This window comes from Frigoribacterium sp. CG_9.8, from assembly GCF_015751965.1.
In the GTDB taxonomy this organism is placed as follows: Bacteria; Actinomycetota; Actinomycetes; order Actinomycetales; family Microbacteriaceae; genus Lacisediminihabitans.
In genome coordinates, this window is the sequence record NZ_JADOVH010000007.1 from 56,393 (window position 1) to 112,863 (window position 56,471).

Below are 56,471 nucleotides of genomic sequence, written 5' to 3' on the forward strand. Positions count from 1 at the left end.
CATGCGTTACACCACCATGCGGGACTCCACTGGAACGAAACCCAAGGGCGATTCAATATGCACGTCAGTGTCGGCCAGTCATCGAGGCCGCGGAAGCCCCAGCTATGGCGTTGGCTATCCACTTATGTACGGGCCCCGGCGTGCAGGGCGATCGAGTCACCGGCGCCCACGGTAGCGGTGAAGGTTCCGTCAGCGGCGACGAAGTAGCTTGGGCCCGAACAGGATCCGCCCGCGCCGGGGTCGCCGTGTTGGACGTCACAGTAGCTTCCTGCGGGCAGGGAGGTCTTGAACGTCTGGCTGATTGCGCCACCCTCGTGGTTGATCACGACGAAGCCCCCACTCCCTCGACCGAAGGCGATCGCATTGTTGCCGTTAGACCACCAGTTCGTCACCGAGGTGCCCGTCACGGCATTGCGGAAGGCGACCATGTTCGCGATCTGCCGCCAGGCGTGCTGGCACTTCCAGCCGTCGCTGTAGCAGGCGTTGACCGTGCCGCCCGTCGGCGGGCCGGCATCCGTGTTGCTGAATTCATAGCCCGAGTACACGTTCGGCGAGCCGTAAGGCCAGGCGAGCATGAAGATGTTCGCGAGCGTGTACGTGCTGCCGTCCTTGTAGCTGAGGGTCGAGCCGTTGCGCTCGGTGTCCCAGTTGTCCACGAAGACTCGCGCCTTGTTGCTCGCGAGGTAGCCCCACGACTCGCCCCATGTGTTCAGGTAGGCGATCTTGTCGCTGGTGAACATGCGTTTGAGGTCGAAGGCCCCACGGAATTCGTCGACATCGCCGGTCGAGGTGTATTCGCCCGGCTGGACCGCCTCATTTGCGCCGGCGATGACCTCCTGCGCCCAGTAGACGCTTGAGTTGGTCAGCTTTGCCTTGATGGCGGAGAGGTCGGTCGCGGCTATGTGCTTGGCGCCGTCGATCCGGAAACCGTCGGCACCGAGGGCGCTGAGGTGGTTGAGGTACGCCGCGATGGTTGACTGCACGTAGGTGCTTGCCGTGTTGAGATCGGCGAGGCCGACGAGCTCGCAGTTCTGCACGTTGAAGCGGTCGCTGTAGTTGGTGATCGGGGTCCGGCAGGAGTGGAAGTCCTGGTCCTGGTAGTAGCCCGGGTAGCTGTACTTGCTGTAGACGGTGCCCCCCGTGCCCGTGCCGGAACCCGCACTCATATGGTTGATCACCGCGTCAGCCACGACCTTGACACCGGCGGTGTGGCAGGTGCTGACCATGCTCGAAAAGGCGGCCTCGTTGCCGAGTCGCTCGGCGATCTTGTAGCTGACCGGCTGGTAGGAGGCCCACCACTGCGAGCCCTGGATGTGCTCCTGGGCTGGCGAGACCTCGACAAATCCATACCCCTTGGGACCGAGGGTATTCGTGCAGGCCCGTGCGACCGATGCGAAAGACCACTCGAAGAGCGTCGCCGTGACGTCCTTGGCACCCGGCGGACTTGCATCCGCCCGGGGCGCTGTCGCTCCCACCTCGAGGCTCAGGGTCAGGACGAGGGCCAGGCCGGCCACCGCTGCAATGAACGGACGGATTGATCTGCGCACGATGAAACTCCTTGATCGCGCGCCGGCGGACCACGCCGACGCACTCCATTGGGAACGGGCGATTACGAGCGAGCCGCGGAAACGGAACTCGGCAAATGAGGTGACAAACCCTCGCGTCACACTACTGGAAGCGTTTGCAATAGTGCAAGTGGCTCCGGGAGCGCTTCCTTCCGCAAGGGCCAGGACACACTCATGATGAGGGTTTCCGCGAACAATAATGACACTTGACCTAGCGCAAGTGGGCAATTGCAGCCGGCAGTCTCATGCTCAGCCGAAGCCCGGATTAGTGAGTGACGGCATCCTTGCTTCAGGCGGTGTATCGGTCTGCTGCACGGTTAAGTGTCAGTTTGACGTATGGGTCCCCGACAACGCGTTTGTTTGGTGCCGGGCCGCCGCCGCCGCCTGATGCCATCATCTGCTCAGGAAGGAGGATGGCGGGCATGACCTTCCGTCGGCCAATTCGAGCCGAAGAGGGCCGAAAGTTCCAGCTCGACGCTCTCACCCAGTCGGCTGAGCGGAATGCGCACGGCGCTGCCCGTCGAGCTCACAGTGCGCTGGTCCGCTCAAGGCATCTCGTCGAAGGTCCGCACCGGCGTGCAGCCCCCATAGATGAACACCATTGACCCTCTGTTCCGAGGTCGATAGGTCAACTTCGCCCGATGCACCAAAACCCAGAGAAATACTGGGCTAGGACTCAGCGCAGAGTCCTCACTTCGACCGAAATTCGAGCCAAACGTTTTTCGACTGTGGGCAGGATGTGAGCAAAAACCAAACCAGGCCCGGCCGCATTATAGAAGAAATGCTGCTCAAACCCGTTATTCGATGTGCGCCCGGAGGGATTTGAACCCCCGACCTATTGATCCGTAGTCAATTGCTCTATCCGCTGAGCTACGGGCGCATGTGTCGGGCAAAACCCAACCCCCCGACTATACCAGCCACTCTGGTCGGCACGACTCCCGCCGAGAGGCCGAGGGTGGCGGCAAGTTCGCGGCTGATTTTGTCGAGGCGCCACCCGGTGCGGCTCACAACATCCGTAACAGCGGATGCCGCACGCCAACTTTCATTCCTTAGGATGACCGCCGCCCGATTGATACTGTTGCGCGATGACCGACGAACGCGACCCGGAAGCGATCTCCGCCAACACCCGCGAGCTGGAGACCGACATCGTCACCGACTTCTCGCAGCAACTGAGCTACGGCGAGTATCTCGCGCTTGACGATGTTCTCAATGCCCAGCATCTGCGATCTACGCCCGCTCATCACGATGAAATGCTGTTCATCATCCAGCACCAGACCAGCGAGCTCTGGCTGAAGCTGATGATCCATGAGCTGCGATCGGCACGAGCTGCGCTGCAGCGGGATGACCTCGGCACAGCGCTCAAGCGCATCGCACGGGTGAAGCACATCCAGGTCTCGATGACCGAACAGTGGTCGGTTCTCGCGACGCTCACTCCCTCCGAGTACGTGGAGTTTCGCCGCTTTCTGGCAACGTCATCCGGATTCCAGTCTTATCAATATCGCGCTGTCGAGTTTCTGCTCGGCAACAAAAATGCCAAGATGCTCGACGTGTTCGCGAGCGAGCCGACAGCGCACGCCGTTCTCGAGCAACTTCTGGTGGAGCCGACTCTGTACGACGAGTTTCTGCACTTTCTGGCTCGCGCGGGCTACCCGATTCCGACCGCCGTGCTCGAGCGCGACGTGACCCTCGCCCACGTCTTCACGCCAGAGCTCGTTCCGGTGTTCGTGTCGATCTACCGGTCGTCGAGTGATAACTGGCGGGTCTATGAGGCGTGCGAAGAGTTCGTCGACCTCGAAGACAACTTCCAACTCTGGCGCTTTCGCCATCTGCGCACGGTGTCGCGCACGATCGGCATCAAGAGCGGTACCGGCGGATCGAGCGGCGTGCAGTTTCTCGAACGAGCGCTCAGCCTCACCTTCTTTCCCGAGCTGTTCGCCGTGCGCAACGAGATCGGCGCGTAATGGCGTCGATGCGCGCCGGTCGAGCGCTCATCGATGACTGCTGGATCGACGGGATGATCCTTTCCGGCTTCTGCGACAGCCATGTGCACCTCGGACTCGTCGATGCCGCAGAGCTCATGCCCCACGGCATCGCGCGGGTGCTCGACCTCGGCTGGGATCCGGAGATCTCGCGCCACTGGCCCGCAGGTGCGCATCTCGGAGGGCCGACCGTCGACATCGCGGGACCGATACTTACGGCCCGTGGCGGATATCCGGGAACATCCGACTGGGCTCCGGCAGCGGCTGCCCGGGAGATTCATACTCCGGCGGATGCGGAATCCGCCGTCGCCCACATCCTCAGCATCGGTGGGCGCGTGGCGAAGATTGCACTGAACAGCGACGGAGGACCCGTGTGGCCGGATGATCTGCTCGCGGCGGTCGTATCGATCGCTCACCGGGCCGGGTTGCCCGTCATAGCGCACCCGGAGGGAGCCGGCCAGGCCGAGCGCGCGCTCACCGCCGGGGTCGACACGCTTGCCCATACGCCGTGGACCGAGCACATCGACGACGAACTATTGCGATAGATGGCGGGCCGCATGTCGTGGATCTCGACCATCGACATCCACGGTTGGGGTGATTACGGGGCCGACTTCGATCGGGCCGTCAGCAATCTCGAGAGGTTTGCTGCGGTCGGTGGACGGGTGCACTACGGCACCGATCTCGGCAACGGCCCGGTGCCTGTCGGGTTGAATCGTCGGGAACTCGACGCGCTCTGCGCATGCCTGCCAGACGGGGATTCCGTGATCGGATCGCTCGGCGGCATCCTCCCACCGCTCGACCAGCCACTCGCCGTATCGTTTATACCCGGCCCGGCATACGACAGTTCAACCGGCCTCGTCGACTGGCTCTGCACGAGCATCGTCGTTGCCGTCACTCACCTAGAGGAGATCCCGACATGACCATTGGCACCACTCTTCCCAGTGCACGCGAGCTTGACGCGACGGATCCGCTGGCTGGGTTCACTGCCCGGTTCATCGGAAGCAACGAGGTGGTGGCCTATCTCGATGGCAACTCGCTCGGGCGTCCGCTCGCCGTGACGGTCGACCGGGTCTCCGAGTTCATCACCGGCGCCTGGGGCTCGCGGCTCATCCGCTCATGGGACGAACAGTGGATGCAACTGCCCTTCACCCTGGGGGATCGAATCGGTCGAGTCACACTCGGCGCCGCCGCCGGGCAGACCGTCGTCGGTGACTCGACAACTGTGCTGCTCTACAAGCTCATCCGCGCGGCAGTGGATGCCCGGCCCGGACGCACCGAGATCGTGATCGACACCGACAACTTCCCGACCGATCGCTACCTGCTCGAGGGGATTGCTGCCGAGCGTGGACTCACGCTGCGGTGGATTGAAGCCGATCCGCAGGGCGGAGTCACCGCGCAGCTCGTTCGCGATGCGGTCAACGAGCACACGGCGCTCGTGGTTCTGAGTCATATCGCCTACCGCTCCGGCTACATCGCCGATGTGCCAGCGATTACCGACGTGATCCACCGGTGCGGTGCTCTGGTCCTGTGGGATCTGTGCCACTCCGCCGGATCGGTGCCGACCTTCCTTGACGAGTGGGATGTCGACCTCGCGGTCGGCTGCAGCTACAAATACCTCAACGGCGGGCCGGGTGCGCCCGCATACGCCTATGTGCGATCGAGCCTCCAGGATTCCCTGCACCAGCCAATCTGGGGGTGGATGGGCGCTGACAATGTTTTTGCGATGGCCGACGGTTTCGTACCCGCCTCCGGGATGCGTCGCTTCCTGAGCGGCACACCGCCGGTGCTCGGGATGGTACCGATGCACGACATGCTCGAGTTGATCGAGGAGGTTGGTATCGCGGCGATTCGCGAGAAGTCGCTCCGCCTCACCGACTTCGTCATCCGCTGGGCCGAGGCCAACCTCTCCGAGTTCGGCGTGACCGTCGGTGGTCCGCGCGCCGACGCCGAGCGGGGAAGCCATGTGACGCTGCAGCATCCGCAATTCGAGAAGGTCACACCGCTGCTCTGGGAGCGCGACATCATCCCGGACTTCCGCTTTCCCAACGGCTTGCGCATCGGCCTCTCACCCCTGAGCACGAGCTTTGCCGAGGTCGAAATCGGGCTGGAAAATGTGCGCGACATCATGCGGACCCTACCGATGTAGTTCCTGTCTCCTTTCAGCCGCGTGTGTTCCTGTTCGACAGGTCTCTGTCGGCTCGAACACGCTCGAACAGGCTCAGCCGTGCCGCAGAGGAACAACTACCGCGTTGCGCAGGCGTCAGTGCGATCGCGAGCACGCGCTCGCGGATGTGTATTTTTGCAGATGCCCGATGCACAAAAGGACATTGACGCGCCTGCCCCCGGAGATCACGCTCGTAAGTGCAACTTATGCAGGACACCGAGGATCTGTCGCCGGTTGCACCCAAGCGAAGTGTGTCAGCGAAGACACCGAAGGAGTGCTGGATGAGTACACCCAATGCCGCAACGAGACACTCCCAGACTGCACCGTCAGGCCTGAAAAAAGTCGCGATTGCCTCGATGGCGGGCACAACGGTCGAATGGTACGAATTCTTTCTCTATGCGGCGGGCTCCACTCTGGTTTTCGGGCCACTGTTCTTCCCTGCGACAGGCAGCCAGCTCGACGGCATCATTGCCGCCTTCATCACCTATGCCGTCGGCTTCCTTGCGAGGCCCATCGGCGGCATTGTCTTCGGACATTTCGGAGATAAGTACGGTCGAAAGCGACTGCTGCAACTGAGCCTGATCATGGTGGGCGGGTCGACCTTCCTGATGGGGTGCCTACCCGTCTTCGACCAGATCGGCTACTGGGCGCCGGCGCTGCTGGTGGTCCTGCGCTTCGTTCAGGGCTTCGCGGTAGGCGGCGAATGGGGCGGCGCAGTGCTGCTGGTTGCGGAACACAGCCCGAACGAGTCCCGCGGATTCTGGTCGAGTTGGCCGCAAGCCGCCGTACCGATGGGCAATCTGCTCGCCACCGGCGTGCTCTTCCTGCTCTCCGCAACCCTCTCCACCGAGGCCTTCCTCGGCTGGGGCTGGCGCGTCGCCTTCTGGCTCTCCGTCATCATCGTCGCCATCGGCTACTACATCCGTACCAAGGTGAGTGACGCGCCGATCTTCGTCGAGGCGCGGGAAGTTCGGGAGGCAAGCGAGGCCGCACAGGCCTCTACCGCCGAGAAGAGCTACGGCATGATCGAGGTCTTCCGCCACTATCCTCGCGCCGTCTTCACCGCGATGGGGCTTCGTTTTGCGGAAAATATTCTGTATTACATCGTGATCACGTTCTCGCTCACCTATCTCAAGGTGGTGGTGGAGTTCGACACCACTCGGATCCTGCTTCTGCTGCTGGTCGCCAGCGCAATCGAGTTCACTGCGATGCCTCTGGTGGGCCGGCTGTCTGATCGGCTCGGCCGCCGCCCGGTCTACCTGACCGGTGCGATTCTCGGTGGCACCTGGGGGTTCTTCGCGTTCCCGATGATGGACACGGGAAACGAGGCCTTCATCCTGGCAGCGGTCACCATCGGCCTCCTCTTCCACGCGATGATGTATGCCGGGCAGCCGTCGATTATGGCGGAGATGTTCCCCACCCGGATGCGGTACTCCGGGGTCTCGCTCGGCTACCAGGTGACCTCCATCGTGGCTGGATCTCTTTCCCCGATCATCGCCACCAGCCTGCTGAGTGCGTTCGGGTCTTCAGTACCGGTCGCGCTGTACCTCATGGCCGCCTGCATCATCACCGCCGTCACGGTGCTCACGCTCAAGGAGACCCGTGGAATCTCGCTGCATGATGTCGATGCCGAGGATGTGCGGCGCACGCAGGAGCGGTTGGCCACGGCGGCGAAGTAGGCTGATGGCCCGCGCGACAGGTGATGGACGGGCCACGGCCCGATAAAAGCAAGGGGGCTCACGCCAATGGCTACAGTCGGGTGGATCGGATTAGGAAACATGGGCGGCCCGATGGCAGCCAACATGGTCAAGGCTGGGCACGTTGTACGCGGGTTCGATCTCAACTCTGAGGCGGTCAGCGCGGCCGCAGAGGCTGGCATCCGACCCGTCACCAGCATTGCCGAAGCCGTGGATGGCGCTGATGTTCTCTTCACCATGCTGCCAAAGGGTGAACATGCTCGAGCGGTCTACTTCGGTGACCATGGCGTTCTGGCGCACGCCAGCACGAGCACACTGCTGGTGGACTCCTCAACGATTGACATGGAGTCTGCGAGGGCTCTGCACGATGCCGCTGCCGTCGCCGGCTTCCGCTTCGTGGATGCCCCGGTGTCAGGTGGGATGAGCGGCGCCCAGGCCGGCACCCTCACGTTTATGATCGGCGGGGAAGCATCCACCGTGACAGATGCCAGCGCCTATATCGAGCCGATGTCGGGCAACATCATCGCCACCGGAGCCGCGACGACCGGCCAGGCGGCAAAGATCTGCAACAATCTCATGCTTTTTATTAATCTGGCTGGAGCGGCGGAGGGGGCCGTACTTGCCGACCGCCTCGGTCTCGACAAGCAGGTGTTCTGGGATATCGCCTCCGTTTCCTCCGGTGACAGCTGGGCGTTGCGCACGTGGTACCCGGTGGCTGGAGTGGTTCCCACCGCGGCGTCAAACAACGACTTCGCTCCCACCTTCACCACCGAGTTGGCCAACAAAGACATAAACCTCGCCATCGCCGCCGCCGTCGCCGTCGATATCCCCCTGGAGATCGGCGAGCATGTGCAGCAGCTATTCCAGCGCCTGATCGACTCAGGCAACGCAGCAAAAGACTGTTCGATGATCGTCAAGCTCGTCGATGGCAGTCTCGAAACGACAGCCTGAAACCTCGGATGCCCGGCCCCAGTTGTCACCCACACTCGGAGCCTCGCTGTGCTCCGCTACCGCTGGGCTCCACTAGCGCTGTGCAAACGCCTTCCGCGACACGAGCACGCTCGCGAGCGACAGTGCCGCGATGGACACCAGATAGAACCCCGGCACGAGCAGTGACCCGGTGGACGCGATCAGGGCGACGAGTATGACCGGCGCGAAACCACCGAATACCGTCACCCCGATGTTGTAGCCGAGGGACATGCCCGTGGTGCGCACCTGCACCGGGAAGATGGTTGAGATAAGGGCGGGCAGCGGCGCAAAATAGCCCGTGGCCAGCACCCCGAGCACGAGCTCGATGACAACGATGGTCCACAGCGTTGGACTCGCGTTGATCAATACGAACAGCGGAATCCCGAGCACAATCGTGCCGATCGCGGCCCAGGTCATCACGCGGGCCGGGCCCACCGCATCCGAGAGCCGGCCAATGAACGGCGACCCGAAGGTCATCACGACACCGAACACGAGTGTCGAGACAAATGCGATCTGTGGCGACATCCCGAGGTTGACTGTTGCGTAGGTGGGCATGTAGAGGGCGGTGTAGATGCTCACCGAGCCGAGTGCCACGACGCCAACCATCGTCCAGAGCCGACCGCCGTTGGCCACAAAGGTGTCCTTGAGAGGGGACTTCGACGGCTCCATGGCCAGAAATTCGGGAGTGTCCTGCATCTTTGAGCGGATGTACCACCCGACCGGTCCGATCAGCAGGGCGAAGATAAATGGCACCCGCCAGCCCCAGCTACTGAGGCTCTGCGCGCTCAAATAGGTGTTGAGGAAGAACCCAAACACTCCGGCGAGCAGAATCGCCGCCCCCTGGGTTGCGACCTGCCAGCTGGCATAGAACGCCTTGCGGTTCGGTGCGTGCTCAACCAGAAAGGCAGTAGCCGTGCCGAATTCCCCGCCCGCCGCGAAGCCCTGCAGCAAGCGGGCAAGCAGAATGATCACCGCAGCAGCCACGCCGATCATGGCGGCGGTTGGCGCAAGTACGATCATGAGCGTGCCGAGGAACATCAGTGAGATCGACACCAGCATGCCAGCCTTGCGGCCCGACTTATCGGCGTAGCGACCAATGAATATCCCGCCGAGCGGACGCATGATGAACGAAATCCCAAACGAGCCGAAGGCGAGCAGCGGCGACACCGTCGCATCGTTGGTGGGAAAGAACAGCCGCGAAATTGTCACGGCGAAGGTGCCGTACACGATGACATCGAACCATTCGAGGCCGTTCCCGATCGAGGCCGCGATCACGGCCTTTCGCGCCTGCTTCTTGCGCTCGATCAGCTCGAGCGTGTCAGGCGCCGTTGTCGCGACGGAGGAGAGGTCAGGTGTGCGGTCAGTCATGCGGTCTCTTTTCGTGAACGTCGCGGGAAACTGCGGGCGTAGGTGCACTCGACAAGAATCAGTCGGCGGAGAGGTGCTCGGCCAACGCCAGCATGAACTCTTCGCAGGCCTGGATCTGCGCGAGCTCCACATACTCATTTGCCGTGTGCCCTTGCCGGATACTTCCGGGGCCACACACCGCAGTATCGATTCCGGCCAGCTGGAACAGGCCGGCTTCTGTGGCGTAGCCAACGGCATCCTCTGCCGAACTCCCGGTGAGAGCTTGCGCAAGGTGTAACGCGGCACCCGTGCCATCGGCACTCAATGACGGCACGGCACCAATGGCATCGATGCGGATGTCTGCGGCCGCGTTCTCCTCACGCATCGCCGCGCGCAGGTCGCCGAGAACAAAGTCCGTAATTGCCCCGATCACCCCGGTTGGATCCACACCAGGGATCGTGCGGAACTCGAACTCGAACTCGCACCGGTCAGCCACCGTGTTCACCGCCACACCGCCGTCGATCATGCCAACGTTCGCGGTCGTGTACGGAACCTCGAAACTCGTATCGAACGGACCCTCCAGCCGGTGCTGGTCGGCAATCTGCCGAATGAGCGCAATAGCGCGCGCGGCGTACTCGATGGCATTCACACCGTTGGGAGTGTTCGAAGAGTGCGACGCGAGCCCCGTCACGCTCACCCGGTAGAGGTAGCTGCTCTTGTGGGCCGACACCGGACGCATGCTGGTGGGCTCGCCGACGAAACAGATATCTGGGCTGATCCCCCGCGACGCGAGCTCCTTCAGCAGAGTGACGGCGCCGTGACATCCCACCTCTTCGTCATAAGTGAAGGCCAGATGCAGCGGCGCGCTGAGGCGACGCCCCAGAAATTCGGGGAGCATGCTGAGGATCACGCCGCTGAACGCCTTCATGTCAGCCGTGCCGCGGCCGTAGAGCCGGTCACCGCGGATCTCGGCGACGAACGGGTCGCTATCCCACTTTTGGCCGTCCACGGGAACCGTATCGGTGTGCCCGGCGAGCATGACCCCGCCGGTCATGGAGCCGTCGTGGGCGGGGATGGTGACGAACAGATTGGCTTTGGTACCGTCGGCGTTCGGCACGAGCACCGGATCGAGGTCGAGCGCGACCAGCGCCTGCCTCATCACGTCGATCAACTCCAGATTGGAAAAGCGGCTCGTGGTGTCGTAGGAGACGAGAGTGGTCACCCAATCAAGAGAAGTGCTGGTCTTCGTCATAACAATGTGTCCTTAGATCGGGAACGGGAGGGGCAAATTGCCTTCCCCTAGCCGCGCAGGTTGCCCGCATTGGGCGAACACGACCGCAATTCCAGACAACGGCCATCACGGCGCACGGCGCTGGCTGCGGGAGGGATGGGCGTCTTCTCACATGGTGTTGAGGATGAGGCCGATGTGGGTGAAGTAGTTGAGCGCACCGAAAACGAGTAGTGCGAATCCGCTCAATCCCCAGAGAATTGCGATGAACAGCTGCAACCGCGTTCCGGTCGGTGGCTGTGTCTTCCTCGGCAGAGCGAATGGGAAGAGCACGGCGCCCACACCGGTGATGCCGAAAGGTCCAGACATGAAGATCGCCTCGACCCACGGGTATTTTGCGAACGCCCCGCTGATCGGCTCTTCCGGCGGCGCTGCAAAAAGTTGGAAGACCAGGCCCGCGATCGCGATAGCCCCGAGCGCAAGACCATCCCGAAGATAAAGATGGATAGCGGCCGCACGGTTTTCGACAGGTGCATCAGCGGATCACCCGACGCCTCGATCACCGTGCCGCGTCTCCACAGGTAGAGGGCACCGGCGAGCAGCAGCACACCGAAGGCGAGACTCGGCTCACCAAAAATGATGTTGTCGAAAGGGAAATACTTCGCAAACGGCCACGTGAGTGTCATGTGCAAGCCAGTCAGGGTGAGGATTGCACCCGGCACGGCGAGAGCGAGCGACCAACCTTCCAGGTGGGTGACCTCTTTTTTCAGCAGCGAACGCCCAAACCAGACCAGCGTCAGCAGAGCAGCCCCCGCCGCCACCGCCATAATCGTGTTGTAGGTCGGCATCTGGGTCCAGTCGATCTTCAGGCCGCTGGATACCATCACGACAGTGCCTCCTCAGTGCACCCGGCAGCGACGCCAAACCCCCCAGGTGTGGGGTAGTGCTCGATCTTAACACTAGACGCAGCCCGAGCCGCCGGTCACGCTGCACCTGGGTTTGGTCACCTGTGGTCGCAGTCAGGCACGTTTCATTCGCAGCCCACACCGTCACCGTCGCGATCGAATTTCGGTGCATATCCAGGATCGCCCGCGCGGATCGGCGCGGCTCCGGCTGCGTGCACCGCTGTGCAGTTCGCATAGAAAGTGGACCCTGGAGCAGGGACGGCTGGAGCAGGCACCGGCACGACCCCGACCGGTGCGGGGGCAAATGAGGAGGTCAAGGCACGCGCGTTCGGGCAGTCTCTGAGGATTCGCACCATGGCTTCCTTCTCAGCCTGAGTGACCCACAGTCCATATGTTGCCTTCACCGATACTTGCCGGCTGACATAGTCGCAGCGAAACGCCTTGTTCGACGGCAACCAGGTGGCAGTGTCGCCGTCGCCCTTCTGGCTGTTCGAACGACCGTCGACGGCGAGCAGGTTGAGCGGATCGTTGGCGAAAGTAAACCGCTGCGATTGGGACAGTTGCTGTGCACCGGTTTGCCAGGCGTTTGACAAAGAGACCACGTGGTCGATCTGCACGAGAGTGGAGGTGGTGTTGCCGCGAAAAAAATTCATGCTCCGACCCGTGTACGGCTCGATGAACGACCCGCTGAGAACCTTGCACGATCCAGCCTTCACGGTGGTGATGAGATCGCGGGCGAGGATATCGTTGCGGGTGTCACAGCCGTTGCGGTCGACATCCAACCAGGCTTGACCAAAGTTTGCGGTGCGGTCGTACCCGGTCTTCGGTGCCTTGCCCTTGACTGCGAGCGTTGCCAGGAGCGCGATCGCAGTGGTGTTCGTCGCTGTGCCGTCGGAAATTGCCACCGCGGTTGGATCTGTGGATCCGGTCACCGTCGACGGATCTCCCGGGTCACTCTCGGTGAAACCCACCGCCGGTGCCGGCGATGCCGATGGTTGTGCGCTGGTGGAGCTGCGTGGTTTTGCCGTTGGGATGTAGTCGACCGCAGGCGCCGCGCCAGCGCAGCCGACCATGGACAGGACAAGGCCGGATCCGGCTACGACGGCAATCGAGCGGTAGACGATCGGGATGAATGTCCATCCGACGCGGAACACCGGTTTCGGGTCTGTCATGGTGGCTCCAGGTTATGCACCAGCGATCGACCAACTGCGACACGGTCATCTGATGATTTGTCAGAGCATAGCCGCGAAGTCGGGGGACTTTATTCTCTTTCCGACCGCAGGATCCATCTGAACCCCTGATCAGAGGGCAGAAAGTGAAGGGACACCGCGTAGACGGAGGTTTGCAACGCGCACCGGCGCATCGCCTGGATTCGCCGCGCCGGACGTGCTCTCACGAGAGGTGTTCATACTGGTCGGGTGAACTTCACGACGCCGCACCCTCTCGACAGCCCGAAAGCAGCGATCTCATGACCGCTGGACTTTCAATCACCCTCGCCGTATGTGCCGCCCTCATTGTGCTGGCACGGATCGTTGTGCCGCAGCTGCCGGTCATGGGTCGAGCGGTGAGACTCTCGATCCTGGACGCAGTGCTGGTCGGGGTGGGAGTTCTTGGGCTCCTCTTTCACTGCACCGCTATGTTCTCCCGGGGGCTCTACAACGGGGCTTCCGCGCTCCAGCCCTTCGTTGGCCTGGTGAATGCGATGGGGGGTGCCAGCATCGTGCTGTTTGTGGTGCCGGCACTGCTCATCCTGATCGGACTGCGGAGACAGCAGCGAGGCGCACTGGCCGTGCTGAGCCTGACGTTTGTGGCCGTAGGAGTGACGATGTACGCCGGTGGACCTCTCCAACTCCACCTCGCTGCCATCTTCGCCGCGACGATCGCTTTGGCAGCTCTCGTTTCACTTTTCGTGTTGGCGCCGCGGCGGACCCGGGTAGCGAAATAGGCGCGCCCCTTGGTCTGTCTCACTCACCTCAACTTGGTGCCACCTGATGCCAGAGGTGCTCGTGTACTGAGCAGGTTGTGCTGAGCAGATCGTACTGAGCAGTGCGACTAAACCTTGAGCGGCTCGGGCTCATCATCGAGCACCACAAGCTCAATCGACGTGCTGGGTGGCTCATAGCTATCGTCAAAGGGCATCTGGTCGGTGTTCAGGTTGGGGTTGTCGTCCTGGGTGGCGACGAGTTGCCGGGCTTCGTGCACAGAGTCCACGCTCGGCATCGACCCGAGCAATGGCAGCCCGGCGGTTTCCCGCATGAAGAAGATGGCAATACCACCGACCACGGAGGTGCCCATCAGGTAGTAGGCGGGCATCATGTCATCACCGGTGGCTGCGATCAGCGCAGCGATGATGAATGGTGTGGTGCCACCGAAAATTGCGACAGAGAAGTTGTACGCGATTCCCATCGCCCCGTATCGGCTCTTGGTTGGGAACAGCGCCGGGAGGCCCGAGGCGAGGTTCGCCACATAGAACGTCACGGGAAGTGCAATCAGCGCGAGGCCGAGCAGGGTGGACCAAATTTCACCGACGCCGATCAGCAAAAACGCCGGGATTGAGAACACGATGGCGGTGATCGAACCCATCCAGAGCACCGGACGGCGACCGATCTTGTCGGAAAGCTTGCCGGTCAGCGGGATACAGAGCGACATGATCACCAGGATCGGGATAGTCAGCAGAGTGCCCTGCAGTTCGTCATATCCTTTGGTGCTGGTCAGGTAGGTCGGCATGTACGAGGTGAGCGCATACCCGAGCGTGTTGGCGGCTGCGACAAGGATCATCGCAACGACGATCCCGCGCCAGTGCGCCTTGAAGATTGCCAGGGGGCCGTTGGCTGCAGGAACTTCGGCCGCGGTCGAGTTGCCAGCGTGGACATCCTTCGCCTCCAGAGTTGCCAGGAAGGTGGGGGATTCCTCGATCTTCATTCGGAACCAGATAGCGATGAGGCCAAGGGGCCCGGCGATAAGGAACGGAAGTCTCCAGCCCCAGTCCTCCATTACCGACTGTCCCAGCGTTATCTGAAGCACCGAAACGAGCGCGGCACCGATGGCGAAACCCAGATAGCTACCCATGTCGAGCAGGCTTGCGAAGAATCCGCGGCGCTTATCGGGAGAATGCTCACTGACAAAAGTTGTGGCGCCGGCGTACTCTCCACCGGTCGAGAATCCCTGCAGGAGCTTTGTGAAAACCAGAAGCACCGCGGCGAGCATTCCCACCATGGCGTAGCTCGGGAGCAGACCAACCGCAAAAGTCGAGGCGGCCATCAGGATCAGCGTCATTGAAAGGACCTTTTGGCGACCGATCTTGTCGCCAAGCCAGCCGAAGAAGACACCACCGAACGGGCGGGCGATGAATGTGGCCGCAAAAGTGCCGAGCAGGAATAGCGTCTGCACGGTCTTGTCAGCCTCCGGCAAGAACACGGGGCCCATCGTCGTGATCAGGTAACCGAACACCCCCACGTCGTACCATTCCATCGTGTTGCCGACGATGGTCCCACCGAGTGCTTTCTTTAGGCGAGACTGGTCGACCACGTTGACGTCGGACACCTTCAATCGGCGCGGCAGAAGCGGAGTTTTCGTTCCTTCAGACGCCGTATCAGCGCCCTTTTTGCTGTCGGTCCGGCTAAGTTTTCTCGACATTTCGGCTTCTCTCATAGAGGTCAACTCGGCTAACGGAGCGTTGCCCAGGTTCGGGCATAGCTAAAGATTTTAGCCCACAAGCCTGTTAACCCAGATTCTCAACCGGAACATCACCCCTGGACAGGGGTTTGCGCGGGCATGACGCAGGTCACTCGAGAACCCCGCACCGTCTCAACGGGCAGGTCTCAACGGGCAGTGGCAGGTCGAATTAGTCCGGCCTGCAGAAAATTCACGAGGCTGAGTGCACCGCAGGACCAGTGATGTCGAAGTCCTCCGGTGGAGGCACACGGCCGGGAGCGGACCGCTGATCGACAAACCGCGTGACCGCCAACTCGACCGCAGCTGTGGTCGCCATGAAGTTGCTTTAGCCGCATCGTCTCGGACCAGGTGTTGCTCGACGATCATCATTCGAGGGGAACCATGCTTCTCAGAAGCGGTTTTACAGTGCGGAGCCGGTGGGATTTGAACCCACGGAGGAGTTGCCCCCTCTCCACCTTAGCAGGGTGGTGCACTAGGCCGAACTATGCGACAGCTCCCAGTAGACGTCTCTAATCATAGCGGCACTCTGAACGAAGGCCCATTCGTCGCCGTGGCGGTGGGACCTCTTGCTCCCGGATTCGGGTGACCGCTTATCTGTTCACCTTGGAGCAGGTGTAGTCCGCAGCGGTCTGTCCAAGGACCCCGGTCACTGCATCCGCTGTCGGCGTCGGAGCCGGGGCACTCGCGGAGGATGATGGTGCCGGGGTCGCGGATGCCGAAGGCTCCGGCGAGGTGTTTGGATCTGCGACAGAGCCACGTCCCGTGCCGGAGTCGAGGCTGAACGACTCATCCGCCTTGATCTTCGCGAACAGTGCGGTCGCGACGCTGGTGAGTGGTGCCACCTTGCCCTCATAGACCCCACTGACGCCGGTCGTGCCCGGGTACTGCACGAACGTGATTCGGTCGAGCGGGATGCCCTTCAGCACCAGCGCGAGTGACGCCATGGTGTTCACGTTCTTCAGGCTGTTCGACAGCGTCATGTTCTGGCTGGCCGCCGTGGCGATGCCATACAGCTTGGTGAAGTTCGTGAGGGTGTCATTGCTCTTCACTGTGCGCACGAGAGAAGACAAAAATACCTGCTGCGAACTGATGCGGCCGAGGTCGCTGCCATCTCCAACGCCGTGGCGACTGCGCAAAAAGGCGAGGGCATCCGCTCCAGCGAGCGTGTAGCTGCCGGCCTTGGGCAGATTGATGCCGCTGTAGTTGTCGATGAGCGGACCATTGACGCAGACCGGCACACCACCGACGGCAGTCGACATCTGGATGACACCCTGGAAGGTGATGAGCGCCGCAAACGGGATCTTGAGCCCGGTGAGCTTCTCAACTGTGAGTGCGGTGCAGGCGAGCCCACCGTAGGCGAGCGTGTTGTTGATCGGCTGGGCAGACATGGAGTTGTAATTGCCCTTACCGTCTTCGCGGGGGCAGGCGGGAATTGGCACCACCATGTCGCGCGGGATACTCACGGCCACCGCGTTGGACTGATCCTCGGACACATGCACGAGCATGGTGACGTCATTGAGCACTCCGTCGTCCTTGCCGAACTGCCCGCCCTGGCCGGCCCGGGTGTCGCTGCCCACGATCAACACGTTGAAGCCACCCTCGAACGATCCGAGGTCCGGCGGGGGGCCCTGCTTCTCTCCGGGCAGAGCCACAGAATTGATTTTGCTAGCGATTCCGGCCACGGCAATGCCGGCCACGGATGCCGCACTCACGGCGACGACGGCAATCGCAGCCCCGACGAACTTGAGCACGGTGACAATCGGACGGGACGACCGCAAACGGCCATGACGGGCGATGCCGCCGATCGAGCGCGAACGAGGGCGAAGGTCACTCATGGCGGATCCTTTCGGCGAGGCCAGGCGGGGCGCATAACGTGAGGGAAAAAGCAGCGCGGGGCTGCGCAAGTCTCGGAAAGCTTACACGGGCGGCTTTTACGCCGAATGAGAGTGGCGCAGTCGGCGTCGGAGGCAGTCGCTAGCGTGCCGTTATGACGCAATGTGTTGTTATCCAATGTGCTGCAGAGAAAAGTGGCCCGTGCCACGCGGATGCTGATCCCGATTCCGCACTCGGCCTGTGCGGCAGGCACCTGCTGGCGGCACACGACTGGGTCGCGCGCCGCGTTGGAGTGACGGACCGCCTCCCCTCCCCTTGTCTCGCCTGCGGCTCCCGGCTCGGCGTCTGTTACCCCTCGGGCTGGCTCTGTGCCATCTGCGAATGGAAGGTCGGCGACATCCCCGACCACGACGCATCGGCACTGCGAGTGGATGTCGTCTACTACATCCGCTTCCGGGGCCGCATCAAGATCGGCACCTCCGGCAACCCGCGTCGTCGCCTCGCGAGCCTGCCCCACGAGGAGATTCTGGCTTTCGAGCGCGGCGACCGGCTCGTCGAGCAGCGACGTCACGCGCAATTCGCAGGCCATCGCATCCCCCGCACCGAATGGTTCGAGCAGCACGAGGCCCTGTTTCAACACACCAGCGAGCTGAGGGCGGGAGTGGATGACCCGTGGGCGCAGTATGCCCTCTGGGTCAGTCGTCGCGCCGCGCTGCTCTGACCCGCACCCACCTGCCAATTGCCAACGGTCGGGGCGGCGCGACAGCGGTTCTCGTTATTCTGGGCACATGGCTTTCGTCTCTGAACTGTTCGATCCCACCGTGTGGCATGAGGTCGATGGCTTCGGCGAACTCACGGACATCACCTACCACCACGACACGACGGGCCGCATCGCCCGCATCGCGTTCAATCGCCCGGAAGTGCGCAACGCATTCCGACCTCAGTCGGTGGATGAGCTCTACCGCGCACTCGATCACGCGCGGCAGAACAGCGCCATCGGGGTCGTGCTCGTCACCGGTAACGGCCCGAGTGCGAAAGACGGCGGCTGGGCGTTCTGCTCGGGCGGCGATCAACGGATCCGCGGTCGCGACGGCTACCAGTACGCAGACGGCAGCGCCTCGACGGGCCGCCTGCACATTCTCGAGGTGCAGCGACTCATCCGCATCATGCCCAAGGTCGTCATCGCCGTCGTGCCGGGCTGGGCTGCAGGCGGCGGGCACTCGCTGCATGTCGTCTGTGACCTCACCATCGCGAGCGCGGAGCACGGACGGTTCAAGCAGACCGATGCCGACGTCGGGTCGTTCGACGGAGGCTACGGAAGCGCCTACCTCGCCCGCCAGGTCGGGCAGAAGTTCGCCCGCGAGATCTTCTTTCTCGGCCAGGAGTATTCGGCGCAGCGGGCCTACGACATGGGGGCGATCAACGCCGTTGTGCCGCACGCGCAGCTCGAAACCAGTGCTCTGGACTGGGCACGCACCATCCTGGGCAAGTCGCCGACATCGATCCGCATGATCAAGTTCTCGCTCAATGCGATCGACGACGGACTCGCCGGCCAGCAAGTGCTCGCGGGCGAAGCCACCCGCCTCGCCTATGGCACGGATGAGGCGGTGGAGGGCAGGGATGCCTTCCTCGAAAAGCGCGAACCCGACTGGTCGCCCTACCCCTGGCAGTTCTAGCGGCCTGGCGGTTTTAGCGGCCTGGCGGGTTTAGCGGCCTGGCAGTTCTAGCGGCCCACATGTCCGAAAGTGCCGGCAATCGCGCGCAGAACGATCGGCTTCGCCGCGATCCAGGCGGCGACCATGATTACAATCGAGGCCGCGAAGATCCAGAATCCGCCCCAGCCGTAGCCGTTGTTGCCGGCGTACATGTGGTTCAGATTCTTGATCGCCCCAGTGGCCAGCACGAGGGTCACGTGCACGACGGTGAACGCGGCGAAGAAGATCATGACCGGAAAATGGATCGCTCGCGCGACCGGGAGAGGGAAGATCCGGTCGAGCGGCGCGAAGCGCACCGCAAGACCCGGCGACATCCGGATACCGGTAATCAACGCGAGCGGCGCCGCGATGAAGACCACCAAGAAGTAGCTGAGCACCTGGAGGGAGTTGTAGTTGACCCAGCCGTTCTCGACCGACCAATTGAGCGAGGCGTACTGCAGTGCTGCCGAGATCGCGTTGGGGAAGACATCCCAGCGGGTCGGAATGATGCGTGTCCACTGCCCGGTGGAAAAAATAAGCACGTAAAACAGCACGCCGTTGAGCAGCCACAGGGTGTCGATGGAGATATGCATCCACAGGTTCAGGCTGATTCGCACCGGTTTTCCCGGTGTCTTGATCAGGCCGGAGTTGTTACGAGTCCAGTAGGCATCCGGCCGTTTGGTGGTGCGCACGAGCCAACCGCTGCGAATGATGAACAGCAGGAAGAAGGCGTTGAGCCCGTGCTGCCAGGCGAGCCAGGCCGGAAATCCCACCGGGGCGAACCAGGGCAGCGCCGATTCTCCCGGGAACGCCGTCACAAACGACTGGCCGCCCTCACTCGCCCGAATTCCGCGCGCGGCGAGAACCAGCAGGAAGAGCCCTGCGAGAACGGCTGGCGCGATCCACACCAGCGCGAACCACCGGCTCGAGCGAAAGCCGGATATCGTCTGCGACAGTGCCATCATTCTGCGCGAGTGCCGAGGGCTTCGATGAGCTGCGGCACCACGGTGAACACGTCCCCGACGATACCGAAGTCGGCAATGTCGAAGATCGGAGCGTCGGCATCCTTATTGATCGCGACGATGGTTTTTGCGGTCTGCATACCCGCTCGGTGTTGGATCGCGCCCGAGATTCCGAGCGCGATGTAGAGCTGGGGGGAGACGGTGATGCCGGTCTGGCCCACCTGGCTGGTCTGAGGCACGTATCCGGCATCCACCGCAGCACGGGATGCTCCCACGGCGGCTCCGAGCGCGTCAGCGAGTTGCTCGACCAGGGCGAAGTTGGCCTGCGAACCGAGTCCGCGTCCACCGGACACGACGCGCGCCGCCCCTCGCAGTTCAGGTCGATCCGTTGCCACGACGGCGTCGTGCACGGCATCGATGACCGCAGCCGAAGCGGCGTCCACGATGACCGCTTCTGTTGTGAGAGTCGCCGTTGTCGCATCCGCTCGAGCCTCGATCGCACCCTGGCGAACGGTCACAATCGCGGGACCACCGCCTGGCACGGTGGCCTCGACGGTGTACCCGCCACCGAAGACGGAGTGGGTGGCGATGACGTTACCAGCCTCGGAGCGCACATCGACAACATCCACCAGGAGCCCGGTGCGGAGGCGAACGGCGAGCCGGCCGGCGATCTCACGTCCGTCGATCGAATGCGCGAGCACGATGGCTGACGGCTGAAGAGCTGCGGATGCCGCCTCCAGCGCCGCGAGCTGGGGGGCGACGAGCAGGCTGCCGGCCGTGTCGGTCTCGGCCAGGTAGACCTGGGCGGCACCCAGTGCACCGAGCTGTGCGGTCACTGCGTCACCCGTTCCCGGAGCCGCAACTACCACCGCGACCGGCGTACCGAGCTGGGCGGCGGCGGCAATGAGCATTGCTGCGGTGTTTCGGATCTCGCCGCTGGCGGAGATCTCGATGAAAGCGAGTGCGTGTGTCATGGCTATTTCCCCACTCAGATCAGGCGGCCGGCGGCGAGGAACTCAGCGAGCTGAATGCCCGCGTCTCCCGTATCGACGATCTTCGTGCCAGCGGTGCGCGCCGGGCGCTCGGTCGTGCGGGTGATCTCGGTGCCTGGCGCGTATCCGGACTCATCGAGCCCGAGGTCGGCAAGGGACCAGACATCCAGCGGCTTCTTCTTAGCTCTCATGATGCCTTTGAAGTTGGGAAAACGCGGCTCGGCCGAGGCTTCGGTCACCGAGATGACCGCGGGAAGCGAGGCGTGCACGGCAACAGTGCCGTGCTCATCGCCACGAACGCCGCGGATGCTGCCCGGCACGATCTCGGAGGAGTCGAGGTAGGTCATGCTCGGCACCCCGAGGTGCTCAGCGATCATCGCCGGGATGACGCCACCGCGACCATCCGTCGCCTCGTTTCCGGCGATCACGAGATCGAAGCCGCTCTTGGTGATCGCCGCTGCGAGCACCGCGGCCGTGCGGGAGAGGTCCGATCCGGAGAGTGCGTCGTCCTGCACGTGCAGGGCGGCATCCGCTCCCATCGCCAGCGACTTGCGCAGCACTTCGGTGACGCTCGACGGGCCCATCGAGAGCGCGATTACCTCGGCATCGTTGGCATCCTTGAATTGGAGTGCAACTTCGAGCGCTCGTTCATCGATCTCGTCGATGACAGCGTCACTCGCCGCGCGATCCAATTGGCCCGTTGCGGTGTTGAGCGTGCGCTCGCCCCAGGTGTCGGGCACCTGCTTTACCAGCACGATGATCTTCATTGATGCGCCAATCTTTCGAACTGAACCCGATGCTACGCGGCAGACCCGCCCAGAACAATTTAGTTGTGACTCCGAACAGATACAACTAGTTCCTACTACTTTACCCATCTGCATACACACCCAGGCGAAGCATCAACGGCAGTAGCAATCCCCTGTACCGTAAGTGGACCGAGCGGACGAGAGGATTCAGCGGATGGCAGCATCGACGCCACTGTTCAGCGATCCGATCGCCGAAGCGAAACGCCAGTGGCTGAGCCATGGGTGGCGGGAAGCCGCCGATGGCATGGCCGCCGTCACCTCTCTCATGCGCGCCCAGCAGCTCATGCTCGGTCGGGTCGAGAGCACGCTCAAGCCGTTCGGCCTGTCGTTCGCCCGATTCGAGATGCTGACGCTGCTCAGCTTCACCAAGGACGGGCAGTTGCCGATGGCGAGCGCCGGTGCGCGACTTCAGGTGCACCCGACGAGCGTCACGAACACCGTGGATCGGCTCGAGCGCGATGGCTTGGTGACTCGATCCGCTCACCCCACCGACGGTCGCGCAACCATTGTCACGATCACGGTGACCGGCCGCCAGGTGGTGACGAAAGCGTCACCCGCTCTCAACTCCACGGTCTTTGAGCAGCCGGGAATGTCACCGCAGGATCTCTCCGACCTCGTTCGCATCCTCGCCCGTTTCAGGCGACAGGCCGGCGACTTCATCGATCCGCCGACTCCGCCAGACCCGCTCTAGAAGACTGACCCGCTGTAGAGGACGGACCTGCTTTAGCCGCCGGATTCGCGTGAGCCGCCGAATCAGCGCACCGGCAGCTTCGAATAGCTGGGAAAGTTTCCGAACAAATGCTCAGTGACGTCTGCGGGCGCTTCGGTCACCGCGTCGATGAGCAGATCCCCGCCAACGAATGCGCCGGTCCAGGAGGCGCCGAGGCCGCCGAATACCTCTTCTCGGTCCCCTCTGCTTCGCGGGCGATTGACCCCGACCTTGAACGCGCGCAGTTCGTGGCCGACCCGGGTTGCGAAATCCGGATCGTCGGTGGCGATGGATGCAACCAGGTTGCCGTTACTCACGTTCATGGCAGCGAGGAGTTCTGCTTCGGTGTCGACGAGAACAATCGAGTCGAGGGGTCCGAAGGGCTCGGCGTGGTGAAGCGACCACGATGTCGACGGGTCGAGCACTGTTGCGGGAGCTATGTAGGCGCTGGTGTCTTGGCCGACAATGAACCGGCCATCCTCGCGGATCCCGCAGTAGATAGGAGCGGCTCCCTTGTCGAGGGCTTCTTCGAACTGGCTCACCAGGGAAGTGGCCTTGGTGGCGTGGATGACCGGTCCGAAGTCGAGCACGGGCAGCGCGTCATCATCATCTGCGACCGCAAGCGGATGCCCGAATTTGAGATCGCGCACCATGGGCAGGTACACATCAAGAAACTCAGGTAGCAGCCGGCGCTGGATCACGTATCGCGGGTAGGCGGTGCAGCGCTGTTTGGCGTACTCGAATCCCTTGCGCAGATGGCCCGCGAGCACATCCCACTGCGAGAACTCCCAAATTCCCCAGGCATTCAGTCCCTCCTGTTCCAGGATGTGTCGACGGTTCGTATCCGCGAGGGTGACGGCGACCTTGCGCCCGTTGGAACGCCCTCCGACAAAGGCGAGAGCCCCGATCTGGGGCGATTGGATGAGGGCGTCGCCGAGCTCGGCGCCGACCCCGGAAACGAGGGTCACGGGTAGACCCGCTCGGTGCATCATCGCGTGGGCCAGGGTGAGCGTATGAAAACCGCCCTGCGATGGCGTCTTCGCGATCACCGCGTTCCCGGCAAGAATCTGCACGAGTTCGGCGTGAACTTGCACGCTCATCGGATAGTTCCATGACGCGATGTTGGACACCGGGCCGGACAGCGGAGTGCGTTCCTCGGAGGTGCCCACCCTGAGTTGACGCGGGATCTGCTCCAGGTACCAGCGCACTCCATCGATGCACCGGTCGATATCGGCCAGAGCGATCAGCCAGGGTTTGCCGATCTCCCAGACCAGCAGCATTGCCAGCAGATCGCGCTGCGATTCCAACAGGTCAACAGCGTGCGTGACCCTAGCCACTCGCTCGGCGAGCGGTGTCCCCCGCCAAATAGCGTGCTGTTCAGCGGCCAGAGCGACCGCATCGACTGCGGTTTGGTGATCGATGCGCGGAGGCCCAATAATCAGCGTGCCGTCGATGGGTGAACTGTGCACGCTGGATTCCCCGGCTGGCACCCAGTCGCCCCCGATCAGGTTGCGAAGGCTCCCCGGATCGAACGATTCCGGAGCCGCGGTTCGGCAGCGCGCGTATGTCTCGGCCCAGTTGGTGCCTGACTTGATGTGCAGCTGGGCCATAGTGCATCCATTCGATAGTGAACGAGAAGTGCCGGAGCATCCGCCTCCGGTTGGCAATTCTTAGCACACGAGTGGCAAATCAAGCTGGGTTAGGGCATCACCGGGTTGACCACGCAGGAGACTCAGCCGTCGGCATGCGGTTTCACCGGAGTGGCTGCGGTGATCGACAAATCATCGAGGTTCGGGAGGGCATGACTCACACGGTGCCTTGCGTGTTTTACCGTGCCTTCGACAGTGGAGAGAGGTGCGTCGGCGACGTGGATGGTTGCCGCTCCCTGCAGGCGGTGTCCGACCCAACGGAGCTGGATTCGAGATACGGAGATGACTCCGGGCATGCCCTCGAGAGCGTGTCGAGCGCGGTCGACAAGCGCAGGCTCGATGGCATCCATGAGTCGCCGCCCAATGCTTTTAGTGGTTCCCCAGAGCAGCACGATGATGGCGGCGGAGATGACGACGCCGATGATCGGATCGGCGAGCGGGAACCCGAGCATGACACCGATGGCCCCGAGCAACACTGCGAGGGAAGTGAACCCGTCTAGTCGCGCATGGACGCCATCGGCGACGAGAGCTGCTGAGCCGATTTTCTGCCCGACCCGGATGCGGTAAATGGCGACGATTTCGTTGCCGATGAATCCAATCAATCCGGCGGCGGCGACAAGCCAGAGATTCTGCAGGCTCTGCGGGTGGAACAGGCGATCGATGGATTCCCAGGCGGCAACGATCGCGGAGAGCGCGACCACAGCAACGATAAATAGGCCGGCGAGATCTTCGGCGCGCCCGAAACCGTAGGTGTAGCGCCGGGTGGCGATGCGGCGGCCGAGGATGAATGCGATCCAGAGCGGCACCGCGGTAAGTGCGTCTGAGAAGTTATGGATCGTGTCGGCAAGCAGGGCGACCGAGCCACTGATGAGAAAGATCAAGAACTGCAGGATGGTGGTTGCGAGCAGCACAAAGAGGCTGATCTTGAGTGCCCGCACACCCTGCGAGCTGGCCTCGAGGGCGTCATCGATCGAGTCGGCAGCGTCGTGCGTGTGAGGCACGAACAACCCGTAGAAGAATCCCTTGATGCCGCCCGGGTGTGAGTGCGCGTGGTCGTGCGCGTGGTGCGCGTGGTCGTCGTGCCCGTGGTCGTCGTGCCCGTGGTCGTGCGCGTGGTCGTGGTCGTGGTCGTGGACATCGGAGTCATGTGAATGGTCGCGGGGAGTGCTCATGTGGTGACCTGTCGATCAATGGGATGGTGGTGCCGGGGGGATCCGCCGAGACTGTGCTCGGCTTGGAAGATCGCGGCGCTGACGAGCTGATTCGCGTGCTCGTCGGCGAGGCTGTAAAACACTCGCGTGCCCACCTGGCGAGTGGATACGATCCGGGCCAGACGCAGTTTCGCGAGGTGCTGCGACACCGATGCCGGTGTTTTATCGAGGATGTCAGCCAGATTGTTCACCGCGAGTTCCTCGTTGTGGAGGGCGAGAATGATTCGCACCCGGGTCGCGTCGGCGAGCATCCCGAAGATCTCAACTGCCAACTCGACATATTGGCTATCCGGGTACCGGCCACAAACCTGCTTATCCGCATCCATAAGCAGATTATGGCACACACCTGGCTGGGGAATCGGGTGGCATCGCCACTCAGGAAATCTCCCTGCGTATGCCCCTAGGCTTCAGGAACGACGACCTGGAGGCACAGCTCATGAAATGTCCAACAGATTCAGCCACCCTCGTAATGAGCGAGCGCGGCGGCGTCGAAATCGACTATTGCCCGGAGTGCCGCGGCGTCTGGCTCGACCGCGGCGAATTAGACAAGATTATCGACCGTGCCGAGAAGGAATTCGCCGCAGTCGCTACCCCCGCACCCGCCCAAGCACCCACCGCGCTGCCGCAGCAATACCCGACCCAACAACAGGGTTCGGGCCAGTATGGCGAACGCAGTGACCGCGGATACAACGACCGCGACCGCAACAGTGACAGCCGTGACAGAGACAGCCGCAACGGTGACAGCCGCGACGGGTACCGCCCGAAGAAGCGTGAAAACTGGCTCGGCGAGCTGTTCGGATAGGCATTCGCTAACCGCACAGCGCGACTTGCTCATCGCGAACGCTCGCGACACGACCGTTCGCGAAACGACAGCCCACGACACGACCGCTCACAAAACGAGGCAACTGTGAAAAATTCGTCATCCCCGCGACACCGCCTCCCTGCATTGCTGGTTGTGCCGCTCCTGTTTGCCCTGGTCGGGTGTTCGCAGCTCGAGACCGCGGTGTCGGATGGGGCCAAGGATGTGGCCACCACTGCGAAGGCGGCCGTGAGCGCCGAGCTGACCAAACGAATCTGTGCCCCGCTGGCCGACGGAACGATCAGCGCCGAGGACCAAGCGCGGGTGACCGATCTGCTGAAAGCAGCCGAAGCATCCGGGCTGGCTACCGACCTCATCGCCAGCATGCAGAAGGTCGCCGACTCCCCAGCGCAGGTATCCGCGAGTGATATCACCGCATTCGTCGAGGCATGCAAGGCCGCGACGCCCTAAACCCGCAGCCGGAGACCCGCAGCCGGGTGCGGTCACAATCCGCTGAGCGCTCGGCGCTGAGCGCTCGGCGCTGAGCGCTCGGCTATGGGTGCTCACGCCGCTCTACGGCGGACGCCCACACCCACACTTCGCTTACCGGCCCATTGCGTATCATCAGGCGGATCTTGACCGCCCGGTCGGTCCAGCCGATGGCTTCACAATCCGGTCGGATGACCGATTCGTGGAACCGGACGTACGCGCGCACCGCGATCGGGGCATCCGCCTCAGTCATGGGATGGTGAGCTAGGTCGAGCTCCGCGTCACTGAGACCGATCGGCCGTGGGCGCACTACGGCCTCTTCGATTTCGCGCCCGATCGCACCGCCGTAGCGCTTGTTCTCTCCCATGCAATTAGTAGAACATACTTTCGAATGTTAAGGGATATGTGAGCGCCCGCCGGGCACGCGATGCCCGGCTGCTCGCACGGATTGTCACGGCAGGGAGCCGTGTGAATCGACCTCAGCCACGACCGTTCTCGACTCGCGCCGGCTCGAATTCAATATTGGCTCCGGCTCTGGCACCACAATCGTTTCGGCTAGGCGCGCGATCGCCTCGTTCCGCATGTCAATCTTGCGAATCTTGCCCGAGACGGTCAGGGGGAAGCTCTCACGGACATCCGTGTACTTGGGCACCTTGAAATGGGCAAGGCGCCCGCGGCAGAATTCGGCGACATCCTCGGCGGTCAACGTGTCGGCTCCTGGAGCGAGGATGATGCAGGCCATCAGTTCCTCGCCGTACTTCTCATCGGGAACACCGATCACCTGCACATCGTGGATGCGCGGGTGTCGAAGCAAGAATTCCTCTATCTCGCGCGGGTAGATATTCTCACCCCCGCGAATCACCATGTCCTTGATGCGCCCTTCCACCGTGATGTACCCCTCGGTGTCCATGCTCGCGAGGTCGCCGGTGTGGATCCATCCCTCGTCGTCGATCGAATCTCGAGTCTTCTCCGGCTCATCCCAGTAGCCGGAGATAACGCTGTACCCGCGGGTACACAGCTCACCGATCTCGCCGCGCGCCACCATGTCACCGGTCTGCAGATCGATGATCCTGTTCTCCAGGTGCGGCATCGTGCGACCAACCGTAGATGTGCGACGTTCGATCGTGTCGTCGCTTCGGGTCATTGCCGACACAGGTGAGGTCTCCGTCATGCCATAGCAAATAGCCACATCGACCATGTTCATCTCGCCGATCACCCGGTTCATCACGGCGACCGGGCAGGTGGAGCCAGCCATCACCCCGGTGCGCAGGGTGGACAGGTCATAGTCGCTGAAATCCGGCAGGGCCAGCTCGGCCATGAACATGGTCGGCACCCCGTAGAGCGAGGTGCCACCGTGATCCTGAACAGCCTGAAGGGCAGCGGATGCCGCGAAGCCGCGCCCCGGAATGATGGCAGCGGCCCCGTGCGCGTAGATGTTCAGATTGCCGATGACCATGCCGAAGCAGTGATAAAACGGAACCGGGACTACGACGCGATCATGTTCGGTGTAGTGCAGTAGCTCGCCGATGAAAAAGCCATTATTCAGAATGTTGCGGTGGGTGAGTGTTGCGCCCTTCGGAAAACCGGTCGTGCCCGATGTGTACTGCAGGTTGATCGGGTCGCTCGCACAAAGCTCATCCATCCGCTCGCGAAGTCCGATGGAAGAGCTGTCTGCGCCAGCATCGAGCAGCGCTGCATAGCTGAACTCGCCCGGCTGGCTCTGGCGGCCGTCGCCGTCGCCGTCGCCGTCGATGAAGACGAGTTCGCGCAGTTCGGGACAGTTCGCGCGGGCGTCACGCGCCATGTTCGGGTAGTCGCTGTTTTTGTCGGAGGGGGCGGAGATGAGCATGCGCATTCCGCACTGCCGCACCACGTATTCCAGTTCGACGGTCCGAAACGCTGGATTCACGTTCACGAGGATCGCACCGACCTTGGCGGTCGCATACTGAACGACTGTCCACTCGGCGCAATTGGGGGACCAGATGCCTACCCGGTCGCCACGCTGAATGCCGAGGACGAGAAGCCCGAGGGCGAACCGGTCCACGACCGAGTTCAGCTCGGTATAGCTCCACTGCCTGCCGGTCGCAACCTCGATGAGTGCATCACGATGCGGGAATCGCGCCACAGTGCCCTCAAAGTGATCGCCGATGGTGGATTCCAGCAGCGGCGGACGCGACGGGCCCTGAGAATACGACGACATGTGCGGGATCCCCTGTGATCACCGTGAATGGTCGGAGGACCAGCCACGCGAGCACGCTAACTTCTCCGGACTACCGGTGTCAAGGGAGGGGCCGCGCTGTGCGAGGTGCGAGGTGCGAGGTGCGAGGTGCGAGCGATGACAGCACGGGCGCGTCAGCGACGATGGCAACCTATTGTCGCTAGTGAATTCGGTGGGCCAGCGTTCAACGGCCGTGAAGCCCCTAAGACCCCCGTGAATCCGGCGGCCTAAGGGGCTTTACTTGTGCGGAGGGCTTGGGATTCGAACTCTAAAAAATGCCCGTGCGACCATTCGGGAAGTGGTAAATTTTCCCGGAGATTCAACGTTTTTGAGTGATAACGACCATCTACGATCTGCTTCATTTGCCCACAGATGTGGGCAGAGTGTTGGCAAGCGACATTCCGTCTTTTCCGTATAAATACGGATGTTTGCTTTCATATTTATATGAAACCTGCGAGCATGGTGCGATGAAGAACGTAGAAATAGTCTGGCGCACTTTGGCCGACGCGGCGCTCGAGAGTCGGCGCAATTGGAACAGCATCAACGATATCGCTGAGGCTGCGTCGGTCGCACCGTCGACGACTCACCAGGCGCTCGGGCGACTTGTCGATATTGGTGCTGTCCGCCCGAACTCGCGCCGCGGGTACACGGTCGTTTCGCCCGAGAAACTTCTCGAAGCGTTCGCAGCGCACCGCAACCTGCGCGCCGACACCATGGTGTCCACAACCTTGCCCGCCGCCCAAAAACTTCTCGATGACGATCAAATCGACTACGCGATCAGCGGCAGCACTGCCGCAGTGCACTACCTCGGCGGCCAAAACACCGTCGCCGATCTGGGCCGGCGGATTGTCTACACGACCCGCCGACTGTCTCAAAGTGACTTCCCCGCGGGAGACGAGGTCATCATCCTGGCAGAAGATCCACTGGCGGCAGGCACCTGGAAATCCGGATACGCCAGCCTCGCACAAACCTACGCCGACCTATGGGCGAGCCCCGGATGGCAGGCAGCCGAATTCACTCGCGCCCTCAAGGCGAAACTGTTCGCCGAGGCCGACTGGGAGCAACGCACCAGTGCCTAATCTGTACGAAGACGAGAGCGGAGTCATCCGCGCTTTAGTTGACCGGCTCGGTCACGACCTCGAGCCGTCGATTCTCATCGGCGGCTGGGCGACCTTCGTTCGTGTCGGCGGGGAGATTAGCCTCGACATCGATCTCATCACCTCTTAAGAGAGTCGCCACAAGCTCGAGCAGCTGATGACGGACCTATCCCCCAGTAACAACCATCAGGGGCGCAAACTTCGGGCGACGATCGACGACGTGCACCTCGACATCTACCTGCCCTACGAATCCCAGCTTGGCGGCATGCTGCGCCTCAAAGTCGAGGTGCTCGCGGAGTATCCCGACGAGCTGTTGTTCGAGAAGTGGACCCTGTTGCGACTCGAAGCGCACATCGCCACCAAGATGGCGGCGCTTCTCGACCGGCACTTCTCCGAGAAGGGCCAGAAGGATGCCCGCGAGATCCTCGCGCTCCTGAAGCTCGAGGGTGTCGACCCCGTTGTTGCCGCTGAGATTCTTGATCGCGCTTCCACCGTTGACATAGGGGAGCTGCCCGCCATGATCGGTGAGGCGTTCGATCTGATCCGCAAGATCATCCCGCTGACGAAGGCTGACCAGAAACTCCTTGCCGAGGTGAAGAAGTCGTGGGTGATAGAGCTGACCCTGCGCGCCTCGCGCCCGCAGGAAGTGCGCCCCCGGCTATGAGCTCGTGAATTCGACCGCGAAGACAAGCCTCACAGTCCGCTGGTATCGCGCCTGACAACCTTGATCACTTTCCGCTCAACGAAGAAACCGGCCCTCGCCTGTCGAGGTGTTTGGCAAGGCGCGATCCGCTGCCCGGCGGCTCACATTGAGGTGCGCTCCGGCCGGAAGTTCCGCCGGAAAAACATCACCCCCGGGGACATCACCCTTGGCATCGACAAAGCCTCTCAAAAGCAGGCCGAATCTTCGCATTGTTTTAGGTGACCAAACTATGCGGCAGGCCATCTGTGCGGAAGGCACCTCTTGTGGGGAATTTCACTCAACAGGACTGACGATTTTCGGTCAGCGCTCTCGCCGATGGGAATGCTGAATCGCTCCTCCAGCTCCTTGCACCGGCTCTGCGGTCGATCCTCGTTGACCCTGATCGGTAACCGTCATTTTGCCGAACTGATGCGAACCGGTTGAGAGTGGTGATTTCAGCACCCTTGTGAGGCTGCAAGCCCGCCATGAGTTGCCCGTAGTTCTCAGCGAGCGCCTCAAGATTCAGGGCGGAGCGCAAGGTCACGGCCCGGGTATTGCGCCAGGAGCGAAGGATTGGCTCGAAGGACATGATGGCCGTCGCTTCCGAGTGGCGGTTGATGTGCTCGATGGCCTCACGGGTCAGGCGCACCCGGCAGTGTCCGATCAGCGCGGGTGGCTGTTTGACGCACGTTTTATTTAGCCACAGAGGGCTCTCCGTGCGGCGGTCATCGGTGGGGAGTCCCACCGGGCGTTTCGGCCGCACGTCTGCCGAAGAGTTCTGGGTTGCCCCAGGGGGCCGACCGGGACCTTCTCAAATTCAGATGATGCATCATGAGAGAGATGTTTACTCCTACCCGAGCTGCTGGCCTCGAAACCCTCGACCTGTTCCTCCCTCATGCAGGAATGGATTACACGCGAGACCGCAACCACGACACTGGACCCTCCCGCGAAAACGTCTCCGGTCTCTCCCCGTACCTCCGCCACAGACTGCTGACCGAGCGCGAAGTGGTTTCGGTTGTGCTTGAGCAACATCGGTTCGGTGCATGCGAAAAATTTGTGCAGGAAGTGTTTTGGCGCACGTACTGGAAAGGGTGGCTCGAGCAGAATCCCGAGGTGTGGCGACGGTATCGCCGCGATGTGGCCGAGCTCGGGCTCGCAGGTGACACCCACTCCGGAGGCTACCGCGAAGCTATCGCTGGGCGCAGTGGCATTGATGCGATGGATGCGTGGGTGCGTGAGCTTGTGGACACCGGATACCTGCACAATCACACCCGTATGTGGTTTGCGAGCATCTGGATCTTCACGCTCGGCCTGCCGTGGCAACTCGGTGCGGACTTCTTCTATCGACACCTTCTTGATGGCGATGCCGCCTCCAACACGCTCTCCTGGCGTTGGGTTGCCGGGCTCCAGACCGCCGGAAAGACCTACCTCGCGACGGCATCGAACATTTCTCGCTACACCGAGGGCCGGTTCTCGCCATCGGGACTCGCCACGTCGGCACGGGCGATCGTCGAAGAGCCACTGCCAACGCGGGCACCGATTGCTCCCGCCGAGTCCACCCCATCGGGCGCCCGAGTGGGGCTGTTGCTGCACGAAGAGGATCTGGACGCGGCAAGCCTGCGCGCCGAGTTTTCTTGGCTTGATTCGAATAGCCGACTCGTGGCTATCGCCGGATCCACCGATGCCGACGAGCGCTCGCCCTCCGGAGCCTCGGATGCAGTGCGTCGATTCACGGCGTCAGCCCTCGATGACGCTGCCGAGCGGGCCATAGACGCCCTCGGGCGACCGGCGAGAGTGCTACCCGACGCGCTCCCCTCCACAGTTCTGAAGTGGGCGGAATCCGAACACCTCGATACGGTGGTGGTGCCGAACGCACCGGTAGGCCCGGTGCAGCAACGGATGCTGACGCTCAGCGCCGCTCTCGCCTCCGAGGCAGTGACGCTCGCGGCCGTCAGGCGGCGCTGGGACACGCTCGCTTGGCCACACGCCGCGCGCGGGTTCTTCCCCTTCCGCGAGCGTATTCCGGAACTGCTGCGTCAGCAGGGCTTGTAGAACGCGGGACGAGGAGCACGCGGAGAGTGTCGTGGTCGCCTCACATCGTCGAGGAAATCCCCTGTCACCAATGTTTTCAGGGGATTTCGGCTACTGCCAGCTAACCGAGCAGCAGACCCAACCTCGCCGTAACAGGATGGATGCCAGAGGCCTGACTATTGACGGTGCTTCAGGACGCGAAAGCCAGGGCCTTGAGGATCGCCGGAACCTCGGTGCGCGTCGTGTAGTCCACGTGCACGTCGACGAAGCGCACGGTGTGATTCGCGTCGATGATGATCACGGTTGGAAACGGGATGCCAGCCGTGGAGTCGGCGTTACTGTCGGCGACATCGAAGCCCAGCTCGGTGTGGGCAACCCGTGCCGCCGCGCTCGGCTCCGTGACGATTCCGAGGGCCCGAACGAAGTCGTTGGACGGATCGGACAGCACCGGGAAGTTCAGTTCGCCGCCCTGGACGGCAGCGGTGGACCCATCCGGTTTCTGCGGGCTGATCGCGACCAGCGCAACTCCGAGACGATCAAGCTCCGGCCGAAGATCACGCTCGTAGGTGCGCAGTGTGATGTTGCAGTACGGGCACCAGGCGCCACGGTAGAACACCAGCACGGCGGGCCGACCGGCCGTGACACTGAGCAGGTTCACGATCTGTCCGTCGAGGCCAACGAGTTGAGCGTCGGGGACGATGTCACCGACTGCAATGGCATCAACGGGCACGCCGGCGCTCTTCAAGTCCTGCTGCTCCCGATCAAATACCGCCGAAAGATCGGGGCCGATCTGCGCGGTGAAGCCCACATTGAATTCGTCAACCTGTTCGCTGATGCTTGTCGTCGTCAAGACTGTGCCTTTCGTGCAGGTCCATCGGGGAGATCTAACGATAGGACACCTCGATCGGGTGCGGCTGGAGACCCGTCATATGAGGACATGAGACGTTAAGCGCACTGCCGTTAAGGGCAAACGCGAACGCTTGGTCGGTGAAATTGTGCGCAGCAGCGTTGCGGCATCGTCCCCCAATCGACGCGCGGGAGAGCACCAGCCAATTGGGAGCCTCGGCGGCGGCCGTGAAGGAAGCTTAGGTGCGCGAGGAGCTTGCGCAGTTGATCCAACGTCGGTTGCCTGCGGTTGTTCCAAAGCGTATTCGTCCGCTTCTTCCAACCTGACCTGTTTGCGGTGTGTGTAACGCGCGCTCTTCTGCCTGCGGCACACCCACGTTCTATGGCCCGCAATCCCGGTTCTTACGACCACTGCCGAGCGATGACCTCACGCCCAGTGACGGGGTTCACGATCAGGCGGCTAGGAGATCTGGATGTTCACCGGCTGGTTCTGCCCGGCAGAACTGGCGGCGAACGCCTGCAGGGGCGCAACCAAGTTCGCGAACTCCAGGTTCGTGGTCTTCCACGCCTGAAGACGTGGCGCGACCCAGAACAGGTAGATTCCGACCGTGATCACGCTGAGGAGGAACCACTTGATCCAGAGTCCGAACAGGCCGGTGCCCGATCCGGTGAAGACCAGCTGCTGCCCGTCGATGAACGTGTGCTTTGCCTTCCACCTCTCCGTGAGAACGAGAGCGAAGGGGTAGCAGATACCGAGCGTGAATACAGTGATGAGCGCTCCGAGGATCGCCGTTCCGAGGTAGGTTCCAGCGCCGCCATCGAAGGTGAAACGTGTCTGCTTAGCCAAAGTATGTTCCTTTTTTTGTAAGTGCCCGGGTCAGCGGTCGCTGTCGGTCCCCTCTGACACGAAGGGTGTGGCCAGCTCAGAGACTGTCTGCCTTGTGCTGACTGTACTCAGGGGTCAAGACATAGGTCACCGGACCACGGGTGAGCCTGTGCTGCTCACCCGTCAGAGCGCTGCTCGCCGGCGAGACGTTCTCGGTCGGTATCGGCAAGCAGGCCCGATGAAGGGGGACGCAGTTCGCCTGCAAGCCGAACGGTGAACGGGGCAGCTCATGGGCCAGCCCAGCTCTGCACCAGGCGCTCCCGCGCCATGTCATTTAGGGACGTCTGCTCGACGATGCCGAGTTCACGGGCGACGACCGCAACAGGTCTGCCGGTGTTAGTTACCAGCTTCACGGCCTCGTCCTTGTAATCAGAAGCGAATTCCCGACGTTTGCTTCCCATGACGAACATTCTCTCTTTCGAGGAGTCCACCAATCAGGGTCACGGCTACACAGCGCTTGACCCCTGATCTTGGACAGGCTCAATCCAGTACGAACCGTTCCGGGTTTCATGCCCCCGTTTTGTTGGCGGCACCGTCGTTTAACGGGCCGGAGAAAAACGACGAGTTCTTCGCTACCGGCTCATTCTTATAAAGCCCCGTCACCGTTTCAGCCGCAGCATTGTCGTGGGCGTCGCCAATGATTCCGATCGAGGGGACCAGGCCCTCCAACGCGACCGTCTCGGTGAGTTTGATCGATGTGTATTGGGCGAGTTCAACCGATCGTTGCAACACCGGCTTGTTGGAGTAACTGTAGTTGCTTGCTGAACACCTCCGCGGGGGTTCTCCAGCCGAGCACTTTGCGGGGCCGGTTGTTTAGCGCGAGAGCGACAGCTTCAAGATCGCTCGCGCTCCACCGCGACAGGTCAGTGCCTTTGGGAAAGTATTGGCGTAAGACCGGTGCCCGGATCAAGGACGGCATAGGTGTGTGTTCGGGCGTGGGTATCTACTCCCACGACATACTCGTACTGCTCTGCCACGGTAGTCACCGCGGCCTCCTTTCCCTTGGCGAACAATTGGTTTTGTCGGTCTGGGAGATGAGTGTTGCGAGGCGAATCTCTAACGAGTCACACGAGCCGGTTGACCCGAATCGTGGACGACCTTCTATGAAGCCATCGAACAGACAGACCAACGTGCCGGCCCCAACGTGTGGACGGGTCAGTAACAAGACACCACCTCGCCGCAGGTCATATTTTTTTGAGTCACGCAGCGTCAGAGCCGACCGTCAGTCTCTCAGCCAGTCCCAGACCAGCCACCTTTATTAGAAATTTTTTTGCCTGGCTGGCAAAGAGAATCGATTGAGAGCGAAAGCACCGTAAGTGCAGGGACCGTGGAATACCGCAAGGAGCGCAAGCGAGTGAGGATATGCCGCGAAAGGCTGAAACGTCAGGTGCGAAGCGAACTACGATGACCGGCCAGACAGACAAAAAACGACCAATAAAGAGCGCCGCACAGCGGCTCCGTAGAGCGGCTCCGTTCAGGGCAGGGATGATGGCGGCCGCGGCGGCATCCCACCGGGTGCGTCCGGCGGGGCCCGCGCAAGTTCACGCGGATCGGCAACCGGTCGTCCGCACGAGTGAGGCTCGCCGCCCTGCGGTTGTGGCAGGTCGGGCTGTGTCACCGCCGGAATAGTCGCCTAACCCTGGGGGTACGGGTCTGAGGCGGCCGGCGGTCACCCAGCTTCCGTATGGCAACTGTGCGCTTTCGCAGCCCAAACCGGTAGACCCAGTTGTTTACCTCTCATTACCTTGTGGGATTAGCGGAGAACTCCTCACACCATCTTGGTCAGGAGAATGCGTCAATTCCGTTCGAAGCTCTTCGCCATACCCCGGTCGAGGTTTGGAGAGTCAACGAAGCCGCGCTCAGCACAAGCCGGTGTACAAGACCCATCCAGGTGCGCGCCCGCCTAGATGAGTGATTCCTAATGGTCGTAGGCGATGAGGGATCGTTTGTTGGGTTCTCCGATGAGCTAGTTGTGCCAGATTCCGGCGGCGAGGGCGAGTAAGCGTCCGGCGACGCGGGAGTAAACACCGGGGATGGTGCGCCCGCCGTGGTCTTCGAGGGTGAGTTGTCCTTTCATAGTGTCGAACACCGATTCAACCCATTGGCGGATTCTGCCGAGTTTCCCGAAGCGGGGCTTCTCGTCTTTTCGGTCGGGGCGGATGAGTTCTGCTTCGAGTTCTCCGGTGATGAAGGTTTCGAATTCTTTGCCGGCGAAGCCTTTGTCGCCGATGATGATTTGGCCGGGGCGGATCAAATGTTTGTCATGGCGGAGCACCGTTTCGGCGGCTTCCCGTTCCCCAATTTTCGGGTTCGCAAGTCCCCAGATAATAGGCATTCCGTCGGGTGCGCAGACCAGGTAGAGGCGAAATCCCCAGAAGTATCGGGAGTGAGAGGCGCAGTAGCCGTAACCGGCGTGGCCGGCGAGGTCAGAGCGTTTCACCGTTTTGCGGAACTTGCCGCAGGGCACAGGGGTCGAGTCGATCAGCCGGGCTATCTCACCCCAGGACGGTGTGTCGTGTGCCAGTTCGGTGATCACCGCTGATAGCAATCCGGTGGACTGGCGTACTCGTTTGCTCCACCCAGATTGTTGCGGAAGCGACGGGAACATACCCAGCAGATGTGTGTGGGCGTAGCGAATCCATTTCCGCTCCGAAGCGATGCCGAGCAGGTGCTGGGCCACGATCAGGCAGAGCAGCTCAACGTCGCTGAGGACGGGTTTGCGGCCTGGGTGGTGATCACGCGAAAAGCCGAGCGCGGGCAGCATCCGGTCGTCGAGATGGTTGTACAGTGTGGTCAGGAGGGTGTTGAGGTCGGTTTTCACACACAGGGTTTAACACCCTCTGCCAACAATTAACAGCCTCCACGCGGCCAAGCCCCGATTAGGACTCACTCATCTAGTAGCGATAGATCACGACATATCGTCTACTTGTCATAATCATCATTATCAGCGAATAGAAACCCGAGTTCGGAAGGGGTTTCGCGCTGCTTATTTGCCGCACCACACCGAGTCGAATTTACCTAGACACAGTTGAAGCTTGACGTGTGCGAAACAGCAGTATGTCGAAATCGGGCAACCATTGCTGCGGACATCACCCACCTCTTGGTAGTTGCCGGTGTCTACAGGCTGACTGTGCCGCGAACGCGATGACCAACCGCAATGGACTCGCCCGAGATGGCCGATAGTGGGGAGATGAGAAAGGTAACCAAATTTGCAATTTCTGCGGGGGAAGACTCCCCAGGCTTACCTGGATGAACCGTGACTTCGGGGTTCTCGGACACGATTCCGGGACTCACTGTCATGACATGCACACCCGTGTCTGCAAGTTCGTCCGCCAGATTCTTCCCTGTAATGATCAACGCGGCGTTCCGAATCGAGCCGGCGATATTTCCCGTGATGAAGGCGTTCTGTCCACTGATTCCCACGATTCGGCCGAAGTTCGCGGCACGCATTACCGGGATGACCGCGTTGGCCACTCTAAGAAACGAAAGAGTCTTCCCCTCGAACGCTTCCGCGACCTGAGCAGGTTCGGCATTACGGGTCGGATCGAGAGTCTGGGCGCTTGGCGCCGCGCTTACGACAACAGCATCCAGGCGACCGTGTTGCTCCACAATCTGTTCGATCCCAGCGGCAACCGATTCATCATCCCGGGCATCCATAACAATGCCCACACCACCGCGGCGCGAAGCGACTACAACGATTGCACCCTCCTCAGCGGCCCGCGTCGCGATGGCTGATCCGATCAGACCAGTTCCACCGACAATGAGCACCACTCGACCAGATAGCTGAAGATCCATGGGCCGAGGTTACCCGTTCACCGACCAGGGGACTGAAAAGTGTCTCTACGACCGTCAAACCGACCAGCCATACCCTGGTACAGCGATTTCACCCGACCAACTGGTCTGTGCTCCGCGCTGGGTGACAAACAATCAGCGGCCATCGGTCGATACCAGTTTTCAACGCGTGCCGACACGGAGATCCGAAGGAGCGCGTTCATGGAATACTTCCCACATGCACCCCAGCGACCTCGGGTCCGGCGTCATGCTGTTCGACGTTCTGGACGTTCGGTTTGACGAGATTCCGGGCCCCGCGTTGTCGCTTGAGGTGCTCGCCGCGGTGGACCGCGTATGGGATGAGATGGTGCCTGCAAACCCGACCTTGTTCGATGGGCCAGTAGTTCTCTGCAGTGACTTCCGCCAGATCTCCCCTCACCTCGAGGTCAGCTGGTCCCGCGCAACCTATCGCTACCGCACGGTTCGGCAGATCCGCGCCGCGCCCGCCCTGTCGTCGGTATTCGTCTGCGTGCTGCAACCCGCGTTAGATGGCCGCCTGCTGGTGGGCCACATGTCAGCATCGACGAGCAGTCCAGGAGTGATTCAATTCCCTGGCGGCAACCTCGAGCCGCCGCCGCCGCCGGGCCAGGAAATCACAACTACCGCACTGCGACGCCATGCCGCAGCCGAACTCACCGAAGAAACAGGAATTGCTGCCGCCCCGGACGAGCTCACCCTCTGAGTAGTGGCCCGCACGACCAACGGAAACGTCGGGTTTTTCTTCCCCGCCCCAAGCTTGCCCGCCGAGTTCATCCGTCAATGTCACGCCTCTGTTGTTCTCGCCGACCAATCGATGGGGCGCGAACCAGAGTTCGCGGAAGTTGTTCTGGTTACCGACGCCGCAGACCTTTCTTTGCTCGACGGACGACCGGCCGACTATCTGTGGCCGCTCGTGAACCGTTTCCGAGCGACGGAGCAGACCCTCCCGCTGAACTGACTCCAGTGAAGCGGTGGCAAAACTGTGCCGACAAGACAAAGGACCAACAAGAGATCATAAGCAGGCAGAATTTGACGGTGGCACCGAAGAACGGACATGAGGACGAAATGCGACTTCCAGAGCCGCCCTAAGGGGAACCTCGACCGGGACGTCTCAGGCCATTGTCTGGGCCGCCTGTAGCGGTTGCGAGGATCGAAGCGTACAGTTTTGGGTGTTGCTCCAGATCCTGGCGGCGGATCTCATCCGTTCTAATTCAGGAGGAGCAATGACACCATCGACTGTCGGGCCGAAGTTCGCGGACATTGATGAACTGGCCCAAATTTACGACGTTCGCTCGTCTGTGGTCGGAACCGCGTGCAACGATAACCAAATCTTGGTGCAACAAACATCTACAAAAAGTTGGGTCGTGCGACATCTACCCGTCCCGGATCACGCCGGGGGGCTCATCGGGTGCGTCGAAGAACGCGATGGCACCTATGAGGTGATGCGGATCAATGACGGGTTCCGGTGGCAGACCCACACAACCCTCGACGACGCCATCAAAGACCTTTCCCAACTTGCGCAAACTCGTTCTCCAGCCCCACCGACCGACTTGTTCTCGCACCTACGGTGACTCCGCACCCACACGCGCTGGTATCCCCAGCGCAGCCCGACCGGCTGACGGCGAAGTAAATACTGCAGTGCTGGTGGGTGTCCTCCCTGACTGGCTTCATGACCCCGGCACGAGCCATAAGGAAGGTCCAGGAAACCGAACCCACTCAGGCCCACGTCCTGCCAAACATCCTGCATGGCGGGACGCATCTCAGGGAAGAGTTCAGCACTGACTTCCAGAACCGGAAAACACATCAGGCATCTCCTCCCAGTTCCCCCCACCCACTGCTCACTGCTCACTGCTCACTGCTCACTGCTCACTGCTCACTGCCTACCGCTGTGATGGTGCCTGCCTCACGCGGTGTTAATTGTGGTCCTCGTGATTTCCGTGATTTCCGTGATTCAGAACTTCTCATCGCCAAGCGTCATTCACCGCCCGGAACAATTTCTAAAGGGCCCGCAGTCACCCGGGTTACACGAAATCAGCGGGGTTTTCGGCCGATGAATTGGATAAGTGTCGATTCCAACTGGTATGGAATTCCATCACGCTCCTCGGGCACATGTTCGGCACCGGTGTGGGTGTATTCGATGATCCACGACGGAAAGACCTCATCAAGCACCGTGTGCACGGTCATGGAGTCGAGGTCGAACTCGACCAGCGCTGGTCGAATAGTTCCATCGACAAGTTCCTCGATCCGGTCGGCAAAAATACCCAGGGCCACCAGACCTCCGGGGGCTGTAGCTGCAGCACACCGGCAGAGGAGGGCGCGCATGGCCGTAATGCTGCTCACATGTTCAACCGCAGAGAAACCGACGATGAGACCCGCCACCATGCTGGTGTCGAAGGTGAACTTCTCCAGATCGCCCACGACCGGTGTCACCATGTCCGACACGCCTGCCGCAGCACAATTAGTTTTCAGGTGGGCTATCGCCGACGGGATCACATCGACAGCAATCACCTTTGACCCAGCAGCCAGGCCCTGAGCCATCGGAATCGTGTGACGGCCAACGCCGGCACCTAAGTCGAACGCCAGAATTGGGTTGGCTCCGCGGGAAAGTTCTATCGCCTTCAGGACCAGTTGATCGGGCTCTAGCAGCCAAGAATTCGCGGCCCCAAGAGGTGTGGATGCATAAAGGTCTTCGTGATAACGAAGGGTTTCCGCTCGACCCTCAGCGAACATCGAATCAGTAACAAGATCTGGCATGCGACGAACTAATGGCTCTACCATCGATCACTCGTCCTGGACGCCTGGCGGACTCCAACAATTTCGGACCCCACCGCTCTGACGGGCACTGTCGCTTTTCGAAATCGAACGAACAAATGACCGCGCATTTTCACACACTCGACCGTTCTGAGAGGCCTCTGGCCAGAATGATGACGAGCACGATGACCAGCAGCGTGCCGATGTAGTTCAGGACGGTTAAAGATTGCACCAGATGGCCGATGAGCAGCAGCACGGCTGCGATTACGCCAACGATGATCGGCAGAAATTTCATGTTTTCTCCAGACGGTGAATGACCGCCGCCGAGATCTGGAGCAACACCATCAACTTACGTGTGATCTGCTGATGCGGTCAAGTACCCCACTTTGCAAAAGGTCACACAGGCCAACTCCGCACACACTGGACGCTGTTCGAGAGGCCCGCCCGTGCGCGGAACCTGCGGCGGAGTGCTTTACAAAGGTCTGGCCGCAACAGCGCAACGCCACAGCGGCGCAACGCCGCAGCGCCGCAGCGGCGCAACGGCTACGTCGCCTTGTCAGCTTTCTCGCCGTGGACTGGCTGAGGTGAAGTTCCGACGGTAGTGAGGGCTGGTGAACGGCGCGGTCACGGGGACGTGTTCCACGATGCGGGAGGGTTCTGTAACGCCGCTGTACGTCGGCTCTGTGGCGAAGGCAGCCGCTGCCAATCGAAGGGAGGAAACATAAGCCCATCGAGGTGGTTCCGTTGTCCAGAGCAACTCGTAGCGCGAGTACCTCATTCGCTCAATGAAACCGAGAACACGCCCTGGGTCCGACTGCAGCGCTCTAGAATCCACCACCCGCCAGTCCGTGCGCGATGTTCGGACCAGTTCCAAACCGTCTCCGATCACTATCAGCTGACCCATGAAAGATCTCCCCCGGCTCGAACCTGGTCGAGTTCGGCTTGCGAGGCTGAAATATGCTGGAGGGCAAAATCCATCGTCTCGAACGTTTCCCACACAAACTTCGCTGCGATTTGCATCACTTCGAATTGGCCGACCCGTTCATCCACGAACGCCACCATCCGACCGGCGATCCCTTCCGGGATACGACTATCGCAAACCCTCCACGAGTGCGGCGAAACCGGTTCCAGAATCAACACCTCGTCAGAAAATTGCCGCATGCCGGAGACCGCGCCGGTGCTGGCAACTCGGAAACCTTCGGCAAGATTTGTAGGAGAAACGGGTGCGTGCAGCATAAAGTCCTCTATTCGATTGCAAAATCAACCGACACCGAGGACAAGAGTGACTTGGCTAAGTGTGCCGCCCACGATCAGCGAAGTCAATCACTACCGCGGTGGGATGTTCTCAGCCTCCCGACCAATAAGACAAACAACCTCTCGTGCGGACACGTTCGTGACGGAGTGGGTGCATATGCGATACGGTTGAGTCACTGACCCGACGCAGCTCCACTGAGAGAGGTCTCAATGTTTTCCTGTGCACTACCCCTGTCCATGCCAGCGGATCACCGCGACGGTGATGATGGCTGACGCAAGTGGGAATCCCACTGAGGGGCACAATTCGGCGAGACTGGATTTGTGTCAGCCGTTCGTCAACGACCTCCCCATCTCGGGAGCTTCGGTCACGGTGATCAGTTCCTCGGGAGCTCAAGTGGCGTTGTGCGCCAGCGATACGGTCGCTGCTCGCCTCGATGAAATCCAGTTCGAGCTCGGTGAAGGACCCCAATGGGTTGCCACCAAAACCGGCACTGTGGTGCTGCTGCCCGACGTCTCCTCCGCCTCCCATGAGCAGTGGCCGATATTTGCCGCATCGGTGGGGCAGCTGAATGTGGGGGCCATCTTCTCCTTCCCCATACGAATGGGAGCAGCCACCGTAGGGGCGGCAACGTTGTACCGAGACACTCCTGGCGGATTGGATCAAGACCATCAGTCATCTGCTCTCGCTATTGCGTCCGCGATCGCAAGCACCGCCGTGCAACGAGCTATGACCTTCGCCACCGACGATGTTCCCGAATCGGTAGCGGTGCCGGCGCTGCGCCGGGAAGTGCATCAAGCCACAGGCATGATCCTCGTCCAACTGGATACCACCGCAACCATCGCTTACTCACGGTTGCAGGCCTATGCCTTCGCTCAAGGACGCACCGTCCTCTCAGTCGCACGCGACGTGGTTACCCGCACTCTCGCATTTGATAACTTGCCCCTCTAAACCACTCACCAAGCAGGAGACGATCAGCATGACCGCCAATAGCAGGGAAGCTCAGCTCAGTGCTGCGTTCGTGAAACTCGCCGATACCCTCGTCACTGACTTTGATGTGGTCGACCTCCTCCACTGGTTGGTCGAGGAATGCACACGCATCCTGGATACCGAAGCAGGAGGACTGCTCCTCGTCGACGCCGTCGGAGAGTTGCAACTCATCGCCTCCACCAGCGAAGAAGCGCAACTTGTCGAACTCACCCTGATCGCCGCCGGGGAAGGTCCCTGCCTCGACTGCTTCCACACCGGCACAGCAGTCACCGTCGGCGACATGCAGAACAACGCCGGAAAGTGGCCCAAATTCACAGCCGAAGCCATTCGACAAGGCTTCTTCTCCGTACACGCAACACCATTGCGACTCCGCGGTCAGATCATCGGCGCAATGAACTTATTCAGCACCCACACCAGAGAACTGAACCCGGCCGACATCGCCGTAGCTCAAGCGTTAGCAGACGTCGCCACCATCGGCATCCTTCAAGAACGCACCATCAAAGGCTCCAGCATCATCACCGCGCAACTTCAACATGCCCTCGATTCTCGGATTCTGATCGAACAAGCCAAGGGAGTTCTCGCCGCCACCTCCGGAATGACCATGAACGATGCCTTCGTCGCCATTCGCGCCCACGCCAGAAACAACAACCTCACCCTGGCGAAGGTCGCAGACGACGTAATCGCACGCGTTTTAGACGTCACCACCACCACCGCGAAATGAAATAGATCTACTTCGCAAGAATCGAAAGGGTCGAAGCGTGGGCCCCGTGTTCTCCCCATAATGTTTGATTAGCCTCTCAGCAGTACTCCGCCACTCGTCGCCCAACGTATGCCCGGCACCACCCGCAAGACAGACGACCTGAAGCGCCCCAGGTTTGATGCCGCCTCCTTTTGAGTTGCAAGGATGAGCACATGCCTAAGAAAATTGATTCCGAGGTTCGATCCCGCGCTGTGCGTTTGGTTGCTGATCACCTCGGTGAGTACCCGTCGTTGACCGCGGCGTCAGCTGCGGTCGCCAAACAGGTCGGTGTCGGCCATGAAACCGTCCGCCGGTGGGTCGTGCAATCACAGGTCGATGGTGGCCAACGTGGGGGTGTCACGACCGAGGAGCTGGCGGAGATCAGAAAACTCAAGGCTGAGAATCGGCGGCTTCGTGAGGACGTCGAGATCCTTCGCGCGGCGACGACTTTCTTCGTGGGGGAACTCGACCCCCGCAATCGTTGATGGCTGGATTCATCGACACGATGAGGGCTGAGGGTTTCGCGGTCGAGTCGATCTGCCGGGTTCTGCGTGAGCAGGGCTGCCAGGTCGCCGCACGAACCTACCGATCCTGAGCGACGGCAAGGTCCGGCAGCACGGACGATCACCGACGCTCAGGTCATCGATGCGGTCCGATCTGCCGTGTGGATCTCTGATACCCACGGTCGGCGGAAGATGACTCCCGAGGGGCTGTATGGTCGGCGGAAGATGACCGCGCTGATGCGTCGCACCGCAGGTCCCGACGTGAGCGCTGGAGCTGTCGACCGGGCCATGCGAACACTGGGATTGCCGGGTGTTCGCCGCGATAAAGGGATCCGGACCACGATCCCGGCGAAGGATGGCAAACGCGCCGGCGACCTGCTCGACCGGGACTTCACCGCGCAGGCCCCGAACCGGGTTTGGGTTACCGATTTCACTTATGTGCGGGCCTGGGCCGGATGGGTTTACGTCGCGTTCATCGTCGACGTGTTCGCCCAACGGATCATCGCTTGGCACGCCTCGACAACCAAGGAAACGGACCTGGTCATGATCCCGTTGCGGATGGCGTTGTGGGAACGAGGTCGCGAGGGCCACCCCGCGGTCGCTGGGCAGCTGATCCATCACTCGGACGCCGGGTCGCAATACACCTCGGTTCGGCTGACCGATCATCTCGCTCTCGAGGAGATCCTGCCCTCGATCGGGTCCGTCGGTGACGCATACGATAATGCCCTCATGGAGAGTATCAACGGCCTCTACAAAGCCGAATGCATCCGCACGACGGTCTTCCACGAGGGCCCCTACCGCACCATCATCGACGTCGAATTTGCGACCGCTGGCTGGGTCGATTGGTACAACAATCGACGCCTGCACAGCTCCCGCGGTAACGTTCCACCAGTGGAGTTCGAACAAGCCCACTACGCGACCCTCAACCGAGAGCCGCACCCCGCATAGGAGCGGCAGAAAACCTGGGGCGCTTCAACCAACGCCCCCGGAAAACTCTCGACTACGACACCCCACAGAACCGTTTCAAAGCCGAGCGCGACACGCCCGAACGCACACTGAGATAGCCTTTCAAACACAGTTCACAACAGCCAAAAAACGTCCAACTGTTGCATCGACCATTAGAAACCACCGTCCGATTTGTGGCGTATTGACCGGGCGTGTTTTTCGCAGTCAGCCGCATGGAATGGTTGACATCGTCGGCGTTCGTGGGACGGATCAACGGGACACAGCCTGATTGCGGCGTCTCACCAAAGGATCCTTAGACAAGACGAACCGGTGACCCTTCCTGGCACCGAATATTCTCGGCGTGTCCAAGCTATCAAGCCCCACCATCGCGAGGGGTGGTTCAAAGGCTCCCGATGGCACCGAATGCGGCAGTCACGAGGCCGAGCAGAAGCGTCGTGGCGCCTAGCGCCAGTGCGGTTGCACGCGCTGTTCTCGGAACAGTGCTGCGTGAGATTTCCGGCGCTCCGGCGTTGGGCCGTTGGAACGGGCTGACAAAAAGTCGGAGGTAATAGACCAGGCTGAGAACCGTGTTGGCGGCGGCAACGACGACGAGCCATCCCTGCCCACCGTCCCAGGCTGCGGTGAACACGGCAAGTTTTCCGAAGAACACGGCGGTCGGCGGAGTGCCTACTAGGCTCAATGCCCCGATAATTATCGTGCCGGTCAGCCAGGGATGACTTTTGGCGATCCCGGCCCAGTGCGCGAGCGTATCCCGGCCGGGGAAGCAGGCCACAACAGCGAAAATTGTCAAGTTCGTGATTGCGTAAAACACTAGATAGGCCAAGAGCGCAGTGGTGGCGCCTTTGGCGAGGGAGATCACCGCGACCGGCATAAGCAAGTAACCAACCTGGCTCACCGTCGACCAGCCGAGCAGGCGTCGTACGTTGCTTTGTGCTAGGGCTGCCAGGTTTCCGACGCTCATGCTCAGTGCGGCTAGAACGGCGACGAGCAGCGGCACGTCGATTGTTGTGGGCATAGTCATGACGAGGCGGGCCAACGCAACCAGGGCTCCGAGTTTCGGTACGGTCGTCAAAAAAGCGGCAACGCTGATCCCGGAGGCTTCGGCGGCGTCGGGAACCCAGAAATGCCCGGGGACACCACCCGCTTTGAAGAGCAAGCCGATGATCACTCCTACGATGCCGGCAGCGACGGCTGGGGCGGGTGCGTGTGCAAGGGCACCCGTCATTCCGGTGTAACTGCTGGTCCCGGACAGTCCCGTCAGCAGGGTTAGCCCGGCCAGAAGCAGCACCCCGAACAGGGCGCCCATGAGGTAGGTCTTCAGAGTCGCTTCGGCTGCTCGGGCGGTGCGGGACAGGCCGATCAGCGCGTATAAGGGAATGCTCGCCAACAGGTATCCGGCCATGAGAACCAGAAGGTCGGTTGCCCCGGCGACGACGACCGTACCGAGCGTTGCCAGCAGCAGCAGCGCATACGTTTCGCTCTCCCTGGCTGATCCGACGAATTCCTCTCGGCCAAGCACGATGACGATTGCGGCCGAGACAGGCGCAATGATCCGGATGACTGTGGTCGGGGCATCGATGGCGTAGGTACCGCTGAAGATCTCGGTGGAAGGCTGGCCGAGCACGAGTACGGCCGTGCCGGCGCTGACGATCAGTGCGCCGAGGCTGAACCAGCGGGTGAAAATCTGCCGGTTTCGCGGGAGGTAGCTCCCAACGAGGAGGGTGATGACCGAGGCCGCGAGGATCACCACTTCAGGCAGGAGTGAGGTGTAATTCATGTTCGTCACCGTCATGGGGTCAGCCCTGTCACCAGAATTTGTGCTGCCGGTTGGATGATCGCCAGAAGCGGGCCAGGGATCACACCGATGGCCACCGACAGGCCCATGAGGATCACCAACGGAACCGTTTCACGTCGGTCGAGGTCCCGGAATCGGATGGACAGGTTCTCGGTGCTGCCGGTGAATACGCGCTGAAAGGCGCGAAGCAGCAGAGCTGCGGTGATGAGGATGCCGGGCAGGGCGAGAAAGGTCCACCAGGTGGTGCCGATGCTGCCGGTGAAGATCTGGAATTCGGCGATGAAGCCGCTAAATCCGGGGAGACCGAGGGACGCGAAGCTGGCGATCGCGAAGAACCCGGCGAAGCGTGGTGCCGGGCGGGCGAGCCCACCATAGTCGCGAAGATCGTAGCTTCCGGTTCGGTCGTAGAAGACTCCTGCGAGCAGAAACAGTGCCCCGGTGACCAGCCCGTGGGAGACCATCTGGGTCACCGCCCCGGTGATCGCCAACTGCTGAGCCTGCTCGGTGGTGCGGCCGACGATTCCGGCAGCGCCGACGGCAAGGATGACGTATCCCATGTGGTTGATCGACGTGAACGCGATCATTTTCTTCACATCCGTCTGGGCCATCGCAACCAGGGCACCGTAGAGCACCGAGACGATGCCGATAACGACAATCACCCAGGCGTAGTCTCGCCATGCCCCGGGGAGCATGGGAATCGCGATCCGAACGAAACCGTAGGTGCCCATCTTCAGAAGCACAGCAGCAAGGACGACGGAGCCGATTGTGGGGGCGTCGGTATGCGCGGGAGGCAGCCAGGAATGGAACGGGACCGTTGGCGTCTTGATTGCCAACCCCACCACGATGGCCGCGAGAATCGAACCTGCGGCAAGGGATGTTCCGGTGAAACTACCGTTTCGGGACAGCTGCACCATATCGAAAGTGTGGGGCGATGCTCCGAGGTAGAGGCCGATGAAGCCGAGGAGCAGTGCCAGGGAGCCCAGAAAGGTGTAGAGGAAGAATTTGAGGGCCGATCGGCGGGCATCCCCGTGGCCCCATCCGGCGATGACAAAGTACATCCCGACGATGGACAGGTCAAAGAAGACGAAGAACAGGATCAGGTCCTGGGCCGAGAACACCCCCATACACGTGCTCTGAAGAAACAGGAACAGGGCTGCCTGAGCCCGCGGACGATCGGTCACGCGAAGTGACCAGAGGGCGCACACGACAAAGATGACACCAGTCAGCAGTAACAGCGGCAGGGAGAGACCGTCGATGCCGACGTGGTAACTGGAACCGATACCCGGCATCCACACGAGCTGCTGTTCGCCGAGGAGTGCGGTCCCCGACGGTCGTGGTGCCGTGATGAGCGCGATGAGCAGCAGGTCGACGAGGGTTGTTCCCAGCCACACCCAGTGGGCCACAGCCGGGGGGAGGCGCCGGGTGACGGCAAGCACGATACCGACCACCAGGGGAAGGAAGATGACGATACTGAGCACGGGCTACCTCACAACGATCAGGAACAGGACCGCGCCCACGGTGATGACGGCCGCGGCGGCGTAATAGTCAGCAATGTTGCCGGTCTGCGCTTTCCGGGCAATCCGACCCAAGGCGATCGCGCCGGTCGCGACCCGGTCGACACTCCGGTCGAGGGCACGATCGAGTGCGCGAGCTCTGCCTGCGATATCCCTCAGCAACTGTGCTGATCCATCGACTGACCGGTCAAGGCGTTCATCAAATCGGGACAGGACCTGGGCGAAACGCTGGATCGGGGACACGATCACCACAGTGGTAGCGCGCTCAAGACCGAACCAGGCCAACCCGAAACGAAACGGTCGTACCCCACGTCGTAAGACCAGAATCACGGATATGGCGGCAATCACGGCCGACGCGGCCAGCTCCGCAAGAGAGCTTTCCGGTTCACTCGAAGCCCCCAGCAGCGATCGGAAGGGAGCCGAAACCGCAGGCATGGCAAGGACGCCGAGAACAAGCGCCGCGACAGCCAACACGACCATCGGCACGAGAGCTGCGGATGGGACGGCGCGGGTGCCATTGCCCTCCGAATCCCACTGGTGCTCCTCGATTCGCGCCCTCTCGGTGGCGGGAGGTTTCGCCCACACGGCGGCGATCATCTTCGCGGAATAGGCGGCGGACAAAGCGACACCGATGAGGCCGGCGGCATAGAGCGCAGGACTGTTAGCCAGAGCAGCGGCGAGAACAGCGTCCTTAGTCCACCACAGTGCGAACGGAGGGAGGCCGGCCAGGGAAAATGCCCCGAAGAGGAACACCCCGCCGAGGATGAGCCATCGTCGTCCGACGCCACTCAGCGCATCGAGTTGTTTCGTGCCGGTGGCGGTCAACCAGGCACCAGCGACGAGAAACAGCAGAGCCTTGGTCGCGGCATGTCCAATCAGTTGCGCAGTCCCGCCAGCCGTCGCGCCGACCCCGGCGGCAAGAATCACGAATCCAAGCTGCGCAGCGGTGGACGCTGCCAGGAGTTGCTTGAGGTCTTTTTGGGCGAGCGCGATAATTCCGAGGACAATCGCGGTGGTCGCACCGATCCATGCGGCGGCAGGGCCAGCCCATCCTGTGATCTGGAGCAGGGGTGCGAGACGCAGCAACAGATAGGCGCCCATGGCGACCATCGCGGCGGAGTGCAACAGGGCACTGACCGCGCTCGGTCCTTCCATCGCTCGGGACAGCCAGAAACTGAACGGCAGCTGGGCCGCTTTGCCAAGTCCGGCCACGAGAATTCCGGCGGCGATCACGTGCACCCACGGAGTGGGAGCGTCCGCGAGGTCGGTCAATTTCCAGCCGATGCCACCGGCAACAGCAGCTCCGGCAGCCACATAGAGGCCCAGGTCGGCGGTCCGGGTGACCGTGAACACAACGAAACCCGCGGGCATGGTGCGGGACTTCTGCCAGTGGAATCCGATCAGGGCGTAGGAGGTGGCACCCATGATCTCCCACCCCGCCAGCAGCGATGGCAGAGTCGTCGAGGTCACGGTCACGATGACAGCCGCGACGAAGACCAGCATGAGCCCGTGGAACCGGGCCGCAGGCCGGGTCTTCTCGGCGACCGCGAAGACCAGGATCAGTAGGGTGATCGCTGCGATCGTTGGCAGAAGTACGGCGGTCAGTCCGTCCACCCCGAACGTCGCCCCTGTCGCCGAGACGAAGCCGAGCACGACGATGGGCCGGAGCAGCGCGGCCAGTACCGCGGCAACCAGGATCCCCGCGGCGACCCCGATCGACACGGACGGGGCTGCTCGGTCGGCGCGCCGACCGAGCAGCAGAAGGGTGACGCCGGCGACGACCGGGAGGAAGACGATGAGAATGAGGATCCCGCTCATCCGGCGAGATCCGTGGCCGAGTCGGTCATGTCGGAGTTGCGGGATCGATGCACGACGGTGGCGACGGCAAATCCCATCGCCATCTCCACCGTCATCGCCGCAAGGATCACCAGCAGGAGGGTCTGCCCGTCTGGAGTGGGGGCCAGGAACCACCACAGGGCACCCCCGGCGAGAAGGACACCGTTGATCATCAATTCGATTCCCATCATGACCATCACCACCACCTGCTGGGACAACGCCCCGTAGATTCCGATGGCGAACAGGGCGGCGGCGACAAGGAGGACAAACTGCAGTGTCATCGGCCGATACCTCCACGAACAGGGTCGTCAGGGTCGGGGTGTCCGTCGGTGGTGCGTCGATCGAGTTGGTCGCCGTATCGGTCGTAGCGGCCCCGCGGGTTGGCGAGCACCAGGCCGGCGACGATGGTCGCGAACAGCACCGGGCTGATCGCCAGCATGACGAGCATCTTCGTACCCATGATCGCGTCCCCGAGAGACCTGGTCAGATCGGCGGCAGGGGTGCCGGTACGGGCCGGCCAGGGGATCAGGAAGATCGCTACCACCAGGACAGCGAAGACGACGACAGCGAGGATCACCGAACGGCGTTTATGGTGGGTCATGTCCATCGGCATCAGGGCCGGGTTCATTCCCATGAACATGACCATGAAAACGGCCATGATCGCCATCTCCATCAGCATCATCAGAATGGTGATTACTCCGATGTAGTCCAGGTGCAGCATCACGATCATCGCCCCGACCGCGACGAACGACACCGCAAGAGCGTAGGTGGCACGAGCCATGGAATTGACCACGAAGACAGCGATACCGCCTGCGACAGCGAGGGCTGCGAAGGCCCAGAAGATCAGGGCAACGATCATAGGGCGCCTCCGTTCACTGCGACGATGACCGCAACGACCGCAAGTTGCACCAGAACCAACGGAACCACGATCACCCATGCGATCTCAGCCAGCCGATCAGGCCGAATGGTGGGGACCATGCGGCCCACAGCCAGCATCCCGGCCAGCACGACGGCGGTTTTGACAACGACCCAGATGCCGCCCGGCAGCAGTGGTCCGCTGCCACCGCCAAAGAAAAGCGGCACGGAGAATGCTGCACCGGCGACGAGGACCGCATAACGACCGCCCAAAACCAGAAGCCGATCTATGCCGCTGAGCTCAGCGAGCACACCCTGCCCGATGTCAACACCGACAGCGCTCTGGAAGGGACCCCAGGAAGAGAATGCGACGACCGATGCGACGTAGATGAGAAAGGAGACCGGCATCCAGACGACAAACCAAACGGACTGCTGGGCTGCCTGTATGTCGAGGAGCCGAAGGCTCCCCGCGCCGATCGCAGGGGCGGTCAGGGCGAACATCAGCGGGATCTCGTAGGAGAGCGCTTGTGCGAGAAACCTGTATCCCCCAACCAGTGACCACGTGCTGTTGGCACCCCAGCCGAGCAACCACCACAGCGCCCACAACAACACGTCTATCGCGTTGAACCACACCAACCCCACCGGCAAGTCCGCGAACGTGACATCGCCGAACGGGATGACTACGACTTGCAGAACTGCTGCGATACCCAGACCGGCGCCGGCAATCCGCCACAACAACGAATCCGCCCCTGGCAGGGTCCGACGCTGTTGACGGATGAGCCGTGCTGTCTCTCGCACTGGTGCGGCAAAGCCGTCACGCACTGCACCGCCTTCGGCGCGAGCGTTCACAGCCCCATTCACGGACGCGACCGCCAACGCCAACACGGCGACCCCTAACGGCAGCAGTACAACAGCACCCACAGCACCACCGGCGGCCGGGCTACTCATGACCGAGCACCACCCTGGGCGAGGTGCCCGTAGCAAGGCTTGCGATGATGAGGCGGACGGTCGATAGTTCCTGTCCCAGAACGGCGAGTCTGATATCCACTTCCGATAGTGCGAGTTCGCCGACAGGAATGTGAAACGGTCGCTTTTCATCGGCCATGAGTGATTCTTGCGCGGACTGCAACCAGCCGAGCAGGCGATCTCGGGCCGGTCTCGCTCCCGGCGCATGAATCCCGGCCAGAGACCACCGGAGCGTCCGTGAGCGGCGGATTTGCGTGATCAGCCTGTTCAGGCGGCGGGAGACGTCCTGCGGCGGGACACCGGAAACGATGTCGTTCCGTAGTCGATCGACCTGTCGGGCGACGGGATCCCAGCCGATAACGCTCAGGAGGCGTGCGGCGGCATCGCACAGCTGAGAGGCCACCGCTGGCTGCTCCGTCGTGGCCACACCAGAAGGCAGGCGTTCCACGCGGGCGTCGGCGACTACATCCCCGTGCAGGGTGCAGTGAAGCACGAGGTCGGCAGGCCACGCGGCCAGGATGGGGCCGAGTGTGAGGTGAGTGACATCCATCTCGAGTCCGTCACGGTCCTGGTCACCCTCGGCCAGAGGAATCCCTGCCGGCCCCGACATATTCATGTCCATTGCGGGATTAGAACCGGAATTCTTCTGCGGAGTGCCCTCGTACATAGTGTCCGTGTGCATCGAGACGTCGTGCCCCGAGTCGTCTGGTAGCGGGGGCTCGGCTTCGGCCTCCGAGTGATGCATGCCCGGCGTATCGCTTGTGTCCACCCTCGTCATATCGGGCGCACCGTCTGCCGGCGACATTGAAACGTGCTGGGGCCGATCGTGGGCGTCAGCGCGCTGGCTTCGCTCGTTCTGGAGGGCTATCGGGATGGCGTCGAGAAACTCCAGAAGGGTGCCCGGCTCTGTGAGCATCGCACGGTGACGGGGGGAGGGGATCTGCTCCCACACGGCCCCGATCAGCTCAGAAAGGGGGCTGCCGGGATTGCCGCAGACGAGAAGAGCATCCGCATCCGCGGGGCTGGTCGCCTCGACCCAACCGCGGGCCGCAATCGCTGCCTGCACGCGCATGCGGAGCAGGCTTGCGCCGGGCGTTTCGATCACGAGCACGTGTACGCGTTTCGTTCCAACGCCGGCAATCCAGTCGATTACACCCATCGGAATGCTCCTTCTCGCCATGCCCAGACCACGCCGGCGACCAGGACTCCGAGGAAGACGAACATTTCTATGATCGCCGCGGGACCTTTTTCGGCCACGACGAGTGCCCAGGGGAACATGAACAGCATTTCCACGTCGAACGCCAGGAAGACCAATGTGAGAGGGTACCACCGGGCGTGAAATCTCGACAGAGCATGTTCCCGGGGCCGCCAACCTGACTGGAACGGCAGCACCTCGACGGTGTCACGGGACACCGAGACGGCTCGTCCGAGCAGATAGAGGGCACCGATCGCCGCCAGGCAAACACCGAGCACGATGAAAACACTCAGACAAGGCGACAAGATTGCCTCCCTTGGGAAGTAATGACGAGGCTGGAACTGTTTACAGTACGAGTCTCATGGTGAGATTGTGTCGAGACTGCGCGGTTCCCGATTATAAATCCGGCTCATTCCCGATCGATGACACGAATCGACAATTGGCACAGCGGACGACATCGAAAATATCCTCCCATTCCGGGTCTGCCAGCCAGCAGGAAGACACATCGGGCTGCCGGGTCCGCGTAGGTGGCAACGGACAGCGAACAGCGAATTCTGAACTGGACAGTTGCCGTGCGACCCTGTGTTACCGAAGAATGCGAATAAGTTTCTTGTTCGCGAATTCCGCGATTCCGAGACGACCCTGCTCGCGGCCGAAGCCGGACCTCTTCACACCACCAAAGGGAAGCTCCGCACTGTCAAGTAGTGAACCGTTGATGAAAATCATCCCGGCCTCGATCAGGTCAGCCACCCGTAAGGCTTGCACCGCATCGGTGGTGAAAAGGTAACAACTGAGGCCAAACGCGGTGTCGTTAGCGACTTTTATCGCTTCAGCCTCATCTTCTACGCGATAGATCGCCGCTACCGGACCGAAGAACTCCTCCCGGTAAGCGTCACTCTGCGGAGAAACATCAGTCAGAACAGATGGCGAGAAGAAAGCACCATCCCGTCGCCCGCGAAGGACCGCTGTCGCCCCCTGGGCCTCTGCACGTTGGAGCTGCTCCTCAAGGTTCTCGGCGGCACCGAGTGAGGAAAGCGGACCCATTGTCGTACTTGACACGGTCGGATCTGCAGGCGTCACACCGCCGATCTTCGCCGTGAACAGTTCCATGAAATGGTCAAACAGGTCACCGATGATGATGAAACGCTTCGCTGCATTACAGGCCTGGCCGGAATTGATCAGGCGAGCGGAAACGGCCGCGTCAACGGCTTCGTCAATATTGTCGGTACTGAGCAAAATGAAGGGATCTGATCCGCCCAGTTCAAGAACAACTTTTTTCAGGTTACGACCGGCGACCTCGGCAACTGCCGCACCGGCGGCCTCGGAACCGGTCAAAGAAATACCGCACACCCGCGGATCCGCGATCATGTCCGCGACCTGATCGCTGGACACGTAGAGGTTTTGGTAGGCGCCCGCCGGGAAACCCGCGTCCGCAAAAATCTGTTCGATGGCTGCAGCGGACTCAGGGCATTGCGAAGCATGCTTGAGCAGGATCGTGTTGCCAAGCACCAAATTGGGTCCCGCAAAACGGGCAACCTGGTAGTACGGAAAGTTCCATGGCATAACACCAATGAGCACACCCAGAGAGGCGTTGCGCATAAACGCCGAACCCTCACCGGCGAGTAGGTCAATGGGTTCATCGGCCAAAAAAGCTTCACCATGGGTGGCGTAGTACCCGTAGATTTCCGCCGCGAAGTCAACCTCCCCGAGCGCCACCTCCACGGGTTTACCCATCTCCCGCACGATCAAGTCGGCCAAATGCTTCCGACGCTCCACATGCAGGTCCGCGACCCTCTGCATCAACCTGGCCCGTTCGGCCACTGTTGTGCGGTGAGAAAAATCTTTATGAGCCAGATCTGCTGCCTCGATAGCCTCCATCACCTCAGCATCCGTGGCCGACGCAAAACTTGGTCCAACGTCCCCGGTCGCAGGGTTCGTAACTACATAGTTACTCATGATCTCTCCAGACTTCTATTTGTTGATGTTGATCGTGAAGGAGCCGGGCACCACCCCAGCCGGACCCGGCATCTGTCCTTTACCGTTCGCAACGGTCTCGATTTCGAGCACAGTGCGCGTCTTTAGCTCTGCCGGGTGGGGAACACGCAGATCGCAAATAGCGGGGCGGGCAGAGTTGACGGAGCGAGTGGGCGAGACTGGAGGGTTGGCCATCCAGTCTCGCCGGACGTCACATCCGGTTAGGCGCTTTGCAGTTGGGGTTTGATGACGACCTTGGTCCAGCCGTCATTCCGATCATCGAAGTGGCGGTACGCATCCGCCGCCCCATCGAGCGAAATTTCCTGCGAGACGATCCACGACGGCTTTGCTTTACCCGCAGCGATCAGGTCCCGTAGTTGACGGTTGTACTTCTTCACCGGGCATTGTCCGCTTCCCATGGTCTGGCCCTTCAACCACTGCAATCCGTACTGGATCGGGATCCTGCCCTGCCGAGCATCCTCATCGGGCCCGCCCGGGTCGGCCGGCAGAAACACGCCGACCGTACCAATACCCCCAGTGAACCGCACCGACTGAATCAGATTGTTCAAAGTCATCGCCGGATCCTCAACGCCTTGCGGATCGTGGGCTTGGTAGCCCACACACTCGCAGCCCCGATCAGCACCCAAACCCTTGGTCTGATCTAACACAAACTGCACAGGATCAGTTGTCGAGTAATCAATTGGGATCGCACCGATCTCGGCAGCCAGTCGAAGTCGATCCGGGTGACGGTCCACAACCATGACCTTGGATGCACCCTTAATCGTGGCAGAAAGAGCGGCCATCAGCCCGACCGGGCCGGCGCCATAAATGACAACAGAATCCCCCGGGATAACCCCAGCCATTTCTGTGGCGTGATACCCGGTGGGAAAAA

At 61.6% G+C, this 56,471-nt stretch carries 54 protein-coding genes, 2 tRNA genes and 3 pseudogenes (1 of these 59 cut by a window edge); 21 read left to right on the forward strand and 38 right to left on the reverse strand.

What is annotated here, in order from left to right; translation table 11 throughout:
- Positions 1-122: 122 nt before the first annotated feature.
- A complete protein-coding gene (locus tag IWX88_RS12960) occupies positions 123-1,547 on the reverse strand; it encodes an alpha-amylase family protein (protein WP_196830947.1) in 1,425 nt (474 codons plus the stop codon).
- A gap of 825 nt (positions 1,548-2,372) precedes the next feature.
- Positions 2,373-2,445 (reverse strand) — tRNA-Arg (locus tag IWX88_RS12965).
- 205 nt (positions 2,446-2,650) lie between these two features.
- Here IWX88_RS12965 and IWX88_RS12970 point away from each other — a divergent pair.
- From IWX88_RS12970 to mmsB, 6 genes are all read left to right on the forward strand, one after another.
- The gene (locus tag IWX88_RS12970; RefSeq protein ID WP_196830948.1) at positions 2,651-3,526 is read left to right on the forward strand and encodes a tryptophan 2,3-dioxygenase; all 876 of its coding nucleotides are present in this window, start codon (positions 2,651-2,653) and stop codon (positions 3,524-3,526) included.
- An 8-nt stretch (positions 3,527-3,534) separates the two neighbouring features.
- Positions 3,535-4,089, forward strand: a complete 555-nt coding sequence (locus tag IWX88_RS12975) for a hypothetical protein (RefSeq protein WP_196830949.1) — start codon at positions 3,535-3,537, stop codon at positions 4,087-4,089.
- Between the two features lie 12 nt (positions 4,090-4,101).
- On the forward strand, positions 4,102-4,464 hold the full coding sequence (locus IWX88_RS12980; RefSeq protein ID WP_196830950.1) for a hypothetical protein: 363 nt from the start codon (positions 4,102-4,104) through the stop codon (positions 4,462-4,464).
- On the forward strand, positions 4,461-5,690 hold the full coding sequence (locus IWX88_RS12985) for a kynureninase (RefSeq protein ID WP_196830951.1): 1,230 nt from the start codon (positions 4,461-4,463) through the stop codon (positions 5,688-5,690). The genes IWX88_RS12980 and IWX88_RS12985 overlap by 4 nt, the downstream gene beginning before the upstream one ends.
- A gap of 299 nt (positions 5,691-5,989) precedes the next feature.
- A complete protein-coding gene (locus IWX88_RS12990) occupies positions 5,990-7,387 on the forward strand; it encodes an MFS transporter (RefSeq protein ID WP_196830952.1) in 1,398 nt (465 codons plus the stop codon).
- Between the two features lie 66 nt (positions 7,388-7,453).
- Positions 7,454-8,356, forward strand: coding sequence for a 3-hydroxyisobutyrate dehydrogenase (gene mmsB / locus IWX88_RS12995; RefSeq protein ID WP_196830953.1), 903 nt, complete (start codon positions 7,454-7,456; stop codon positions 8,354-8,356).
- Between the two features lie 72 nt (positions 8,357-8,428).
- On the opposite strand, the gene IWX88_RS13000 is transcribed toward mmsB, so the two are convergent.
- The 4 genes and pseudogenes from IWX88_RS13000 to IWX88_RS13015 all read right to left on the reverse strand — a co-directional run bounded on the left by IWX88_RS13000 (position 8,429) and on the right by IWX88_RS13015 (position 13,026).
- Positions 8,429-9,742, reverse strand: coding sequence for an MFS transporter (locus tag IWX88_RS13000; protein ID WP_196830954.1), 1,314 nt, complete (start codon positions 9,740-9,742; stop codon positions 8,429-8,431).
- Positions 9,743-9,800: 58 nt separating this feature from the next.
- Positions 9,801-10,973 carry an acetylornithine deacetylase gene (gene argE, locus IWX88_RS13005; protein ID WP_196830956.1) on the reverse strand — a complete coding sequence of 391 codons (1,173 nt, stop codon included), beginning with the start codon at positions 10,971-10,973 and terminating at the stop codon, positions 9,801-9,803.
- A 147-nt stretch (positions 10,974-11,120) separates the two neighbouring features.
- Positions 11,121-11,833, reverse strand: a pseudogene (locus IWX88_RS14335) (DUF981 family protein).
- 146 nt (positions 11,834-11,979) lie between these two features.
- On the reverse strand, positions 11,980-13,026 hold the full coding sequence (locus IWX88_RS13015; protein WP_196830957.1) for a DUF1524 domain-containing protein: 1,047 nt from the start codon (positions 13,024-13,026) through the stop codon (positions 11,980-11,982).
- 296 nt (positions 13,027-13,322) lie between these two features.
- Between IWX88_RS13015 and IWX88_RS13020 the strand changes: the two genes are divergently transcribed.
- Positions 13,323-13,799 (forward strand): hypothetical protein, encoded by a 477-nt coding sequence (locus IWX88_RS13020; protein ID WP_196830959.1) that lies wholly within the window; start codon positions 13,323-13,325, stop codon positions 13,797-13,799.
- 107 nt (positions 13,800-13,906) lie between these two features.
- On the opposite strand, the gene IWX88_RS13025 is transcribed toward IWX88_RS13020, so the two are convergent.
- The 3 genes from IWX88_RS13025 to IWX88_RS13035 form a co-directional block, all read right to left on the reverse strand.
- A complete protein-coding gene (locus tag IWX88_RS13025; RefSeq protein WP_231369282.1) occupies positions 13,907-15,490 on the reverse strand; it encodes an MFS transporter in 1,584 nt (527 codons plus the stop codon).
- Positions 15,491-15,937: 447 nt separating this feature from the next.
- Positions 15,938-16,026, reverse strand: a tRNA-Ser gene (locus IWX88_RS13030).
- A 93-nt stretch (positions 16,027-16,119) separates the two neighbouring features.
- Positions 16,120-17,364, reverse strand: a complete 1,245-nt coding sequence (locus IWX88_RS13035; RefSeq protein ID WP_196830963.1) for an LCP family protein — start codon at positions 17,362-17,364, stop codon at positions 16,120-16,122.
- Positions 17,365-17,516: 152 nt separating this feature from the next.
- Here IWX88_RS13035 and IWX88_RS13040 point away from each other — a divergent pair, with 152 nt between their 5' ends.
- Positions 17,517-18,083 (forward strand): GIY-YIG nuclease family protein, encoded by a 567-nt coding sequence (locus IWX88_RS13040; RefSeq protein ID WP_196830965.1) that lies wholly within the window; start codon positions 17,517-17,519, stop codon positions 18,081-18,083.
- A 67-nt stretch (positions 18,084-18,150) separates the two neighbouring features.
- Entirely contained in the window at positions 18,151-19,038 is an 888-nt protein-coding gene (locus tag IWX88_RS13045) for a 1,4-dihydroxy-2-naphthoyl-CoA synthase (protein WP_196830967.1), read from the forward strand.
- Between the two features lie 47 nt (positions 19,039-19,085).
- On the opposite strand, the gene IWX88_RS13050 is transcribed toward IWX88_RS13045, so the two are convergent.
- The 3 genes from IWX88_RS13050 to IWX88_RS13060 are packed head-to-tail and all read right to left on the reverse strand — an operon-like array spanning position 19,086 to position 21,777.
- Positions 19,086-20,018: a cytochrome b/b6 domain-containing protein gene (locus tag IWX88_RS13050; RefSeq protein WP_196830968.1), complete on the reverse strand. Its 933-nt coding sequence runs from the start codon at positions 20,016-20,018 to the stop codon at positions 19,086-19,088.
- A complete protein-coding gene (locus tag IWX88_RS13055; protein ID WP_196830969.1) occupies positions 20,018-20,992 on the reverse strand; it encodes an electron transfer flavoprotein subunit alpha/FixB family protein in 975 nt (324 codons plus the stop codon). Before IWX88_RS13055 ends, IWX88_RS13050 begins: the two co-directional genes overlap by 1 nt.
- 14 nt (positions 20,993-21,006) lie before the next feature.
- Positions 21,007-21,777, reverse strand: a complete 771-nt coding sequence (locus IWX88_RS13060; protein ID WP_196830970.1) for an electron transfer flavoprotein subunit beta/FixA family protein — start codon at positions 21,775-21,777, stop codon at positions 21,007-21,009.
- Positions 21,778-21,970: 193 nt separating this feature from the next.
- Between IWX88_RS13060 and IWX88_RS13065 the strand changes: the two genes are divergently transcribed.
- A complete protein-coding gene (locus IWX88_RS13065) occupies positions 21,971-22,507 on the forward strand; it encodes a MarR family winged helix-turn-helix transcriptional regulator (protein ID WP_196830971.1) in 537 nt (178 codons plus the stop codon).
- A gap of 62 nt (positions 22,508-22,569) precedes the next feature.
- Here IWX88_RS13065 and IWX88_RS13070 read toward each other — a convergent pair whose 3' ends face one another.
- The 3 genes from IWX88_RS13070 to IWX88_RS13080 form a co-directional block, all read right to left on the reverse strand.
- Positions 22,570-24,135 (reverse strand): aldehyde dehydrogenase family protein, encoded by a 1,566-nt coding sequence (locus tag IWX88_RS13070; protein WP_196830972.1) that lies wholly within the window; start codon positions 24,133-24,135, stop codon positions 22,570-22,572.
- A gap of 122 nt (positions 24,136-24,257) precedes the next feature.
- Positions 24,258-25,346 carry a cation diffusion facilitator family transporter gene (locus IWX88_RS13075; RefSeq protein WP_196830973.1) on the reverse strand — a complete coding sequence of 363 codons (1,089 nt, stop codon included), beginning with the start codon at positions 25,344-25,346 and terminating at the stop codon, positions 24,258-24,260.
- Positions 25,343-25,711, reverse strand: a complete 369-nt coding sequence (locus IWX88_RS13080) for a metalloregulator ArsR/SmtB family transcription factor (RefSeq protein ID WP_196830975.1) — start codon at positions 25,709-25,711, stop codon at positions 25,343-25,345. Before IWX88_RS13080 ends, IWX88_RS13075 begins: the two co-directional genes overlap by 4 nt.
- Positions 25,712-25,821: 110 nt before the next feature.
- On the opposite strand from IWX88_RS13080, the gene IWX88_RS13085 reads away from it, so the two are divergent.
- The gene (locus IWX88_RS13085) at positions 25,822-26,187 is read left to right on the forward strand and encodes a zf-TFIIB domain-containing protein (protein WP_196830977.1); all 366 of its coding nucleotides are present in this window, start codon (positions 25,822-25,824) and stop codon (positions 26,185-26,187) included.
- Positions 26,188-26,340: 153 nt separating this feature from the next.
- Positions 26,341-26,655, forward strand: coding sequence for a hypothetical protein (locus tag IWX88_RS13090; RefSeq protein ID WP_231369283.1), 315 nt, complete (start codon positions 26,341-26,343; stop codon positions 26,653-26,655).
- An 82-nt stretch (positions 26,656-26,737) separates the two neighbouring features.
- On the opposite strand, the gene IWX88_RS13095 is transcribed toward IWX88_RS13090, so the two are convergent.
- Together IWX88_RS13095 and IWX88_RS13100 are read right to left on the reverse strand one after the other, a co-directional pair.
- Positions 26,738-27,040 (reverse strand): hypothetical protein, encoded by a 303-nt coding sequence (locus IWX88_RS13095; protein ID WP_196830981.1) that lies wholly within the window; start codon positions 27,038-27,040, stop codon positions 26,738-26,740.
- An 84-nt stretch (positions 27,041-27,124) separates the two neighbouring features.
- Positions 27,125-28,873 (reverse strand): AMP-binding protein, encoded by a 1,749-nt coding sequence (locus IWX88_RS13100; RefSeq protein ID WP_196830983.1) that lies wholly within the window; start codon positions 28,871-28,873, stop codon positions 27,125-27,127.
- 485 nt (positions 28,874-29,358) lie between these two features.
- Between IWX88_RS13100 and IWX88_RS13105 the strand changes: the two genes are divergently transcribed.
- The 4 genes from IWX88_RS13105 to IWX88_RS13120 all read left to right on the forward strand — a co-directional run bounded on the left by IWX88_RS13105 (position 29,359) and on the right by IWX88_RS13120 (position 32,722).
- A complete protein-coding gene (locus tag IWX88_RS13105; RefSeq protein WP_196830985.1) occupies positions 29,359-29,970 on the forward strand; it encodes a hypothetical protein in 612 nt (203 codons plus the stop codon).
- Positions 29,963-30,118 carry a hypothetical protein gene (locus tag IWX88_RS13110; protein ID WP_196830987.1) on the forward strand — a complete coding sequence of 52 codons (156 nt, stop codon included), beginning with the start codon at positions 29,963-29,965 and terminating at the stop codon, positions 30,116-30,118. Before IWX88_RS13105 ends, IWX88_RS13110 begins: the two co-directional genes overlap by 8 nt.
- 27 nt (positions 30,119-30,145) lie before the next feature.
- Complete coding sequence (locus tag IWX88_RS13115; protein ID WP_196830989.1) at positions 30,146-30,652, forward strand: hypothetical protein; 507 nt, start codon at positions 30,146-30,148, stop codon at positions 30,650-30,652.
- Between the two features lie 849 nt (positions 30,653-31,501).
- Entirely contained in the window at positions 31,502-32,722 is a 1,221-nt protein-coding gene (locus IWX88_RS13120) for an FAD-binding domain-containing protein (RefSeq protein WP_231369284.1), read from the forward strand.
- A 169-nt stretch (positions 32,723-32,891) separates the two neighbouring features.
- Here IWX88_RS13120 and IWX88_RS13125 read toward each other — a convergent pair whose 3' ends face one another.
- The 7 genes and pseudogenes from IWX88_RS13125 to IWX88_RS13155 form a co-directional block, all read right to left on the reverse strand.
- On the reverse strand, positions 32,892-33,551 hold the full coding sequence (locus IWX88_RS13125; RefSeq protein ID WP_196830991.1) for a peroxiredoxin-like family protein: 660 nt from the start codon (positions 33,549-33,551) through the stop codon (positions 32,892-32,894).
- 456 nt (positions 33,552-34,007) lie between these two features.
- Positions 34,008-34,394, reverse strand: a complete 387-nt coding sequence (locus tag IWX88_RS13130) for a DUF898 family protein (protein WP_196830993.1) — start codon at positions 34,392-34,394, stop codon at positions 34,008-34,010.
- A 266-nt stretch (positions 34,395-34,660) separates the two neighbouring features.
- The gene (locus tag IWX88_RS13135; protein WP_196830995.1) at positions 34,661-34,834 is read right to left on the reverse strand and encodes a transposase; all 174 of its coding nucleotides are present in this window, start codon (positions 34,832-34,834) and stop codon (positions 34,661-34,663) included.
- Positions 34,835-34,940: 106 nt separating this feature from the next.
- Positions 34,941-35,165 (reverse strand): hypothetical protein, encoded by a 225-nt coding sequence (locus IWX88_RS13140; RefSeq protein WP_196830996.1) that lies wholly within the window; start codon positions 35,163-35,165, stop codon positions 34,941-34,943.
- Positions 35,146-35,328, reverse strand: a pseudogene (locus IWX88_RS13145) (IS30 family transposase); the annotation flags it as partial. The gene IWX88_RS13140 and the pseudogene IWX88_RS13145, both read right to left, overlap by 20 nt.
- A 1,071-nt stretch (positions 35,329-36,399) precedes the next feature.
- On the reverse strand, positions 36,400-37,254 hold the full coding sequence (locus tag IWX88_RS13150; RefSeq protein ID WP_196830997.1) for an IS982 family transposase: 855 nt from the start codon (positions 37,252-37,254) through the stop codon (positions 36,400-36,402).
- Between the two features lie 296 nt (positions 37,255-37,550).
- Positions 37,551-38,228, reverse strand: coding sequence for an SDR family NAD(P)-dependent oxidoreductase (locus tag IWX88_RS13155; protein ID WP_196830998.1), 678 nt, complete (start codon positions 38,226-38,228; stop codon positions 37,551-37,553).
- A 244-nt stretch (positions 38,229-38,472) separates the two neighbouring features.
- Here IWX88_RS13155 and IWX88_RS13160 point away from each other — a divergent pair, with 244 nt between their 5' ends.
- Both IWX88_RS13160 and IWX88_RS13165 read left to right on the forward strand, forming a co-directional pair.
- Positions 38,473-38,946, forward strand: coding sequence for an NUDIX hydrolase (locus IWX88_RS13160; RefSeq protein ID WP_196830999.1), 474 nt, complete (start codon positions 38,473-38,475; stop codon positions 38,944-38,946).
- Positions 38,947-38,949: 3 nt separating this feature from the next.
- Positions 38,950-39,201 carry a hypothetical protein gene (locus IWX88_RS13165; RefSeq protein WP_196831000.1) on the forward strand — a complete coding sequence of 84 codons (252 nt, stop codon included), beginning with the start codon at positions 38,950-38,952 and terminating at the stop codon, positions 39,199-39,201.
- A 1,073-nt stretch (positions 39,202-40,274) separates the two neighbouring features.
- On the opposite strand, the gene IWX88_RS13170 is transcribed toward IWX88_RS13165, so the two are convergent.
- The 3 genes from IWX88_RS13170 to IWX88_RS13180 form a co-directional block, all read right to left on the reverse strand.
- Entirely contained in the window at positions 40,275-41,021 is a 747-nt protein-coding gene (locus IWX88_RS13170; protein WP_370568371.1) for a cyclopropane-fatty-acyl-phospholipid synthase family protein, read from the reverse strand.
- Positions 41,022-41,127: 106 nt separating this feature from the next.
- Entirely contained in the window at positions 41,128-41,289 is a 162-nt protein-coding gene (locus IWX88_RS13175; protein WP_196831006.1) for a hypothetical protein, read from the reverse strand.
- A 596-nt stretch (positions 41,290-41,885) separates the two neighbouring features.
- Complete coding sequence (locus IWX88_RS13180; protein WP_196831008.1) at positions 41,886-42,230, reverse strand: hypothetical protein; 345 nt, start codon at positions 42,228-42,230, stop codon at positions 41,886-41,888.
- Positions 42,231-42,642: 412 nt separating this feature from the next.
- On the opposite strand from IWX88_RS13180, the gene IWX88_RS13185 reads away from it, so the two are divergent.
- From IWX88_RS13185 to IWX88_RS13195, 3 genes and pseudogenes are all read left to right on the forward strand, one after another.
- Positions 42,643-43,197, forward strand: coding sequence for a GAF and ANTAR domain-containing protein (locus IWX88_RS13185; RefSeq protein WP_196831010.1), 555 nt, complete (start codon positions 42,643-42,645; stop codon positions 43,195-43,197).
- A gap of 28 nt (positions 43,198-43,225) precedes the next feature.
- Entirely contained in the window at positions 43,226-43,957 is a 732-nt protein-coding gene (locus IWX88_RS13190) for a GAF and ANTAR domain-containing protein (RefSeq protein WP_196831012.1), read from the forward strand.
- Positions 43,958-44,148: 191 nt separating this feature from the next.
- Positions 44,149-45,426, forward strand: a pseudogene (locus IWX88_RS13195) (IS3 family transposase).
- Between the two features lie 397 nt (positions 45,427-45,823).
- Here the strand turns inward: IWX88_RS13195 and IWX88_RS13200 are convergent.
- The 11 genes from IWX88_RS13200 to IWX88_RS13250 all read right to left on the reverse strand — a co-directional run.
- Complete coding sequence (locus IWX88_RS13200) at positions 45,824-47,221, reverse strand: NADH-quinone oxidoreductase subunit N (protein WP_231369287.1); 1,398 nt, start codon at positions 47,219-47,221, stop codon at positions 45,824-45,826.
- A gap of 11 nt (positions 47,222-47,232) precedes the next feature.
- The gene (locus IWX88_RS13205) at positions 47,233-48,717 is read right to left on the reverse strand and encodes an NADH-quinone oxidoreductase subunit M (protein ID WP_196831015.1); all 1,485 of its coding nucleotides are present in this window, start codon (positions 48,715-48,717) and stop codon (positions 47,233-47,235) included.
- Between the two features lie 3 nt (positions 48,718-48,720).
- Positions 48,721-50,571, reverse strand: coding sequence for an NADH-quinone oxidoreductase subunit L (locus tag IWX88_RS13210; protein WP_196831017.1), 1,851 nt, complete (start codon positions 50,569-50,571; stop codon positions 48,721-48,723).
- A complete protein-coding gene (locus IWX88_RS13215) occupies positions 50,568-50,870 on the reverse strand; it encodes an NADH-quinone oxidoreductase subunit K (RefSeq protein ID WP_196831019.1) in 303 nt (100 codons plus the stop codon). Before IWX88_RS13215 ends, IWX88_RS13210 begins: the two co-directional genes overlap by 4 nt.
- Entirely contained in the window at positions 50,867-51,448 is a 582-nt protein-coding gene (locus tag IWX88_RS13220) for an NADH-quinone oxidoreductase subunit J (protein WP_196831021.1), read from the reverse strand. Before IWX88_RS13220 ends, IWX88_RS13215 begins: the two co-directional genes overlap by 4 nt.
- The gene (locus IWX88_RS13225; protein ID WP_196831023.1) at positions 51,445-52,392 is read right to left on the reverse strand and encodes an NADH-quinone oxidoreductase subunit H; all 948 of its coding nucleotides are present in this window, start codon (positions 52,390-52,392) and stop codon (positions 51,445-51,447) included. Before IWX88_RS13225 ends, IWX88_RS13220 begins: the two co-directional genes overlap by 4 nt.
- Complete coding sequence (locus tag IWX88_RS13230; RefSeq protein ID WP_196831025.1) at positions 52,385-53,569, reverse strand: hypothetical protein; 1,185 nt, start codon at positions 53,567-53,569, stop codon at positions 52,385-52,387. The genes IWX88_RS13225 and IWX88_RS13230 overlap by 8 nt, the downstream gene beginning before the upstream one ends.
- A complete protein-coding gene (locus IWX88_RS13235) occupies positions 53,560-53,910 on the reverse strand; it encodes an NADH-quinone oxidoreductase subunit A (RefSeq protein ID WP_231369288.1) in 351 nt (116 codons plus the stop codon). Before IWX88_RS13235 ends, IWX88_RS13230 begins: the two co-directional genes overlap by 10 nt.
- A gap of 280 nt (positions 53,911-54,190) precedes the next feature.
- Positions 54,191-55,561 (reverse strand): NAD-dependent succinate-semialdehyde dehydrogenase, encoded by a 1,371-nt coding sequence (locus IWX88_RS13240; protein ID WP_196831027.1) that lies wholly within the window; start codon positions 55,559-55,561, stop codon positions 54,191-54,193.
- Positions 55,562-55,576: 15 nt separating this feature from the next.
- Positions 55,577-55,774, reverse strand: a complete 198-nt coding sequence (locus IWX88_RS13245; RefSeq protein ID WP_196831029.1) for a hypothetical protein — start codon at positions 55,772-55,774, stop codon at positions 55,577-55,579.
- A gap of 26 nt (positions 55,775-55,800) precedes the next feature.
- A protein-coding gene (locus tag IWX88_RS13250) for a glutathione-independent formaldehyde dehydrogenase (protein WP_196831031.1) crosses the window boundary here: on the reverse strand, positions 55,801-56,471 show its 3' portion. 484 nt of this gene lie beyond the right edge of the window; the window shows 671 of its 1,155 coding nt (coding positions 485-1,155); its start codon lies off the right edge, out of view; the stop codon is at positions 55,801-55,803.

What these genes read in the sequence shown, in the direction of transcription:
- IWX88_RS12970 (WP_196830948.1), top strand. Translation starts at nt 2,651, where the DNA reads ATGACCGACGAACGCGACCCGGAAGCGATCTCCGCCAACACCCGCGAG.
- IWX88_RS12975 (WP_196830949.1), top strand. Translation starts at nt 3,535, where the DNA reads ATGCGCGCCGGTCGAGCGCTCATCGATGACTGCTGGATCGACGGGATG.
- IWX88_RS12980 (WP_196830950.1), top strand. Translation starts at nt 4,102, where the DNA reads ATGTCGTGGATCTCGACCATCGACATCCACGGTTGGGGTGATTACGGG.
- IWX88_RS12985 (WP_196830951.1), top strand. Translation starts at nt 4,461, where the DNA reads ATGACCATTGGCACCACTCTTCCCAGTGCACGCGAGCTTGACGCGACG.
- IWX88_RS12990 (WP_196830952.1), top strand. Translation starts at nt 5,990, where the DNA reads ATGAGTACACCCAATGCCGCAACGAGACACTCCCAGACTGCACCGTCA.
- mmsB (WP_196830953.1), top strand. Translation starts at nt 7,454, where the DNA reads ATGGCTACAGTCGGGTGGATCGGATTAGGAAACATGGGCGGCCCGATG.
- IWX88_RS13000 (WP_196830954.1), bottom strand. Translation starts at nt 9,742, where the DNA reads ATGACTGACCGCACACCTGACCTCTCCTCCGTCGCGACAACGGCGCCT.
- argE (WP_196830956.1), bottom strand. Translation starts at nt 10,973, where the DNA reads ATGACGAAGACCAGCACTTCTCTTGATTGGGTGACCACTCTCGTCTCC.
- IWX88_RS13015 (WP_196830957.1), bottom strand. Translation starts at nt 13,026, where the DNA reads ATGACAGACCCGAAACCGGTGTTCCGCGTCGGATGGACATTCATCCCG.
- IWX88_RS13020 (WP_196830959.1), top strand. Translation starts at nt 13,323, where the DNA reads ATGACCGCTGGACTTTCAATCACCCTCGCCGTATGTGCCGCCCTCATT.
- IWX88_RS13025 (WP_231369282.1), bottom strand. Translation starts at nt 15,490, where the DNA reads ATGTCGAGAAAACTTAGCCGGACCGACAGCAAAAAGGGCGCTGATACG.
- IWX88_RS13035 (WP_196830963.1), bottom strand. Translation starts at nt 17,364, where the DNA reads ATGAGTGACCTTCGCCCTCGTTCGCGCTCGATCGGCGGCATCGCCCGT.
- IWX88_RS13040 (WP_196830965.1), top strand. Translation starts at nt 17,517, where the DNA reads ATGACGCAATGTGTTGTTATCCAATGTGCTGCAGAGAAAAGTGGCCCG.
- IWX88_RS13045 (WP_196830967.1), top strand. Translation starts at nt 18,151, where the DNA reads ATGGCTTTCGTCTCTGAACTGTTCGATCCCACCGTGTGGCATGAGGTC.
- IWX88_RS13050 (WP_196830968.1), bottom strand. Translation starts at nt 20,018, where the DNA reads ATGGCACTGTCGCAGACGATATCCGGCTTTCGCTCGAGCCGGTGGTTC.
- IWX88_RS13055 (WP_196830969.1), bottom strand. Translation starts at nt 20,992, where the DNA reads ATGACACACGCACTCGCTTTCATCGAGATCTCCGCCAGCGGCGAGATC.
- IWX88_RS13060 (WP_196830970.1), bottom strand. Translation starts at nt 21,777, where the DNA reads ATGAAGATCATCGTGCTGGTAAAGCAGGTGCCCGACACCTGGGGCGAG.
- IWX88_RS13065 (WP_196830971.1), top strand. Translation starts at nt 21,971, where the DNA reads ATGGCAGCATCGACGCCACTGTTCAGCGATCCGATCGCCGAAGCGAAA.
- IWX88_RS13070 (WP_196830972.1), bottom strand. Translation starts at nt 24,135, where the DNA reads ATGGCCCAGCTGCACATCAAGTCAGGCACCAACTGGGCCGAGACATAC.
- IWX88_RS13075 (WP_196830973.1), bottom strand. Translation starts at nt 25,346, where the DNA reads ATGAGCACTCCCCGCGACCATTCACATGACTCCGATGTCCACGACCAC.
- IWX88_RS13080 (WP_196830975.1), bottom strand. Translation starts at nt 25,711, where the DNA reads ATGGATGCGGATAAGCAGGTTTGTGGCCGGTACCCGGATAGCCAATAT.
- IWX88_RS13085 (WP_196830977.1), top strand. Translation starts at nt 25,822, where the DNA reads ATGAAATGTCCAACAGATTCAGCCACCCTCGTAATGAGCGAGCGCGGC.
- IWX88_RS13095 (WP_196830981.1), bottom strand. Translation starts at nt 27,040, where the DNA reads ATGGGAGAGAACAAGCGCTACGGCGGTGCGATCGGGCGCGAAATCGAA.
- IWX88_RS13100 (WP_196830983.1), bottom strand. Translation starts at nt 28,873, where the DNA reads ATGTCGTCGTATTCTCAGGGCCCGTCGCGTCCGCCGCTGCTGGAATCC.
- IWX88_RS13105 (WP_196830985.1), top strand. Translation starts at nt 29,359, where the DNA reads ATGAAGAACGTAGAAATAGTCTGGCGCACTTTGGCCGACGCGGCGCTC.
- IWX88_RS13115 (WP_196830989.1), top strand. Translation starts at nt 30,146, where the DNA reads ATGACGGACCTATCCCCCAGTAACAACCATCAGGGGCGCAAACTTCGG.
- IWX88_RS13120 (WP_231369284.1), top strand. Translation starts at nt 31,502, where the DNA reads ATGAGAGAGATGTTTACTCCTACCCGAGCTGCTGGCCTCGAAACCCTC.
- IWX88_RS13135 (WP_196830995.1), bottom strand. Translation starts at nt 34,834, where the DNA reads ATGGGAAGCAAACGTCGGGAATTCGCTTCTGATTACAAGGACGAGGCC.
- IWX88_RS13155 (WP_196830998.1), bottom strand. Translation starts at nt 38,228, where the DNA reads ATGGATCTTCAGCTATCTGGTCGAGTGGTGCTCATTGTCGGTGGAACT.
- IWX88_RS13160 (WP_196830999.1), top strand. Translation starts at nt 38,473, where the DNA reads ATGCTGTTCGACGTTCTGGACGTTCGGTTTGACGAGATTCCGGGCCCC.
- IWX88_RS13170 (WP_370568371.1), bottom strand. Translation starts at nt 41,021, where the DNA reads ATGGTAGAGCCATTAGTTCGTCGCATGCCAGATCTTGTTACTGATTCG.
- IWX88_RS13175 (WP_196831006.1), bottom strand. Translation starts at nt 41,289, where the DNA reads ATGAAATTTCTGCCGATCATCGTTGGCGTAATCGCAGCCGTGCTGCTG.
- IWX88_RS13180 (WP_196831008.1), bottom strand. Translation starts at nt 42,230, where the DNA reads ATGCTGCACGCACCCGTTTCTCCTACAAATCTTGCCGAAGGTTTCCGA.
- IWX88_RS13190 (WP_196831012.1), top strand. Translation starts at nt 43,226, where the DNA reads ATGACCGCCAATAGCAGGGAAGCTCAGCTCAGTGCTGCGTTCGTGAAA.
- IWX88_RS13200 (WP_231369287.1), bottom strand. Translation starts at nt 47,221, where the DNA reads ATGAATTACACCTCACTCCTGCCTGAAGTGGTGATCCTCGCGGCCTCG.
- IWX88_RS13210 (WP_196831017.1), bottom strand. Translation starts at nt 50,571, where the DNA reads ATGAGCGGGATCCTCATTCTCATCGTCTTCCTCCCGGTCGTCGCCGGC.
- IWX88_RS13215 (WP_196831019.1), bottom strand. Translation starts at nt 50,870, where the DNA reads ATGACACTGCAGTTTGTCCTCCTTGTCGCCGCCGCCCTGTTCGCCATC.
- IWX88_RS13220 (WP_196831021.1), bottom strand. Translation starts at nt 51,448, where the DNA reads ATGATCGTTGCCCTGATCTTCTGGGCCTTCGCAGCCCTCGCTGTCGCA.
- IWX88_RS13225 (WP_196831023.1), bottom strand. Translation starts at nt 52,392, where the DNA reads ATGAGTAGCCCGGCCGCCGGTGGTGCTGTGGGTGCTGTTGTACTGCTG.
- IWX88_RS13230 (WP_196831025.1), bottom strand. Translation starts at nt 53,569, where the DNA reads ATGGGTGTAATCGACTGGATTGCCGGCGTTGGAACGAAACGCGTACAC.
- IWX88_RS13240 (WP_196831027.1), bottom strand. Translation starts at nt 55,561, where the DNA reads ATGAGTAACTATGTAGTTACGAACCCTGCGACCGGGGACGTTGGACCA.
- IWX88_RS13245 (WP_196831029.1), bottom strand. Translation starts at nt 55,774, where the DNA reads ATGGCCAACCCTCCAGTCTCGCCCACTCGCTCCGTCAACTCTGCCCGC.